Source organism: Streptomyces sp. NBC_00631 (assembly GCF_045206895.1).
Lineage (GTDB): Bacteria > Actinomycetota > Actinomycetes > Streptomycetales > Streptomycetaceae > Streptomyces.
In genome coordinates this window covers 10,050,042-10,104,393 of the sequence record NZ_CP107734.1, presented here as the reverse complement: position 1 = coordinate 10,104,393, position 54,352 = coordinate 10,050,042, and the positions used below count along the sequence as shown (strand labels likewise).

Annotated in this window: 54 protein-coding genes and 2 pseudogenes (2 of these 56 only partly in view); 22 read left to right on the top strand and 34 right to left on the bottom strand. The window is 72.1% G+C overall.

From position 1 onward, the window contains the following. Positions 1-21, top strand: partial view of a phosphotriesterase gene (locus OHB00_RS45465; RefSeq protein ID WP_406444075.1) — the 3' portion only. Its footprint begins 888 nt before the window's first position; only the last 21 of its 909 coding nucleotides appear in the window; the start codon falls outside the window, past its left edge; the stop codon is at positions 19-21. 5 nt (positions 22-26) lie between these two features. On the opposite strand, the gene OHB00_RS45460 is transcribed toward OHB00_RS45465, so the two are convergent. Beyond that, the gene (locus OHB00_RS45460; RefSeq protein ID WP_406444073.1) at positions 27-1,499 is read right to left on the bottom strand and encodes a ketol-acid reductoisomerase; all 1,473 of its coding nucleotides are present in this window, start codon (positions 1,497-1,499) and stop codon (positions 27-29) included. A gap of 88 nt (positions 1,500-1,587) precedes the next feature. Between OHB00_RS45460 and ilvY the strand changes: the two genes are divergently transcribed. Next, positions 1,588-2,442, top strand: coding sequence for an HTH-type transcriptional activator IlvY (gene ilvY, locus OHB00_RS45455; RefSeq protein ID WP_406444071.1), 855 nt, complete (start codon positions 1,588-1,590; stop codon positions 2,440-2,442). 15 nt (positions 2,443-2,457) lie between these two features. On the opposite strand, the gene OHB00_RS45450 is transcribed toward ilvY, so the two are convergent. Both OHB00_RS45450 and OHB00_RS45445 read right to left on the bottom strand, forming a co-directional pair. Further along, complete coding sequence (locus OHB00_RS45450) at positions 2,458-3,693, bottom strand: ROK family protein (RefSeq protein ID WP_406444069.1); 1,236 nt, start codon at positions 3,691-3,693, stop codon at positions 2,458-2,460. A 112-nt stretch (positions 3,694-3,805) separates the two neighbouring features. Further along, positions 3,806-4,471, bottom strand: a complete 666-nt coding sequence (locus OHB00_RS45445) for an alpha-ketoglutarate-dependent dioxygenase AlkB family protein (RefSeq protein ID WP_406444067.1) — start codon at positions 4,469-4,471, stop codon at positions 3,806-3,808. A 67-nt stretch (positions 4,472-4,538) separates the two neighbouring features. On the opposite strand from OHB00_RS45445, the gene OHB00_RS45440 reads away from it, so the two are divergent. After that, complete coding sequence (locus OHB00_RS45440; RefSeq protein WP_406444065.1) at positions 4,539-5,669, top strand: methyltransferase; 1,131 nt, start codon at positions 4,539-4,541, stop codon at positions 5,667-5,669. Here OHB00_RS45440 and OHB00_RS45435 read toward each other — a convergent pair. Together OHB00_RS45435 and OHB00_RS45430 are read right to left on the bottom strand one after the other, a co-directional pair. After that, positions 5,656-6,522, bottom strand: a complete 867-nt coding sequence (locus OHB00_RS45435) for a ketose-bisphosphate aldolase (RefSeq protein WP_406444064.1) — start codon at positions 6,520-6,522, stop codon at positions 5,656-5,658. The genes OHB00_RS45440 and OHB00_RS45435 overlap by 14 nt on opposite strands. A gap of 2 nt (positions 6,523-6,524) precedes the next feature. Continuing rightward, the gene (locus OHB00_RS45430; RefSeq protein WP_406444062.1) at positions 6,525-7,418 is read right to left on the bottom strand and encodes an SIS domain-containing protein; all 894 of its coding nucleotides are present in this window, start codon (positions 7,416-7,418) and stop codon (positions 6,525-6,527) included. Positions 7,419-7,542: 124 nt separating this feature from the next. Between OHB00_RS45430 and OHB00_RS45425 the strand changes: the two genes are divergently transcribed. Next, on the top strand, positions 7,543-8,322 hold the full coding sequence (locus OHB00_RS45425) for a DeoR/GlpR family DNA-binding transcription regulator (protein WP_406444060.1): 780 nt from the start codon (positions 7,543-7,545) through the stop codon (positions 8,320-8,322). 30 nt (positions 8,323-8,352) lie between these two features. Here the strand turns inward: OHB00_RS45425 and OHB00_RS45420 are convergent, their stop codons facing one another. The 3 genes from OHB00_RS45420 to OHB00_RS45410 all read right to left on the bottom strand — a co-directional run bounded on the left by OHB00_RS45420 (position 8,353) and on the right by OHB00_RS45410 (position 10,556). After that, positions 8,353-8,748, bottom strand: a complete 396-nt coding sequence (locus OHB00_RS45420; RefSeq protein WP_406444058.1) for a luciferase family protein — start codon at positions 8,746-8,748, stop codon at positions 8,353-8,355. Positions 8,749-8,952: 204 nt separating this feature from the next. Then, a complete protein-coding gene (locus OHB00_RS45415) occupies positions 8,953-9,882 on the bottom strand; it encodes a carbohydrate kinase family protein (protein WP_406444056.1) in 930 nt (309 codons plus the stop codon). Further along, positions 9,879-10,556, bottom strand: coding sequence for a class II aldolase/adducin family protein (locus OHB00_RS45410; protein ID WP_406444055.1), 678 nt, complete (start codon positions 10,554-10,556; stop codon positions 9,879-9,881). Before OHB00_RS45410 ends, OHB00_RS45415 begins: the two co-directional genes overlap by 4 nt. A gap of 57 nt (positions 10,557-10,613) precedes the next feature. On the opposite strand from OHB00_RS45410, the gene OHB00_RS45405 reads away from it, so the two are divergent. Next, positions 10,614-11,267 carry a TetR/AcrR family transcriptional regulator gene (locus OHB00_RS45405; protein WP_406444053.1) on the top strand — a complete coding sequence of 218 codons (654 nt, stop codon included), beginning with the start codon at positions 10,614-10,616 and terminating at the stop codon, positions 11,265-11,267. 170 nt (positions 11,268-11,437) lie between these two features. Here the strand turns inward: OHB00_RS45405 and OHB00_RS45400 are convergent, their stop codons facing one another. After that, positions 11,438-12,691 (bottom strand): MFS transporter, encoded by a 1,254-nt coding sequence (locus OHB00_RS45400; RefSeq protein ID WP_406446286.1) that lies wholly within the window; start codon positions 12,689-12,691, stop codon positions 11,438-11,440. A gap of 99 nt (positions 12,692-12,790) precedes the next feature. On the opposite strand from OHB00_RS45400, the gene OHB00_RS45395 reads away from it, so the two are divergent. Beyond that, positions 12,791-13,993, top strand: coding sequence for an MFS transporter (locus tag OHB00_RS45395; RefSeq protein ID WP_406444051.1), 1,203 nt, complete (start codon positions 12,791-12,793; stop codon positions 13,991-13,993). Positions 13,994-14,066: 73 nt separating this feature from the next. On the opposite strand, the gene OHB00_RS45390 is transcribed toward OHB00_RS45395, so the two are convergent. Beyond that, entirely contained in the window at positions 14,067-15,812 is a 1,746-nt protein-coding gene (locus tag OHB00_RS45390; RefSeq protein ID WP_406444049.1) for an alpha/beta hydrolase, read from the bottom strand. A 118-nt stretch (positions 15,813-15,930) separates the two neighbouring features. Between OHB00_RS45390 and OHB00_RS45385 the strand changes: the two genes are divergently transcribed. The 3 genes from OHB00_RS45385 to OHB00_RS45375 are packed head-to-tail and all read left to right on the top strand — an operon-like array spanning position 15,931 to position 17,704. Continuing rightward, positions 15,931-16,215 (top strand): hypothetical protein, encoded by a 285-nt coding sequence (locus OHB00_RS45385; RefSeq protein ID WP_406444047.1) that lies wholly within the window; start codon positions 15,931-15,933, stop codon positions 16,213-16,215. A gap of 13 nt (positions 16,216-16,228) precedes the next feature. After that, a complete protein-coding gene (locus tag OHB00_RS45380; RefSeq protein ID WP_406444045.1) occupies positions 16,229-16,933 on the top strand; it encodes a CPBP family intramembrane glutamic endopeptidase in 705 nt (234 codons plus the stop codon). 36 nt (positions 16,934-16,969) lie between these two features. Beyond that, complete coding sequence (locus tag OHB00_RS45375) at positions 16,970-17,704, top strand: maleylpyruvate isomerase family mycothiol-dependent enzyme (RefSeq protein WP_406444043.1); 735 nt, start codon at positions 16,970-16,972, stop codon at positions 17,702-17,704. A gap of 36 nt (positions 17,705-17,740) precedes the next feature. On the opposite strand, the gene OHB00_RS45370 is transcribed toward OHB00_RS45375, so the two are convergent. Beyond that, entirely contained in the window at positions 17,741-18,142 is a 402-nt protein-coding gene (locus OHB00_RS45370; protein WP_406444041.1) for a MarR family winged helix-turn-helix transcriptional regulator, read from the bottom strand. Positions 18,143-18,228: 86 nt separating this feature from the next. Here OHB00_RS45370 and OHB00_RS45365 point away from each other — a divergent pair, with 86 nt between their 5' ends. Both OHB00_RS45365 and OHB00_RS45360 read left to right on the top strand, forming a co-directional pair. Continuing rightward, positions 18,229-19,704 (top strand): MFS transporter, encoded by a 1,476-nt coding sequence (locus OHB00_RS45365; RefSeq protein ID WP_406444039.1) that lies wholly within the window; start codon positions 18,229-18,231, stop codon positions 19,702-19,704. 73 nt (positions 19,705-19,777) lie between these two features. Continuing rightward, on the top strand, positions 19,778-20,062 hold the full coding sequence (locus tag OHB00_RS45360; RefSeq protein ID WP_406444038.1) for a DUF6332 family protein: 285 nt from the start codon (positions 19,778-19,780) through the stop codon (positions 20,060-20,062). Here the strand turns inward: OHB00_RS45360 and OHB00_RS45355 are convergent. The 4 genes from OHB00_RS45355 to OHB00_RS45340 form a co-directional block, all read right to left on the bottom strand. Beyond that, positions 20,023-20,688 (bottom strand): response regulator, encoded by a 666-nt coding sequence (locus tag OHB00_RS45355; RefSeq protein ID WP_406444036.1) that lies wholly within the window; start codon positions 20,686-20,688, stop codon positions 20,023-20,025. The genes OHB00_RS45360 and OHB00_RS45355 overlap by 40 nt on opposite strands. After that, entirely contained in the window at positions 20,685-21,911 is a 1,227-nt protein-coding gene (locus tag OHB00_RS45350; RefSeq protein WP_406444034.1) for a sensor histidine kinase, read from the bottom strand. Before OHB00_RS45350 ends, OHB00_RS45355 begins: the two co-directional genes overlap by 4 nt. 53 nt (positions 21,912-21,964) lie before the next feature. Beyond that, complete coding sequence (locus OHB00_RS45345; RefSeq protein WP_406444033.1) at positions 21,965-23,215, bottom strand: GDSL-type esterase/lipase family protein; 1,251 nt, start codon at positions 23,213-23,215, stop codon at positions 21,965-21,967. Between the two features lie 70 nt (positions 23,216-23,285). Then, positions 23,286-23,858 carry a TetR/AcrR family transcriptional regulator gene (locus tag OHB00_RS45340; protein ID WP_406444031.1) on the bottom strand — a complete coding sequence of 191 codons (573 nt, stop codon included), beginning with the start codon at positions 23,856-23,858 and terminating at the stop codon, positions 23,286-23,288. Between the two features lie 89 nt (positions 23,859-23,947). On the opposite strand from OHB00_RS45340, the gene OHB00_RS45335 reads away from it, so the two are divergent. Next, positions 23,948-24,442, top strand: coding sequence for an FBP domain-containing protein (locus OHB00_RS45335; protein ID WP_406444029.1), 495 nt, complete (start codon positions 23,948-23,950; stop codon positions 24,440-24,442). 10 nt (positions 24,443-24,452) lie between these two features. Here OHB00_RS45335 and OHB00_RS45330 read toward each other — a convergent pair whose 3' ends face one another. Further along, positions 24,453-25,151: a TetR/AcrR family transcriptional regulator gene (locus OHB00_RS45330; RefSeq protein WP_406444027.1), complete on the bottom strand. Its 699-nt coding sequence runs from the start codon at positions 25,149-25,151 to the stop codon at positions 24,453-24,455. 205 nt (positions 25,152-25,356) lie between these two features. Here OHB00_RS45330 and OHB00_RS45325 point away from each other — a divergent pair, with 205 nt between their 5' ends. Further along, positions 25,357-25,836, top strand: a complete 480-nt coding sequence (locus OHB00_RS45325) for a nitroreductase family deazaflavin-dependent oxidoreductase (RefSeq protein ID WP_406444025.1) — start codon at positions 25,357-25,359, stop codon at positions 25,834-25,836. On the opposite strand, the gene OHB00_RS45320 is transcribed toward OHB00_RS45325, so the two are convergent. After that, positions 25,826-27,109, bottom strand: a complete 1,284-nt coding sequence (locus tag OHB00_RS45320; RefSeq protein WP_406444023.1) for a geranylgeranyl reductase family protein — start codon at positions 27,107-27,109, stop codon at positions 25,826-25,828. The genes OHB00_RS45325 and OHB00_RS45320 overlap by 11 nt on opposite strands. 193 nt (positions 27,110-27,302) lie before the next feature. Here OHB00_RS45320 and OHB00_RS45315 point away from each other — a divergent pair, with 193 nt between their 5' ends. The 3 genes from OHB00_RS45315 to OHB00_RS45305 all read left to right on the top strand — a co-directional run bounded on the left by OHB00_RS45315 (position 27,303) and on the right by OHB00_RS45305 (position 30,562). Then, positions 27,303-28,658 (top strand): dipeptidase, encoded by a 1,356-nt coding sequence (locus OHB00_RS45315; RefSeq protein ID WP_406444022.1) that lies wholly within the window; start codon positions 27,303-27,305, stop codon positions 28,656-28,658. A 115-nt stretch (positions 28,659-28,773) separates the two neighbouring features. Continuing rightward, positions 28,774-29,496 carry an MBL fold metallo-hydrolase gene (locus OHB00_RS45310; RefSeq protein WP_406444020.1) on the top strand — a complete coding sequence of 241 codons (723 nt, stop codon included), beginning with the start codon at positions 28,774-28,776 and terminating at the stop codon, positions 29,494-29,496. A gap of 10 nt (positions 29,497-29,506) precedes the next feature. Further along, positions 29,507-30,562, top strand: coding sequence for a protein kinase family protein (locus tag OHB00_RS45305; RefSeq protein ID WP_406444019.1), 1,056 nt, complete (start codon positions 29,507-29,509; stop codon positions 30,560-30,562). Here the strand turns inward: OHB00_RS45305 and OHB00_RS45300 are convergent. The 7 genes from OHB00_RS45300 to OHB00_RS45270 form a co-directional block, all read right to left on the bottom strand. Next, a complete protein-coding gene (locus tag OHB00_RS45300) occupies positions 30,535-31,587 on the bottom strand; it encodes an ABC transporter ATP-binding protein (RefSeq protein WP_406444017.1) in 1,053 nt (350 codons plus the stop codon). The genes OHB00_RS45305 and OHB00_RS45300 overlap by 28 nt on opposite strands. Next, complete coding sequence (locus tag OHB00_RS45295) at positions 31,584-32,681, bottom strand: ABC transporter ATP-binding protein (protein ID WP_406446284.1); 1,098 nt, start codon at positions 32,679-32,681, stop codon at positions 31,584-31,586. Before OHB00_RS45295 ends, OHB00_RS45300 begins: the two co-directional genes overlap by 4 nt. 17 nt (positions 32,682-32,698) lie before the next feature. Continuing rightward, the gene (locus OHB00_RS45290; RefSeq protein WP_406444015.1) at positions 32,699-33,619 is read right to left on the bottom strand and encodes an ABC transporter permease; all 921 of its coding nucleotides are present in this window, start codon (positions 33,617-33,619) and stop codon (positions 32,699-32,701) included. Beyond that, a complete protein-coding gene (locus OHB00_RS45285; RefSeq protein WP_406444013.1) occupies positions 33,612-34,613 on the bottom strand; it encodes an ABC transporter permease in 1,002 nt (333 codons plus the stop codon). The genes OHB00_RS45290 and OHB00_RS45285 overlap by 8 nt, the downstream gene beginning before the upstream one ends. Before the next feature lie 82 nt (positions 34,614-34,695). Next, positions 34,696-36,513 (bottom strand): ABC transporter family substrate-binding protein, encoded by a 1,818-nt coding sequence (locus OHB00_RS45280; protein ID WP_406444011.1) that lies wholly within the window; start codon positions 36,511-36,513, stop codon positions 34,696-34,698. Positions 36,514-36,768: 255 nt separating this feature from the next. Beyond that, positions 36,769-37,809 carry an NUDIX domain-containing protein gene (locus tag OHB00_RS45275; RefSeq protein WP_406444010.1) on the bottom strand — a complete coding sequence of 347 codons (1,041 nt, stop codon included), beginning with the start codon at positions 37,807-37,809 and terminating at the stop codon, positions 36,769-36,771. A gap of 144 nt (positions 37,810-37,953) precedes the next feature. Next, positions 37,954-38,145: a hypothetical protein gene (locus OHB00_RS45270; RefSeq protein ID WP_406444008.1), complete on the bottom strand. Its 192-nt coding sequence runs from the start codon at positions 38,143-38,145 to the stop codon at positions 37,954-37,956. A gap of 238 nt (positions 38,146-38,383) precedes the next feature. On the opposite strand from OHB00_RS45270, the pseudogene OHB00_RS45265 reads away from it, so the two are divergent. Next, positions 38,384-40,341, top strand: a pseudogene (locus OHB00_RS45265) (NPCBM/NEW2 domain-containing protein). Positions 40,342-40,438: 97 nt separating this feature from the next. On the opposite strand, the gene OHB00_RS45260 reads toward OHB00_RS45265, so the two are convergent. Further along, positions 40,439-41,410 (bottom strand): ROK family protein, encoded by a 972-nt coding sequence (locus OHB00_RS45260; RefSeq protein WP_406444006.1) that lies wholly within the window; start codon positions 41,408-41,410, stop codon positions 40,439-40,441. A gap of 213 nt (positions 41,411-41,623) precedes the next feature. On the opposite strand from OHB00_RS45260, the gene OHB00_RS45255 reads away from it, so the two are divergent. Beyond that, positions 41,624-42,709 carry a LacI family DNA-binding transcriptional regulator gene (locus OHB00_RS45255; protein WP_406444004.1) on the top strand — a complete coding sequence of 362 codons (1,086 nt, stop codon included), beginning with the start codon at positions 41,624-41,626 and terminating at the stop codon, positions 42,707-42,709. Positions 42,710-42,967: 258 nt separating this feature from the next. Then, complete coding sequence (locus OHB00_RS45250; RefSeq protein ID WP_406444002.1) at positions 42,968-43,765, top strand: hypothetical protein; 798 nt, start codon at positions 42,968-42,970, stop codon at positions 43,763-43,765. Here OHB00_RS45250 and OHB00_RS45245 read toward each other — a convergent pair. Next, positions 43,711-45,807 carry a protein kinase domain-containing protein gene (locus OHB00_RS45245; protein WP_406444000.1) on the bottom strand — a complete coding sequence of 699 codons (2,097 nt, stop codon included), beginning with the start codon at positions 45,805-45,807 and terminating at the stop codon, positions 43,711-43,713. The genes OHB00_RS45250 and OHB00_RS45245 overlap by 55 nt on opposite strands. Before the next feature lie 89 nt (positions 45,808-45,896). Beyond that, on the bottom strand, positions 45,897-47,201 hold the full coding sequence (locus OHB00_RS45240; RefSeq protein WP_406443998.1) for a DUF6986 family protein: 1,305 nt from the start codon (positions 47,199-47,201) through the stop codon (positions 45,897-45,899). 195 nt (positions 47,202-47,396) lie between these two features. On the opposite strand from OHB00_RS45240, the gene OHB00_RS45235 reads away from it, so the two are divergent. Beyond that, the gene (locus tag OHB00_RS45235; protein ID WP_406443996.1) at positions 47,397-48,341 is read left to right on the top strand and encodes an endonuclease/exonuclease/phosphatase family protein; all 945 of its coding nucleotides are present in this window, start codon (positions 47,397-47,399) and stop codon (positions 48,339-48,341) included. A gap of 92 nt (positions 48,342-48,433) precedes the next feature. Here the strand turns inward: OHB00_RS45235 and OHB00_RS45230 are convergent, their stop codons facing one another. The 4 genes from OHB00_RS45230 to OHB00_RS45215 form a co-directional block, all read right to left on the bottom strand. Continuing rightward, positions 48,434-49,396: an electron transfer flavoprotein subunit alpha/FixB family protein gene (locus OHB00_RS45230; RefSeq protein ID WP_406443994.1), complete on the bottom strand. Its 963-nt coding sequence runs from the start codon at positions 49,394-49,396 to the stop codon at positions 48,434-48,436. 52 nt (positions 49,397-49,448) lie between these two features. Further along, a complete protein-coding gene (locus OHB00_RS45225; protein WP_406443992.1) occupies positions 49,449-50,237 on the bottom strand; it encodes an electron transfer flavoprotein subunit beta/FixA family protein in 789 nt (262 codons plus the stop codon). Between the two features lie 241 nt (positions 50,238-50,478). After that, positions 50,479-50,988, bottom strand: a complete 510-nt coding sequence (locus OHB00_RS45220) for a flavin reductase family protein (RefSeq protein ID WP_406443990.1) — start codon at positions 50,986-50,988, stop codon at positions 50,479-50,481. A 208-nt stretch (positions 50,989-51,196) separates the two neighbouring features. Beyond that, positions 51,197-51,610 (bottom strand): TlpA family protein disulfide reductase, encoded by a 414-nt coding sequence (locus tag OHB00_RS45215; protein ID WP_406446282.1) that lies wholly within the window; start codon positions 51,608-51,610, stop codon positions 51,197-51,199. Positions 51,611-51,715: 105 nt separating this feature from the next. Here OHB00_RS45215 and OHB00_RS45210 point away from each other — a divergent pair, with 105 nt between their 5' ends. Continuing rightward, positions 51,716-52,132: a DUF4395 domain-containing protein gene (locus OHB00_RS45210; protein WP_406443988.1), complete on the top strand. Its 417-nt coding sequence runs from the start codon at positions 51,716-51,718 to the stop codon at positions 52,130-52,132. A 187-nt stretch (positions 52,133-52,319) separates the two neighbouring features. Continuing rightward, on the top strand, positions 52,320-53,048 hold the full coding sequence (locus OHB00_RS45205) for a lysophospholipid acyltransferase family protein (protein WP_406443986.1): 729 nt from the start codon (positions 52,320-52,322) through the stop codon (positions 53,046-53,048). A gap of 3 nt (positions 53,049-53,051) precedes the next feature. Here the strand turns inward: OHB00_RS45205 and OHB00_RS45200 are convergent. From OHB00_RS45200 to OHB00_RS45190, 3 genes and pseudogenes are all read right to left on the bottom strand, one after another. Next, positions 53,052-53,459, bottom strand: a pseudogene (locus tag OHB00_RS45200) (hypothetical protein). A 27-nt stretch (positions 53,460-53,486) separates the two neighbouring features. Then, entirely contained in the window at positions 53,487-54,077 is a 591-nt protein-coding gene (locus OHB00_RS45195) for a transglutaminase domain-containing protein (protein WP_406443984.1), read from the bottom strand. Positions 54,078-54,155: 78 nt separating this feature from the next. Further along, on the bottom strand, positions 54,156-54,352 hold the final stretch of the coding sequence (locus OHB00_RS45190) for a threonine aldolase family protein (protein WP_406443982.1). 874 nt of this gene lie beyond the right edge of the window; 197 of the gene's 1,071 nt are visible here — the last part of the coding sequence; its start codon lies beyond the right edge, outside the window — the gene reads right to left on this strand; it ends in the stop codon at positions 54,156-54,158.

Sequence of the window (54,352 nt, the reverse complement as noted above, 5' to 3'; positions counted from 1 at the left end):
TTCGCCGTGGACTGGCGCTGAGGCGCTCAGACCACGTGGATGTCCACCGACGGACGGAGCTTCGCGGCGGCGGCCAGCGCCTCGTGGGCCGGGTGGGCGTCGAAGGACGCCAACAGGCCCTGGTCGGCGGGGAGCTCGGCTGCCGGGTAGGCGATCTGCTCGAAGGCCGCCTGGAAGCGCGGGCCCCAGCGGCGGGTGCCGAGGCGGGCCGTGCGGGAGCAGTTGTCGACCATGTACGCCACATCGCGGGCGTGCATGTAGGGCAGCAGCGAGTCCACCGCCTCGATGACGGACTCGTTGACGATCTCGGACCAGGGATGGCCGCGCTCGGCGAACTCGTCGACCTGCGCCATCATCGTGGCCACGAACACACCGGCGGTGAACGGCTCGACGGGCAGCTCCCGTTCGGCCCGGCGGGCCCGCACCCGCTCCCCCGCCGCCCACATCGGTGAACCGCCGATCCGGCTCATCTCCCGCTTCCCGAGCCGTCGTTCGGCCAGGATGACGCTGCGCAGCTCGGTGCCGTCGGCGACCTCGTCGTAGATCTCGGCGACGATCTCGCGGGCGGGTGCGTATGTCGCCGTGTACGCCCGGTCGAAGGCGTCCCGGCCGGCCGCGCCGAGGTTCGCCCGGACCGCCCTGATGCCCGCCCGGGAGATGGTCCGGGCGATGGGCCCGGTCACGTTCTCGCAGGACCGCTCGTACGCCGTCACCTCGTCGTCCCCGGCGAGCCGGAAGTGGCTGTACAGGCTCTCCACGATGCCGTGCACCGCGCCGAGCAGGACGGCGCGCTCGCCGACGATGTCGGAGCGGTACTCGCTCTCCAGTGTGGTGCGGAAGGTGTACGGCGCGCCGAGCGCGACCGACCAGCCGAGGGCGAGGTCGGTGGCCCGGCCGTCGGGGTCGGCGTGCACGGCGAAACTGCTGTTGATCCCGGCGCCGTTGATCTCCGCGCCCTGTTCGTACAGGCGGCGTACGGAGTCGCCCATGCCCTTCGGGCAGACGGCGATCACGCCGTGACCGGCCGGGAAGTCATCGCCGCTCTCGCGGAGGTGGCCGAGCAGGAAGCCGTGCGAGAGGCCGATGACCGCGCCGGGCTTGAGGACCGCGAAGATCTCCCGGTGGTGGGCGGCGAGGGCGGCGTCGGCGATGAGCAGGAGGAGCAGGTCGCTGCCGGCGGCGACGGTGAGCCAGTCACCGAGGGTGCCGTTCTCCTCGGTGAAGCCGTGCTCGCGGGCGTCGGCGGCCGAGGCGGAGCCGGGGCGCAGGCCGACGGTGACCGTGATGCCGGTGCCGGCGAGGGAGTCGCGCAGGTTGCGGGCCTGGGCGCGGCCCTGCGGACCCCAGCCGAGGACGCCGATCCTGCTCACGCCCGCGAACGCCCGGGGCAGCAGGGGGAAGAGGTGCCGTCCGCCGCGGACGATGGTCTCCGTGCCGCCGGGCACGTCCATGGTTTCGAGTGCGAAGACACCGGAGGTGTAGGTGGTCGTCGAGGTCATGGCCGAGTTGTAGGCTCCGGGCGGACGTTGCGACAAGCGCAATTTTCGCAGCGGGCTGTTGCGGATCACGAAAGGGCCTGGTCGCACGGTGCGGGACGATCATCGGGGGCTGCGGCTCTTCCTCCATCTCGCGCAGTCGCTGAACTTCGGGCGGACCAGCCTGGACTGCCATGTGAGCCCGGCGACGCTGACCCGGACCGTGCAGCGGCTGGAGAGGGAGCTGGGCCACCGGCTGTTCGACCGGGGCCCGCGCGGGGTGTCCCTGACGGCGGAGGGGCAGCGGTTCCGTGAATACGCGGTGCAGGCGCTGGAGTTGTGGCAGGCCTACCGCGACGAACGCCCCGATCCGGCCGAACTCACGGGCAGTCTCACGGTGTTCGCCACCGTGACCGCCTGCCAGTCCCTGCTGCCCGACCTGTTGGCGCCGTTCCGTACGGCGCACCCCCAGGTACGGCTCGATCTGCGCACCGGGGACGCGGCGGCCGCGCTGGCCCGGCTCGACGAGGGCGAGGCCGACGTGGCCGTCGCCGGGATCCCGGGGCGGCTCCCGGAGCCGCTGGTCGGCCGGGCGGTCACGGTCACCGATCTGGTCCTGGTCACCGCGCGCGACCGCCAGGACCCCGGCCTGGACGGCCCGTTCGTCCTCCCTCAGCGCGGTCTGGTGCGTGAGGCGGCCGACCGCTGGCTCCGGGCGCGGGGGCGGCCGGTGGCCGTCGCCTGTGAACCGGACGGCCATGAAGCCCTGCTGGCCCTGGTCGCCCTGGGCTGCGGCACGGGGGTGGTACCCCGGCTGGTGCTGGAGCACAGCGCGGTGCGGGACCGGATCACGGTACTGCCGGCCGACCCCGCGCCGGAGCCGTTCCCGATCGGTCTGTGCGTACGCCGGTCCGACCTCAGGAGGCCGCTGGTGGCCGCGTTGTGGAGCCTGACGGCGCAGAGGTAGGCGGGCGGCGGGCCGTCACCGAAGGGCCCCCAGCGGGTCGTCCAGCACCGGCTGCCAGGCCAACTCGGCCGCTCCCACCAGGCTGTTGTGGTTCAGCGTGCAGGGCAGGATCGGCACGCTGCCGCTCTGGCCCCACAGGCTGCGGTCGGCGACGACGGCGCGCAGCCGCTCCGGGTCGGCGTCCAGGAGCGTGCGGTGCAGGCCACCGAGGATGATGCGGTCGGGATTGAGGATGTTGACCAGTCCCGCCAGACCGAGGCCGAGCCGGTCGATCAGGGCCGCGGTGGCCCTGCGGACGGTCGGGTCGGCGTACTGGTCGCGGATCAGGTCCTCGGCCTGCCGGAGCAGCGACACCTCGGGGCCGGGATCGCGACCCGCCTCGATCAGCAGCGCCAGCGGATCGGTCTCCACGTCCAGACAGCCCCGGCTGCCGCAGTGGCAGGGCCGGCCCTCGGGGTTCACGGCGAGGTGACCCACCTCCAGGGCCAGGCCCGAACTCCCCGTGTGCAGACGGCCGTCAAGGACCAGCGCACCGCCGACGCCCCGGTGCCCGGTGGCCACGCACAGCAGATCCCGGGCACCCCGGCCCGCGCCGTGCCGGTGCTCGGCGAGCGCGGCCAGGTTCACGTCGTTGCCCGCGAACGCCGGACCGGTGATCCCGGCCGCCCGTACGCACTCCGCGAAGATCCGGCGCACCGGTGCCCCGACCGGCCAGGCCAGGTGGAGGGGGTTGAGGGCCAGGCCCTCCGGTTCCGCGACGGCGGACGGCACCGCGAGTCCGGCGCCGACGCAGCGGCGGCCGGTGGTGCGCAGGAGGTCGGCGCCCGCCTCCACCACCGAGCCGAGCACCTTCGCCGGGTCGGCGTCGACCGTCTCGCAGCCGGGCGCGGTCGCGACGATGCGGCCGCCCAGGCCGACCAGTGCCGCGCGGAAACCGTCGGCGTGGACCTGCGCGGCGAGTACGACGGGGCCGTTCTCGGCGACCTCAAGGCGGTGGGAGGGACGGCCCTGCGAACCGGCGGCGGCGCCGGGGTGGGCGTCGACCCTGATCAGGCCGAGTGCCTCCAGTTCGGCGGCGACGGCGCCGGCCGTGGCCCGGGTGACGCCGAGCTCCGCGGTGAGCACCGCGCGGGTGGGGGCGCGGCCGGTGTGCACGAGTTCCAGGGCGGGGCCGAGTGCGCCGCGTCCTCTGTCCAACCGGGGTTTCGAGGTTCCGTTCCCCGTCGGGTCGGGGGCCACCTTGCCGCTCATGAGAGGGAGTCTGCCATGATCCGTAGTCCTGACCGGTGCGGGTGCGTTGTGGCTGGTCGCGCCCACGCGGCGGAGCCGTATGTCAATACAGCCCCGCGCCCCTGAAGGGCGCTCAAGTGAGGGCACCTCCAAAGCCGCTCACTCTCAGTGTGACGTTGAGTCGGCCGGTCAGGCCCAGCTCTGCCGGTCCCGTTCCCGGGTACACCCGCGGCACCCCGTGATGGGCGAGCCGGGACTCGCCCCCGAACACGAACAGGTCCCCCGACCGCAGTTCCACGTCCGTGTACGGCCTGCCCCTGTTCTCGGTGTTGCCGAAACGGAACACGCACGTGTCCCCCAGGCTCAGCGACACCACCGGCGCATCCGACCTCTCGTCGGCGTCGCGGTGCATGCCCATGCGGGCGTCGGCGCCGTAGAAGTTGATCAGGGCGATGTCGTACGAAAATCCGCCGACCGCGTCCGGACCGAGGGCGTCGGTCACCGCGTGGCGGCCCAGTTCGTCGAGCCAGGACGGGAACGGCTTCACGGGGCTGCCGTCGCCGTCGACGGCCGTGCGGGCGTAGGCGTACGGGTACCAGTGCCAGCCCAGACAGACCTGGCGGGCGGTCATCGTGCCGCCCCCTGGGGTGCGGACCGTGCGCAGGCCCGCCGGGGGCCGGGCCCAGTCGCGGCAGGCGGTGAGCAGCGCGCGCTGCCGGGCCGTGTCCAGCCAGTCGGGGACGTGCACGGCGCCCGGCGCGACGCGGGCGCGCGCCCTGGGGAACAGCTCATCCTCCATGCCCCCATCCTGCCCGACCGGGCCTGAGCTGCGGTTCGGCTAGCCTGGACGCACGATGAGCGACCGTATGACGACTGCCTGGGGCGAGTTCGAGCTGTCCCGCTTCCCGGAGGATCCGCGCGACCGGCTGCGTGCCTGGGACGCCGCCGACGCGTACCTGCTGAGGTGTCTCGACCGGGAGCGGATCGGGCTGTCCGGCACGGTGGTGGTGCTCGGTGACCGCTGGGGGGCGCTGGTCACGGCGCTGGCGGAGCACCGCCCGGTGCAGATCACCGACTCGTACCTGAGCCAGGAGGCGACCCGCGCGAACCTGGCGCGCGCGGGTGTCGAGACGGGCGCGGTGCAGTTGCTGACCACCCAGGATCCGCCGCCGGAGCGGGTGGACGTGCTGCTGGTGCGGGTGCCGAAGAGCCTGGCGCTCCTTGAGGACCAGCTGCTGCGGCTGGCGCCCGCCGTGCACGCGGGCACCGTCGTGGTCGGCACCGGCATGGTCAAGGAGATCCATACGTCGACGCTCCGGTTGTTCGAGCGGATCCTCGGCCCGACCCGTACCTCGCTGGCCGAGCAGAAGGCCCGGCTGATCCACTGCACGCCCGATCCGTCGCTGGACCGCCCGGAGAATCCGTGGCCGTACAGCTACGCGCTTCCCGACGGCGTCGGCGCGGTCTCCGGGCGTACGGTCGTCAACCACGCGGGTGTCTTCTGCGCCGACCGGCTCGACATCGGTACGCGGTTCTTCTTGGAGCATCTGCCGAAGGGTGGCCGGCGGATCGTGGACCTCGGGTGCGGGAACGGGGTGGTGGGCACGGCGGTGGCGCTGGCCGACCCGACGGCCGAGGTGCTGTTCGTGGACGAGTCGTTCCAGGCGGTCGCGTCGGCGGAGGCCACCTACAAGGCCAACGGGGTTCCCGGTCATGCCGAGTTCCGGGTCGGGGACGGACTGGCCGGGGTGGCGGCCGGGAGCGTGGACGTGGTGCTGAACAACCCGCCGTTCCACTCCCACCAGGCGACCACCGACGCGACGGCGTGGCGGATGTTCACCGGGGCGAAGCGGGCGCTGCGGCCGGGCGGCGAGCTGTGGGTGATCGGCAACCGGCACCTGGGCTACCACGTGACGTTGCGCCGCCTGTTCGGCAACAGTCGGCTGGTGGCGAGCGACCCGAAGTTCGTGGTGCTGAAGGCCGTCAAGCGCGGCTAGTCCCGTCGGCCAGGACGCCCATGATCCGCGTCACCTCCCGGGCCATCGCCTCCCTGCCGGCAGCGAGGTAGGTGCGGGCGTCGACGGCCTCGGGGTGGTCCGTGAGGAAGCGGCGGACGGACGCGGTCATCGCCATGTTGAGGGCGGTGCCGACATTGACCTTGACGATGCCGCCGGCGACCGCGGCGACAAGCCCGTGGTCCGGGACTCCGGAGGAGCCGTGCAGGACGAGCGGGACCGGCACGGCGGCGGCGAGGCGCTTGAGCAGGTCGTGGTCGAGGGCGGCGGTGCGGGTGGTCATGGCGTGCGCGCTGCCGATCGCCACGGCCAGCGCGTCGACACCGGTGCCGACGACGAAGTCCCGCGCCTCGGCGGGGTCGGTACGTGCCCCGGGTGCGTGCGCGTCCAGCGCCGGCCGGCCGTCCTTGCCGCCGACCTCACCCAACTCCGCTTCGATCCAGAGGCCTTGGGCATGGGCCCAGTCGACGGCGGTCGCGGTCGCGGCGAGGTTCTCCGCGTACGGCAGCCTGGACGCGTCGTACATCACCGAGCTGAATCCGGCGCCCGGGGCCTGCCGGAGCAGGTCGTCGCTCCGGACGTGGTCCAGGTGCAACGCCACGGGGACGTGGGCGCGTTCGGCGGCGGTGGCGGCGGCGCGCGCCAAGGGGAGGAGGTGTCCCTGACGGAACCTGACCGCGTTCTCGCTGACTTGGAGGACGACCGGTGAACCGGCGGTCTCGGCGCCGGTGATGACGGCCTCCACGTGTTCCAGGGTGATGACGTTGAACGCGGCGACGGCGGACCGGGCATCGGCGGCCCGGGTCAGCAGCGCGCCGGTGGCTGCGAGGGGCATGCTCACTCCCCGCCGGACGGGGTGAGGATCACCGAGCGGGTGAGATGGCGCGGCCGGTCGGGGTCGAGGCCCCGGGCGGCGGCGACGGCGACGGCGAGGCGCTGGGCGCGGACGAGTTCGGCGAGCGGGTCGAGGGTGCCCTGGATCCACAGCCCGCCGGTGGCGCCGACCTGTTCGGCGAGTCCGGTGGGGGCCGGACCGAACATCCAGGTTGCCGTGGCGCGGGTGGTGATGCTGATCGGGCCGTGCCGGTACTCCGTCGCCGGGTAGGCCTCGGTCCAGGACAGCGAGGCCTCGCGCATCTTGAGTCCGGCCTCACTGGCGAGTCCGACGGTCCAGCCGCGCCCGAGGAAGGTGAACTGCGTGCATTCGGCGAGCCCTGGAGGCAGGGGAGTGGAGAGCGCGGTGCGGGCGTCGGCGACCACGCCTTCGCTGTGCAGGCCGAGGTGGGCGCGGAGCAGGGTGAGCGCACTGGTCGCGAACCGGGTCTGGACGACGGAGCGTTCGTCGGCGAAGTCCAGGACGACGAGGTCGTCGGCGGCGTCCGACACGGGGGTGGCGGGGTCGGCGGTGATCGCGGCGGTGCGCACGCGTCCCTTCAACCCGCCCAGCAGGTCGAGTACTTCGGTGGTGGTGCCGGACCGGGTCAGGGCCAGCACCCGGTCGTAGGACCGCCCGTGCGGGAACTCCGAGGCGGCGAAGGCGTCCGTCTCGCCGTGCCCCGCGGACTCGCGCAGTACGGCAGCGGCCTGGGCCATGAAGTACGAGGTGCCGCAGCCGACGATCGCGACCCGCTCGCCCGGGGCCGGGAGCGCGTGTGCTCGGCGGGTCGCCTGGGCGGCGGCTCGTGTCCAGCACTCGGGCTGGCTGTTCAGCTCCTCGACGATATGTGACATACCACTACCCCTCCCATAGATGATTGTTCTTGCAAGATAGAGCGCCCTTTCAAGCACAATCAAGCATCCTGTCCCAAGTCGGGTGCGCTAGGGTCGCCAGGAGATCGAGGAACGGAGGCGGCGGATGTCGCGCGACGCCCGCTGGAAGGCGCTGCTTGAGCTGCTCGTCGAGCGCGGCCGCCTCGACGTCGAGGAGGCGGCGGCCGAACTGACGGTCTCGGCGGCCACCATCCGCCGGGACTTCGACCAGCTCGCCGAGCAGCAGATGCTGGTGCGCACCCGGGGCGGGGCGGTGGTGCACGGGGTGTCCTACGAGCTGCCGTTGCGCTACAAGACGGCCCGGCAGGCCTCCCAGAAGCAGCGGATCGCCGAGGCGGTGGCGGATCTGGTCGCGCCGGGCGAGGCGGTGGGGCTGACCGGCGGTACGACCACCACGGAGGTGGCCCGCGCGCTGGCCGTACGCGGCGACCTCACCACCGGCACCCCCGCGCTGACGGTCGTCACGAACGCGCTCAACATCGCCAACGAGCTCGCGGTGCGGCCCCAGTTCAAGATCGTGGTGACGGGCGGCGTGGCGCGCCCGCAGTCGTACGAGCTCATCGGGCCGCTCGCGGACGGGGTGCTGGGGCAGATCACCCTCGATGCGGCGGTCCTCGGGGTGGTCGGCTTCGACGTCACGCACGGAGCGGCGGCCCATGACGAGGCGGAGGCCGCGGTCAACCGGCTGATGTGCGAGCGGGCGGCCCGCGTGATCGTCGCCGCCGACTCCGGCAAGCTGGGCGCGCGGGCGTTCGCCCGGATCTGCCCGACGGATCTGGTGGACACGTTGGTGACGGACACGGCGGCGGCGCCGGACGCGGTGCGCCGGTTCGAGGAGGCGGGGGTCCGGGTCCTGACCGTGTGACGCGGTGCGCCTCCGCGACTCGGCCCGCAGTCACATCCCGCTGGTGTCAGCGCTGACGAATCCCGCGCCCCGCTGGTCGTTGCAGCCGAACACGGGCCGGTCGGCCGGGTCGGGCCAGCTCTGCCGGGCCTGGAGGGCGACACTCACCAGCGTCAGCAGCAGGTCGACGTCGCTCGCCGCGTCGAGCCGGATGGTCACCCACTGCGAGCCCGGGACGATCCGGATGGCCCCGGTCCTCTTGAGGTTCTTGGCGAAGTGCCGGATGGCGTGGGTGGTCAGGCGCAGGTCGACATCGCGTTCGGAGTGGAAGTGCGCGATCTCGCCCTGCGACGAACTCACGGCCTGGCCCAGCCCGCAGCTCGGTACGGCCTGGGTCAGGTCGGGCCAGGTCGCCAGTTGCGCCAGAGCACGCGCGGCCAACGTCATGGGGCCATCATGACCCGCTCACTCTCCGGTAACCAACTAGCGAGCAGTTATTAACCGAGCTGTTGCCGGACTCCGTCCGAACACAGACGCCCGGGACGAGTGAATATCCGCAGGATTTCAGTGGTTCGAGTGAAGGAGGGTACTTCGCGGGCATCCGGGACAGCCGTGGCCGACGTCACCTTCTGCGTAGGTCTGACACCTGTCCTACGCGCGCCTGGCGCTCTTCGCCGCGAACGCGTCGGCGGCGGCGAGGTCGAAGTCCCCGTGATCGCTGCCGAGGCCCTGGGCGACCAGTGCCGCAACGGCGTTGCCGAGGACGGCGGAGTCGTACGGGGTGCGGCCCAGCCCGACGCCGTAGACGAATCCGGCCGAGAAGGCGTCGCCGCAGCCCGTGGTGTCCACGACGTCGATCTCGAAGGCGGGGACCGGCTCGGCGCCCTCGGCGGTGACCAGCAGCGCGCCGTCGCCGCCCCGGGTGACCGCGACCAGCCCGGCGCCGGCACCGACCAGCTTCTTCGCGCCCGCCACCAGATCGTCCTCGCCGGAGAAGCCCAGCACCTGGTCGTCGTTGGGGAGGAGGTGGTCGACGTACGGCAGGGCCGCCGCGATCTGCTCGAAGCTGCCGAGCACGCCGGGCGCGAGCAGGTCCACGGAGGTCGTCACGCCGTGTTCCTTCGCGAAGTGCAGGATGCGCGCGGCGACGTCGACTCCGATCAACTCCGGTCCGCCGAGGTGGAGATGGGTGGCTTCGGCGAGGGCGTCCCAGGGCACGTCGTCGACGCCGTAGGTGATGTTGGCGCCGAGCAGGTGCAGGGACGGCCGGTCGCCGTTGGGGCGGATGGGCAGCACGCTCGCCGAAGTGGCGGTGTCGGCACGGCGGACGAGGAAGCCGGTGTCGATCCCGGCCCTGCCGAGCAGCTGCACCAGCATGTCGCCGGTCGCGTCGGCGCCGACGGCCCCGGCGCTGCGCACGGCGGCACCGAGTTTGGCGAGGCTGAGCGCGGTCCCGCCGGCGGTCCCGGCAGCGGTCATCCTGATGTCCTCGACCAGGGTGGCGCCCTGCCCCTCGGGTATCGCGTCCACCGGCCGCACCAGCACGTCCAGCACATGCACGCCCATCGTGATGACTCTCATGGCTTGCCCTCCTGCAGGGATTGGGTGGTGCCGTAGTTCCGGGCGATCGCGGCCTCGATCACCGCGAGTTGCTGTCCCTCGTCCAGGACGCGGGGCGCGCCGAGGGCCGCCGCGTGCTGGTAGACACCGCAGGCCCATTCGAGCAACAGGGCGTTCTCGACCGCCTTGTCGAGGGTCGGGCCGACGGTGACCGAGCCGTGGTTCGCCATCAGGGCGGCGCTGCGGCCGTCGAGCGCGGTGAGCACCGACTCGGCGAGTTCCGGGGTGCCGAAGGTGGCGTACGGGGCCACCCGCACGGCACCACCGAGGGCGAGCAACTGGTAGTGGATGCACGGTAGTTCTTCGAGCACGCAGGAGAGGGCGGTGGCCATCGGGGCGTGTGTGTGGACGACCGCGGCGGCGCCGTGACGCCGGTAGACCCCGAGGTGCAGGTCGAGTTCGGAGGTGGGCTGCAGGGTCCCGGCGACGACCTTGCCGTCCAGGTCGACCACCGTCACCTGGTCCGCGGTGAGTTGGGAGAGCACCGCGCCGGTCGCGGTGACCGCGACCCGGTCCCCCACCCGCACGCTGACGTTTCCCGCCGTGCCGATGAGCAGGCCCGCCGCTCCCAGGCGGCGGCAGACGTCCGCCACCGCGGCCCGTTCCTGAACCAACGCGGAGCTTGAGTCCGTCATGGCCGCGACGGTAACCTAAACCTGAAACAAAGTCACGTTCAGATTCAGGAGCCGCGGGTGAGCGAGCCGAGCGCCGAGGAGACCGGGGCCGTGCTGCGCCGGACTCCCCAACAGGCCCGCAGCAGAGCCCGGTTGGCGCGGGTGCTGCAGGCGGCGGAGCGCGTGCTGATCGACGAGGGCGTGCCGGCCCTCACCACGACCCGGGTCGCGGCGCAGGCCGGAGTGTCGGTCGGCTCGCTGTACCAGTACCTGCCCGACCGGGACGCGATCATCGACGCGCTGGCGGCGACGTACTTCTCCCGGCTCGAAGCGGTGATGGAGGAGTTCGTGGGCAGTGCGGCGACGGAGCGCTGGTCCGACCCGGTCGGCGTGCTGATCGACACCTACGCCGGGCTCTACCGCACCGAACAGGGCTTCAGGGCCCTGTGGTTCGGCAGCGGTCTGACCGACCGGACCCGGGCGGCGGACCGCGAGCACAAGCGGCGGATGGCCGACGGGGTGCGCCGGGTGCTGCTCGCGCTCGGCATCGCCGACGACACCCCGGGGCTCGCCCCTGCCTGCCATGCCGCCGTCCTCGCCGCCGACGCGCTCGCCCAGGAGGCCTTCCGCCGAGAACCCGAGGGCGACACGGCCCTCCTGGACGAGGCGAAGGTCATGCTGCGCGGCTACCTCACGGACGTCGCGGGGAGGCGGGGGCCGCGGGGCGGCTGAGCACCGCCGGCCGGTGCCCCCCCCGTGCCGGTCCGCCGCCCGATGCCGCCCTCCTCCCGATGCCGCCCTCCTCCCGGTCCGCCGGGAGGCACGGACCGGCCGCCGCACCGGCTCGGCTCCTCGCCGCTCCCCAAGGCCGCCGCTCTCCAGGGAACGTGCTCGGCGCCCGGTCAGCCGTCGGGCCATGGGGCGCTCCGGAGCTCGCTGTCCAGTCCGGCTGTCACCAGCGGCACGCACAGGACGGCGGCGAGCACGGCCGACGCCACGGCCGGTGAGGCGAACTGGAGCAGCACTCCGGCCAGCACGTTGCCGAGCGGAGTGCCCACCCCGACGGCGGCGACCGTGGTCGCGATCACCCGGCCGCGGACGGCGTCGTCCACTTGGCGGAAGACCAGGATGTCCAGCATCACGGTCAGACCGGGCTGGCCAAGAGCGATCAGCGCGAGGACGAGCATCAGCCAGCCGGTGCCCCACGGCACCGCCACGAGCGGCAGGAGAATCACCACACACCCGCTGACGGCGAGCAGGAGGCGGCCGGGGGCCAGCGCCGCGTGCAGACGCCTGGTCAGCAGCGCGCCCAGCACACCGCCGAGCGCGCCCGCCGCGAGGACCATGCCGACCACCCGCGGCGACGCCCCGTCGTGCTGAAGCCGGACGAGGACCACCAGCGTCAGCGCCGCGTTGACGACGCCGAGACCGGCCACCAGGAACAGGACGCTCCGCAGCGGTCCGACGGCCCACAGGACGCGTACCCCCTTCAGGAGACCGCCGCGTCCGCCCCGCGCGGGCCGGGTGGCCCGGCCGTCGAACCGCACCACCAGGACGCTGATCATCGCGAGGACACAGCCGACGGCCGAGGCGACGAAGGGCAGGCCGCTGCCGAGCGCGTACAGGGCCCCGCCGAGTGGCGTGCCGAGGAGGTTGCCGCCGCTGGTGCGCACCTCCTCCTGCACCAGCGCCTGGCTCAGCTGCGCGGGGGGCACCAGGGACCGCAGGGCCAGCATGCGGACCGGGCCGCCGAAGGCCGTACCGGCGCCGAGCAGGACCGCGGTGGACATCAGCTGGGCGACGGTGAGGCCGTGCAGTGCCATCGCGATCGGCACCCCGGCGAGCGCGGCCGCCTGGAGCGCGAGCGCGCCCGCCAGCACGGTCCTGCGGTTCGCCCGGTCGGCGACGGCCCCGCCCGGAACGGCCAGCACGAGCATGGTGCCGGTCTGCACCGCCCCGAACGCGCCGGCGGTGGCCGGGGAGCCGGTGCGGGCCAGGATGAGCAGCGGATACGCGAGCCCCGCGATCCGCAGGCCCAGCAGGGAGCTGACGGCCCCCGCCCAGAACACCTGGAACCGCCGGTTCCTGCGGAGCGGAACCGCGGCCGACGCCGGTGCCCGCACGCCCACGGACCCGGATGGCCGGTCCTCCCCCATCGTCACGCGGCTCTCCCTCCGTCGACGCCGACGGCGGTCCGGCCCCGGTGGCCGCTCACCGCCCTTGTCCCGTCCGCCGCGCTCACCTAGCCTGACTTTGTGCCGCTGATAAACAAACCCCGGACGCACAACGTCGTGCCCGGCAACGCCCTCACCCGACTCCGCATCGCCCTGACCGTGTTCTTCGCCATGGACGGCTTCGTCTTCGCCGGTTGGGTCGTCCGCATCCCGGCCATCAAGGAACAGACCGGCGCCTCGGCCGGCACCCTGGGACTCGCTTTGCTCGGCGTCTCGGCCGGAGCCGTGATCACCATGATGTTCACCGGCCGGCTCTGCCGCCGCTACGGCTCCCACCCCGTGACCGTCGTCTGCGCCGTCCTGCTCTCCCTCAGCGTCGCCCTGCCCCCGCTCACCCACTCGGTCCTGGCCCTCGGCGGCGTACTGCTGCTCTTCGGCAGCGCCTACGGCGGCATCAACGTGGCCTTCAACAGTGCCGCGGTCGACCTGGTACGCGCCCTCCGACGCCCCGTCATGCCCAGCTTCCACGCCGCTTTCAGCCTGGGCGGCATGACCGGCGCCGGTCTGGGCTCCCTGATCGCCGGAGTGCTCACCCCCACCCAGCACCTGCTCTCCCTCACCGCCGTCGGCCTCGTGGTCACCCTCTTCGCGGGCCGCACGCTCCTGCGCACTCCCCCGCCGGCCACACCAGGGGACGACACGCCACGGGCGACCTCCGCACCGCACCGCCTGGCACCCCGCACCCGGCTGCTCGTCGTCACGTTCGGCCTGATCGCCCTGTGCACGGCCTATGGCGAGGGTGCCATGGCCGACTGGAGCGCCCTGCACCTGGAGCAGGACCTCGGCGCCGCACCCGGCACAGCCGCCGTCGGCTACTCCTGCTTCGCCCTCGCCATGACCGTCGGCCGGCTCAGCGGTACCAGACTGCTTGAGGTCCTGGGCCAGACCCGCACCCTGGTGCTCGGCGGCACGACCGCGGCGATCGGCATGCTGCTGGGCGCGCTCACCCCGGCCCTGTGGGCGGCCCTCCTCGGTTTCGCGATCACCGGGCTCGGCCTCGCCAACCTCTTCCCCGTCGCCGTCGAACGCGCGGGCAGGCTGGCCGGTCCCGAGGGCGTGGCCACCGCGTCCACCTTCGGCTACGGCGGCATGCTCCTGGGACCACCCGCCATCGGCTTCATGGCGGACTGGCTCTCCCTCTCCGCCGCCCTCACCACCGTCGCCGCCCTGGCCGCCACCGCCGCGGCCATCGCCCTGCTGACCCGCCGCACGGCAGGGCACTGACCGCGGACCTCGCCGGCCCACCGGCAGACGTGCCCGGAGCGGCCCCGAACGAGCCGCCCGGCCGGGGGGCGCCTCAGTCCAGCAGCCCCGGTTCGCGTACCGACTCCAGTACCCGGGCCAGCCGCGCGGTGTCTGCGTCCGTCCACCCGGGTGGGGTCGTGATCTCGGCCCACGCGCTCGTCGGGAGGGTTCCGTACCGGTGGCCGAATCCGTCCGGCACGCTGTCGGCGCCGGCCAGGTCGCACGCCACCTGCCAGAACGTCAGCAGCGGATACCACTGCATCGCCGGTGAGACGTCCCGGGCCCGCGGCCGGTCCAGCCAGTCCGGCTTGTGCAGGGCGAGGTCGGGCGACCACCAGACGACGGGATCGGAGCCGTTCTGGAGGTAGACCGCGCGGGGCTCGCCCCAGGGTGCGTCCGGGATGCCGTAGTCCGCCGGCACCTGCGCGAAGCGCACATGCGCCCCGTCGGCGACCACCGGCCGCCACTCTGGGCTGCCCGGCTGCCGCTGTGCGGTGACCGTCCTCCACAGCGGGTTGTCGTAGGTCGGTCCGACGAACAGCGCGCCGCCGGTCTCGGCGACGAGCGTGGGCAGGGAGCCGTGCAGCGCGGACTCCACGGAGAACGAGCCGAGGCTCTCGCCGTAGACGAGGAGCCGGGGGCGGGAGCCGGCCGGGAGCGTCCGCCACTTGGCGTAGACGGCGTCGAAGAGGGCACGCCCGGTGGCGGCGGCCTCGTCCTCGGTGAGCGCGGAGACCCAGCTGGGGAGGTAGGAGTACTGCATGGCGACCTCGGCGGTGTCGCCGTCCCACATGTACTCCAGCGGTTTGCTGCCCTGGTCGTTGATCCAGCCCGTGCCGGTGGTGCCCATGACGGCGAGGATTCGGCGGGAGAAGCCGCCGGTGCGTTCGAGTTCGTGTACGGCGAGGGCGGCCCGTTCGTCGAGGGTGTCGGCGGAGCGCAGGCCGACGTAGACCCGTACCGGATCCTTCGCCGGGCGGCCGGTGAGGGCGGCGATGTCGGCGCGGCGCGTGGCCGTGCCGACGAAGTCGCGGCCCTTGGCGCCCAGCGTGTCCCAGTGGGCGGCGGAGTCGGGACTGCCCGACAGAGTGGGCAGGCCGGGCTGGTGGACGCCCTTGGCGGTGCCCTGGTCGGCGAGCGAGGCGCCGCTCTCGATCGCGTCCAGTGCGGCGCGCAGCAGGAAGCCCTGGACGGCTCCGACGATCACGAAGGCGGCCAGGACGACCCCGGTGGCGTAGGCGATGGGGCGCGGGACGAGGGCGTCGAACGCCTGGGCGGCGAGGCGGGTGCAGAGCCGTACCGTGCGGGCGGCCAGGAGCAGCAGCGTCCCGACCAGCGCGGCCACGAACAAGACGAGCGCCCACTGCCACCAGACGATGTGCGGGGGCAGGGTCACCGTCCGGCGGACCTGCCCCTCCCAGCGGACGCTCCAGGCGGTGACGGTGACCACCGCGGCCGCGCCGAGCACGCCCAGGGCGGCCCAGAGGGTACGGCGGACCCTCGGGCGGATGCGGACGCCGGCCCAGCGGAGCAGCAGCCGGGCGAGGGTCTCCAGCACGGCACCGACGGCGTAGCCGACGGCGGCCGAGACGCCGGCCGCGAGTCCCTGGAGCCACCAGGCCCGGGGAAGGAGGGAGGGGGTGAGGGACAGGCAGTAGCACAGGACGGCCACCCCGGTGCCGCCCCAGCACGGCCGCCGCCGGACCACCCGGTCGGGGCCCATGTGCCGGCGCACCCGCTCCGCCGTCCGCCGGGTCCAGTCCTTCGTACGATTCAGCGCCCTGCCCGCACCACTCACTTGGCCACCTCGGGACCACGATCGGCCACCGCACCCGCCGCCGCATCCCGAAGATCTTGCAGGCTCCCCGGTCCGGGAAAAGGTGCGGGGCATCGCCAGGTATTCCATCGTGGTGGGCATGGCCCAGGCCCGGACGACCGAGAATCCCCGCTCCGCAGCGCCTGCGGCCGACCCGGCGCCGCCCACGCGGGTGGCGGCGGCCTGCTCGCCGGCCGGTGCCGGTGCCCTCCGGACGGGCATGAACGAGCCGGTCGCGCGGCAGGACGTCACCCAGGTCGCCGGCACTCCGCCGCACAGGGCACGCATGGAGGTCGTCACCGTCGTCGGCGCCGGACCATTCGGGGGTCTCGGCGGCGGGCACCGCGTGCCCGGCCGGCTGCCGCACCACCCGGCCGGGTTCTGACCCCCCGCCCGGCATGCCGCTCCCCCGGCTCCCCACCCGCATCGCCCTGGCGGCGGCGGTGGCGGTGCTGGTGGCGGCGAACCTGCTGGACAACCGCTGGGCCGGGTCCTGGATCCTGCTGACCGCGGTCGTCACCTCGGCCGTGCTGGTGGGGCTGCTGTTCTGGGCCGGGGGCAGCTGGTCGGAGCTGGGGCTGGGCCGGGACTCCCTCGCGGACGGGGCGCGTTGGGCGGTCGCCCTGATCGGCATCGTCGCCGCGGTCTATCTGTGCGTGGCCTTGCTGCCGGTCACCCGCGGACTGTTCGCGGACCAGCGCACGGACGCGCTGAACGGCTCGGAGATCGCCTTCAAGGCGCTGGTCGCGGTGCCCGTGGGGACGGTCCTGCTGGAGGAGACGGCCTTCCGCGGGGTGCTGTTCGCACTCCTGCGGCGCCTGCGTACGGCCACTGCGGCGGCCGTCATCTCCTCCGTGCTCTTCGGCCTCTGGCACATCCTGCCCTCGCTGAACCTCAACAAGGACAAGCCGACGCTGGGTTCGCTCTTCGGGCACTCGGTCGCCGGGGCGGTCCTGGTGGACATCGGGGCCGTGCTGTTCACGGCCCTGGCGGGCTGTCTGCTGTGCTGGCTGCGCGATCGCAGCGGCTCCCTGCTGGCGCCGATGGCCCTCCACTGGGCGGTCAACGCACTGGGGTACGCGGTGGGTTTCCTGCTGCGCTAGGCGCGGCCACGGTCTCGTGTCCGGCAGACTCGCGGCATGGAGTCTGCCGAGTTCCTTGAGATCCTCGACCGCGAGGGCCGTCTGCTGGCCACGGCCGCCATGGAGGCGGGGCTCGACGCCCCGGTGCCCGCCTGCCCGGACTGGCGGGTCCGCGACCTGCTGCGGCACACCGGCACCATCCACCGCTGGGCCGCCGATGTCGTCGCCGAGCCCAAGGCCGCACCCCGCCCCGTTCCGGACCCGCCGGCCATCGACGGCACCGAGCTGACCGCCTGGTACCGGGAGGGTCACCGGCGGCTCGTCGACACCCTGGGCGGCGTGCCGCGGGATGTGCCGTGCTGGACCTTCCACCCCGCTCCGGTCTCCTCACCGCTGGCCTTCTGGCTCCGCCGGCAGGCCCATGAGACGACCGTCCACCGGTACGACGCGGAGGCCGCGCGGGGCGGCCCGGCGTCCCCGATCGGCACGGACTTCGCGGTCGACGGGATCGACGAACTGCTGCGCGGCTTCCACGCCCGCACGCGCAGCCGGGTCCGCAGCGAGCAGCCGCGGGTGCTGCGGGTGAGCACGCTGGACACGGACGCGGCATGGACCGTACGGCTGTCGGCGGGGCCGCCGGTCACGGAACTCGGCGCACCCGAGGGCGCGACGGCCGAACTCGCCGGTCCCGCCGACCAGTTGTACCTGGCACTGTGGAACCGGGTGCCGGTGCCGACGGTGCACGGCGACCCGGAGGTGGCCGACCTGTGGCTGACGAACTCCGGTATCTGACCGGCCGGCCAGGGCGAGCGGCCGGACCGGCCGGGCTCAACGCGATTCGGCGGCCAGCATCCGGGTGAGCACCGCGCGCTGCACCGGCAGTACCTCGCCGTGCAGCGCGCGTCCCTTGCCGGTGAGCGCCACCCGCACGCCACGCCGGTCCTCCGAGCACATGGTCCGCTCGACCAGACCGTCCTTCTCCAGGCGGGCGATCAGCCGGGACAGCGCGCTCTGGCTGAGGTGGACCCGCTCGGCGATCTCCTGCACACGGAAGCTGCAGGCGCCGTCCGCCGCCGGACCGTCGGAGAGCAGGTCGAGGACCTCGAAGTCGCTGGCGCACAGGCCGTGGCCGTGCAGCGCCCGGTCCAGCTCGCACTGGGTGCGGGCGTGCAGGGCCAGGATGTCCCGCCATTGGTTTACGAGCGCCTGCTCGGGCTTCTTCGCCGCCATCGGGGCACCGTAGCAGAGAAACGATATTGTTGCATCGTAATTAAATGCGCTTGCATTCGATGCGTGTGCATGTAGTGTCTCGGGTCATGACCTCTCCGCTCACCGCCTCCGCCGCCGAGGGACGCTGGACTCCCCGGCTCTGGGGCACACTGCTGGTGCTCTGCGCCGCCATGTTCCTTGACGCGCTGGACGTGTCGATGGTCGGCGTCGCCCTGCCGTCGATAGGTTCCGACCTGCACCTGTCCACCTCGACGCTGCAATGGATCGTCAGCGGCTACATCCTGGGATACGGCGGCCTGCTCCTGCTCGGCGGCCGCACCGCCGACCTGCTGGGCCGACGCCAGGTGTTCCTGGTGGCCCTCGGCGTCTTCGCGCTCGCCTCACTCCTCGGCGGCCTGGTCGACTCGGGCCCGCTGCTGATCGCCAGCCGCTTCGTCAAGGGCCTCAGCGCGGCCTTCACCGCCCCCGCCGGCCTCTCTATCATCACCACCACGTTCCCGGAGGGCCCGCTGCGCAACCGCGCCCTCTCCATCTACACCACCTGCGCGGCCACCGGCTTCTCCATGGGCCTGGTGCTGTCCGGCCTGCTCACCGAGGCCAGCTGGCGCTTCACCATGCTGCTGCCCGCGCCCATCGCCCTGATCGCGCTCGTCGCCGGCCTCCGGCTGCTGCCGCGCAGCTCCCGCGAACGCGACCACAACGGCTACGACATCCCCGGCGCGATCCTCGGCACCGCCTCCATGCTGCTCCTGGTGTTCACCGTCGTGGAGGCCCCGCAGGTCGGCTGGGCGTCGGCCCGCACCCTGCTCTCCTTCCTCGCGGTCGCCGTCCTGCTGACCGTCTTCGTCCGGGTCGAACGCCGCTCCCCCGGCCCGCTCATCCGCCTCGGGGTGCTGCGCTCGGGCAACCAGGTCCGCGCCCAGCTCGGCGCGGTGGCCTTCTTCGGCTCCTACGTCGGCTTCCAGTTCCTGACCACCCTGTACATGCAGTCCCTGCTCGGCTGGTCCGCGCTGCACACCGCCCTGGCCTTCCTGCCGGCCGGCGCGCTGGTGGCGGTGTCCTCGACCAAGGTCGGCGCGATCGTGGACCGCTTCGGCACCCAGCGGCTGATCGCGGCGGGCTTCGCATTCATGGTCCTCGGCTACGCCCTCTTCCTCCGCGTCGACCTGAGCCCTGCCTACGCGGTGGCGATCCTGCCGTCGATGCTCCTGATCGGCGCGGCCTGCGCCCTGGTCTTCCCCTCCCTCAACATCCAGGCCACCAACGGCGTCGACGACCACGAGCAGGGCATGGTCTCGGGGCTCCTCAACACCTCGGTGCAGGTGGGCGGTGCGATCTTCCTGGCGATCGTCACGGCCGTGGTCACCGCGGGGGCACCCGCCCACGCGACCCCGCAGGCGGTGCTCGACAGCTACCGTCCCGGCTTCCTGGTGGTCGCGGTCGTGGCCCTCGCCGGGCTGCTGATCACGCTCACCGGGCTGCGCACCCGGCGCCCGCAGGAGACCGTCGTGATCGCCAGGTCCACCTCCCTGGAGGCGGAGCGCGTGCCCGCACGCGACTGAACGAGGACCCTTGCCCACATGCGCCCGGCGGAGCCCGTTGCCCCGCCGGGCGCACGGCTGTGACACTGCCGGGATGACGATGCACGGGGGACGGCGCGGTCAGGCCGAGCGGGACGCGATCACCGTCGAGATCGGATACGCGCTGTGCAGTGCGGCGTTCGCGGCCGCCGTCGCCTACGGGGCGGTGGCCGGTCCGGCGTTGCTGTTCGAGCTGCCCGACGGTGTGGAGCGCACGCTGCGCGTCGTGGGCGCGGTGCTCGCGCCCGTGCTGTTCGTCGCCCGGGTCGTCAGCGTGCTGGTCCGTTTCCGGCGCTCGTCTCAGCCCAGCCAGCCCGGCCGCACCAAGCCCGACTCATAGGCCAGGACCACCAGTTGGGCGCGGTCACGGGCGCCCAGTTTGATCATCGTGCGGCTCACGTGGGTCTTGGCGGTGAGGGGGCTGACGACCAGCCGGCGGGCGATCTCCTCGTTGGACAGGCCGATGCCGACCAGGGCCATCACCTCCCTCTCCCGCTCGGTGAGCCGGGCGAGCGCGTCGGCGGCGGCCGGCGCCTTGGAACGGGCCGCGAACTCCGCGATCAGCCGGCGTGTCACCCCCGGCGACAGCAGCGCGTTCCCGGCCACCACCGCCCTGACCGCCCGCACCAGTTCGTCCGGCTCGGTGTCCTTGACCAGGAACCCGGAGGCGCCGGACCGGATCGCCTCGAAGACGTACTCGTCGAGCTCGAACGTCGTCAGCATGACCACCTTGACGTCCGTCAGCTCCGGCTCGCCGGTGACCCGGCGGGTCGCGGCCAGGCCGTCGAGGCGTGGCATGCGGATGTCCATCAGGACGACATCGGGGCGCAGTTCCCGCACCTTGCGCAGCGTCTCCTCGCCGTCCGCCGCCTCACCGGTCACCTCGATGTCGGGCTGCGCGTCGAGCAGCGCCCGGAAACCGGCCCGCACCAGCGACTGGTCGTCGGCGAGCAGCACCCGGATCATCGGTCCTCCCGGTCGTCCAAGGGCAGCACGGCCAGCACCCGGAAGCCGCCGTCGGCGCGCGGTCCCGCCTCGATCGTGCCACCCAGGGCGGCCGCCCGCTCCCGCATCCCGGCCAGCCCGTTCCCGCTGCCGCCCGCGTCCGCCCCGGTCGCCGGACCGTCGTCGTCGATCCGCAACCGCAGCTTGCGTCCGCCGTGTTCGAGCCGCACGCGCGCGTGCCGTGACCCGGAGTGCCGTACGACGTTGGTGAGGGCCTCCTGCACGATGCGGAAGGCGGCCAGGTCGGCACCGGGCGGCAGGTGCGGCGGCTGCCCCGTCACGTCGACGGTGAGCCCGGCGCCCGCCGCCTGTTCCACCAGTTCCGGCAGCCGCCCGAGACCGGGCGCCGGTGCCCGGGGCGCGTTTCCCGGGGCGCGCAGGGTGTCGAGCACCTGACGCACCTCGCCGAGGGCCTCCTTGCTGGCCGCCTTGATGGTGGTGAGCGCGGACCTGGCCTGCTCGGGGTCGGAGTCGAGGAGCGCGAGCCCCATGCCGGCCTGGACGTTGATGACCGAGATGCTGTGCGCCAGGACGTCGTGCAGCTCCCTGGCGATCCGCAGCCGTTCCGCGTCCGCGCGCAGCCGGGCCGCCTGGGCGCGGTCGGCCCGCTCCCGCGCCCACTGCTCGCGCCGCAGCCGGACCAGCTCGGCCACCGAGACGATGATCAGCACCCAGGTGGCGACGATCATCTCCTGCCCCAGGTTCGCCCCCGTGTCGCCCGGCGGCGGCAGCAGGCGGTACAGCCACAGCGAGATCAGCAGATGCCCGGCCCACAGCATGCCGAGCGCCGCCCAGGCCGCCCGCCGGTGCCCGGCGACGACCGTACTGAAGCAGGCCACGGCGACCGCCGCGAAGACCGGTCCGTACGGGTAGCCGGCACCGAGGTAGACCAGGGCGAGGGCGGCCGTGCCGAACGCCACGGGCACCGGGTGCCGGTGCCGCCACAGCAGCAGGGCACAGGTGGCGAGGAGCAGCAGGCGGGCGAACGGGTCGAGGTGCTCGCGGTGGGTCTGCGCATGGGCGGCGAAGTTCGAGCCCACCAGTACGAGGACGGTGAGCAGCACGGTGGTGCGCCACGGCAGGCGGGGGCGACGGGTACCGGTGGTGGCGGGGTCCTCCCATCCCGGGGGCCCGTGGTGCCACCACCGCGCGGGGCCGCGCTCCCGTACCCGCTGCTCGTCCATGAGCGCCACGCTAGACGCCACCGGCCCGCGCGGGCGTCAGCCCGGCGAGGTGATCACGCGTACTCCCCGGGAAGTAGGCCGCCGGACCTGGCCGGAGCGGCTGCCCGTGGTGGTCGGCGGTCGCCGCGGCGTCCCGTGAACGCGCCGCCGTCCTCGAAGGCCAGTCGGGCGAAGCGTTCGCCGATCCGGCGGTGGGCGGCTGCGTCCGGGTGGAGTCCGTCGGGCAGCGGGAGTTCGGCGGCGTCGGCCTCGCCGTAGAGGGCACGGCCGTCGAGGTAGTGGAGGTGGGGGTCCTCGGCCGCGCGCTGGTCGACGATCCGGGACAGCTCGTCCCGGATGACGTTCAGGGTGAGCTTGCCGCTCGCGCGCTCGGCCGGGTCGCCGACGGCCGTGAAGGTGAGCCGGCCCGCGCCGAAGTCGCTCAGGTCCATGGCGGTGGGGCCTGGCGTGTCCTCGTGCATCGGGCACAGGATCGGCGACACGACCAGCAGCGGGGTGGTGGGGTGCCCCTCGCGGACGGTGTCGAGGAAGCCGTGCACGGCGGGGCCGAAGGCGCGCAGCCGCATCAGGTCGGTGTTGACGACGTTGATGCCGAGCTTGAGGCTGATCAGGTCGGTGGGGGCGTCCCGGACGGCGCGGGCGGTGAACGGGTCGAGCAGGGCGCTGCCGCCCAGCCCCAGGTTGACCAGCTCCACGCCGCCGAGCGCGGCCGCGAGCACGGGCCAGATGGCGGTGGGGCCCGCGGCGTCGGAGCCGTGGCTGATGGAACTGCCGTGGTGCAGCCAGACCTTGCGGCCGTGGTCGGGCATGGCGGCGACCGGGGCGTCGGTGCGCAGCGCGACCAGTTCGGTGGTCTCGTTGTGCGGCAGCCAGATCTCGACGGTCTTCTCGCGCTCCGGCAGTCCGCTGAAGCGGAGGGTGCCGACCGGTCCGGGGCGCAGCTCCATGGTTCCGGTGCTCATGTCGACGACCTGGACCATGCCGCCGGACACGCTGCCCTGACCGGACAGGGTGCCGTCGACGAGCAGGTCGTAGACGCCGTCCGGGCGGGGCGGCGCGCCGACGTAGAGCCGCTTGGTGGGCAGGGTGTCCAGTTCCACGGCGGTGGCGCGGGTGCGGAACACCAGCCGTACGCCGGAGGGCTGGGACTCCACCATGGCGAGCTGCGGGTCGTCGCACTGGGCGCGGGCCCGGGCCGGGAGCCGGTGCGGCAGGACCCCGTGCTCCGTGTGCTCCAGGTCCAGGGCGCCACGAAGCAGGTCGGCGGTGATCGGGGTGGTGATCCAGCGGGGGTCGGTGTTCATCGCCTCTGCGCTCCGTCTGTTTTCCGTCTGGTTTCCGTCGGTGTTCCGTCGGTGTTCCGTACGAAGGGGGTCAGGTCGGTGTGGGCCAGTTGCGCAGCAGGGCGTCGAGGGCGTCGAGGACGCGGGTCCAGGACTGCTGGCTGTCGGGGGCGCTGTGACTGAAGCCGCCGCTCAGTTCCAGGTCGACATAGCCATGGAAGACGCTGCCGAGCATCCGGACGGCGTGGGTCTCGTCCGGTTCGGTCAGGTCGTAGCCGCGCAGGATCGCCCGGGTCATCTGGGCGTGCCGGACACCGGCGCTCGCCGCGGCCGTCTCCGGGTCGAGGCGCAGCCGGGCCGCCGTGTAGCGGCCGGGGTGGGCGCGGGCGTAGTCGCGGTAGACGTCGGCGAAGGCCACGAGGGCGTCCTTGCCGGCCCGGCCGGCCAGCGCGTCGGCGGCCCGGTCGGCGCACTCCTCCAGCGCCAGCAGCGCGATCCTCGTCTTGAGGTCCTGGGAGCTCTTGACGTGCGAGTACAGGCTCGCGACCTTCACGTCGAACCGTCTGGCCAGTGCCGAGACGGTCACCTGGTCGAAGCCGACCTCGTCGGCCAGCTCGGCTCCGGCCCGGACCAGCCGCTCCGCATTCAGCCCCGCTCGCGCCACACCCGCTCCTCCACTCCCCTTGTCCTCACCTCTCGCCTGAATCAATTATGCGTTTGCCTAAACCCTTTAGGCAAATTAGCGTGCGGTGCATGAGACCGCTGACCGAGCAAGAGATCCGTGCCGCCTTCATGAACTGCACCAAGGGCGCGGCGAAACGCCTGCACATCCCACACGACCTGGCCGAACGGCCGTGGACCGACCTGGACTACTTCGGCTGGCGCGATCCCCAGGCGCCGGACCGCGCCTACCTGGTGACCGAACTGGAGGACGGCCGTGCACGGGCGGTGACGCTTCGCTGCCCTAGCCCCTCCTCCTGGCAGACCCGGCGCAGCATGTGCTCGATCTGCCTGACCACGCACACCGGGGGCGTCTCCCTGATGGTCGCCGCCAAGGCGGGGAAGGCCGGGCTGCAGGGCAACTCCGTGGGCGCGTACCTCTGCAGCGACCTCGCCTGTTCGCTCTATGTGCGGGGCAAGCGGGACGCGGGTGTGGGAGGGCGCATGCCGGAGTCGCTCACACTGGAGGAGAAGATACGGCGCACGGTGACGAACCTCGCCGCGTTCCTGGACAAGGTGACGGCGTGAGCCCCGCTCGCTAGGGGAGGACCAGTCCCACCCCGTGGGCGAGCTGCGCGGCCGCATGCCGGAAGAACCGCTCCCGTTCCTCGACGACCCCCTTGAACTGGCCGAACAGTTCGAACCCCACCAGCCCGAACAACTGGGCCCACGCCGCGGCCATGGCCACCGCCACCTCCGGCGGCAGGCCGGGCATCAGCTCGTCAGCCATCCGGCGGGCCTCGGGGCCGAGCTCGGCGGGCACGGGGGTACGGGCCAGACCGCGCCGCTCGAACGCCTCGCGCAGGATCCCGATGAGAACGAGGGCCACCCGGGCGGCCGGCGGAATGGTCGTCTCGGGAGCCGAGTAGCCGGGCACCGGCGAGCCGTAGATCAGCGCGTACTCGTGCGGATGGGCCAGCGCCCAGCCGCGCACCGCCTCGCACACCACGACCCAGCGCTGCGCCGGGGCCGCGTCTGCGGCAGCGGCGTGGGCGGTCTCGGCGGCCTCGCCGAGGGAGTCGTAGGCGTCGATGATCAGCGCGGTGAGCAGGTCGTCGCGGCTGGGAAAGTAGCGGTAGAGCGCCGAGGAGACCATGCCGAGTTGGCGCGCGACGGCTCGCAGCGACAGCTTGGCCGCGCCCTCGGCGGCAAGCTGTCTGCGCGCCTCGTCCTTGATGGCCGTGGCGACTTCCATCCTGGCTCGCGCGCGGGCGCCCTGTGGGGTGGGGGTGGTCATGGGCAGCAGTCTGCCATGTTTGCAGAGCAGTGCACACGGTGTGGAGCAGTGCACCTGTTTTGGATCGCCGCTCACTGCTTGGAGCGGCGCTCACCAATAAGTGCGGCGCTCAAAAAAGAGAGCAGTGCTCTTGCGTTGGTGCACCGATCTCCTCCACACTGTTCCTCAAGCGAGAGCACTGCTCTCCCAATCAGTGGGGGTCACCATGTCGTCGTCGCAGCCTCAGCCTCAGCCGTCGCCCGAGCCGTACTACGCCAAGGTCGACCCGATGGCCGTCCGCATGAACAGCCTCGTCGGCTGGCTCGCCCGGCACGGGATCAGTTTCGCGGGCAGCGCGGAACTCTCCGTGCGCGGCCGCAAGACCGGCAAGATGCAGCGCGTCCCGGTCAACCCGCACACGTACGACGGCAGCCAGTACCTGGTCTCGGCGCGCGGCAACTCCCAGTGGGTGCGGAACATACGCGTGGCCGGCGGCGGGGAGCTGCGGGTGGGGCGGAAGGTGCGGGAGTTCACCGTGGCGGAGCTTCCCGATGCCGAGAAGCTCCCGGTGCTGCGGGCCTACCTGGAGAAGTGGGGCTGGGAGGTCAAGCAGTACTTCCCCGGGGTGACGGCCAAGTCCTCCGACGACGAACTCCTCGCGGCCGGTGCCGACCACCCCGTCTTCCGGGTCACCGTCACGAAGTGACGGGTTCCTCGTCGGCGGCGTCCTCGTCGGCGGCGTTCGCCTTCGCCGCCGGCACCGGGTCGAACGCCGTGAGGGCGCGCTGGGCCAGCGGGTGGGAGCGGATGAGCTCACCGAGGGAGGTACGGCCCTGGGTGATCTCCTTGAACGCCCGCCAGGCGGGACGGAACCCGGTGAGCGCCGCGTGGAACAGCCCGGGCCGGCGCTCGAACGCCGCGAGCATCCGCTTGCCGACGCTCATCTCGACGCCGAGGCCCGCCTTGATGGCGAAGGCGTAGTTCAGCGCCTGGCGGCGGGCGTCGACGGCGTCGTGGGCCTCGGCGATCCGCACCGCCCACTCTCCCGCGAGCCGCCCCGAACGCAGCGCGAAGGAGATGCCCTCGCGGGTCCAGGGCTCAAGCAGGCCCGCCGCGTCACCGCAGACCAGCACCCGGCCCCGGGACAGCGGGGAGTCGTCGGACCGGCAGCGGGTCAGGTGGCCGGAGGAGATGCTCGGTTCGAAGCCGGCGAGGCCGAGCCGGGCGATGAAGTCCTCCAAGTACCGCTTGGTGGCCGCGCCTTCGCCGCGCGCCGAGATCACGCCGACGGTCAGGGTGTCACCCTTGGGGAAGACCCAGCCGTAACTGCCGGGCATCGGGCCCCAGTCGATGAGGACCCGGCCCTTCCAGTCCTCGGCGACCGTCTCGGGCACCGGGATCTCCGCCTCCAGGCCGAGGTCGACCTGGTCGACCTTCACCCCGACGTGGGCGCCTATGCGGCTGGCGCTGCCGTCGGCGCCGACCACCGCGCGGGCCAGCAGGGTCTCACCGCCCTGGAGGACGACCGCGACGGTCCGCCGGTCCGGGACCGCCGAGCCGTGCTGCTCGACGCGCTGCACGGCGGCGCCGGTGCGCAGCTCGGCGCCCGCCTTCTGGGCGTGCTCGACCAGCTGCTGGTCGAACTCGGGCCGGTTGATCAGCCCGAACATCATCTGCTTGGAGCGGCGGGTGCGGGTGAACCGTCCGTTGCTGGAGAAGGTGACCGCGTGCACCCGGTCCTTGAGGGGCAGCTCGAAGCCGGGCGGCAGCGCGTCCCGCGAGGGGCCGATGATGCCGCCGCCGCAGGTCTTGTACCGGGGCAGTTCGGCCTTCTCCAGCAACAGCACGCGCCGTCCCGCGACCGCCGCCGCGTAGGCGGCCGAGGCCCCCGCGGGTCCCGCGCCCACCACGACGACGTCCCACACCCGCTGCACGTCGTCCGCCCGCACGTCGTCCGCCGAAGAATTCTCGCCGCTCACGATGGTCCGCTGCTCCGATCAAGCCGTAGAAGCCGTATCACGCCGTATCACGCCAAAGGTAGGGCCCGGTACGTCCGTAGGCCGGCACCTGTCACCTGTCCCCCCGCATCCTACGGCGGAGATCGCCGCAGGCCACTGTGGGAGGATCGGTCCCACTCACCAGTTCAACGTCGCACCCACGAGGAGCGTGCCCATGTCGTCCAATCCGGTCGCCGAGACCGTCGCCGCCCTGCTGCCCAGGGCCAAGGCGGAGCTCGCCGAGCTGGTGGCGTTCAGATCGGTGGCGGACTTCGCCCAGTTCCCGAAGAGCGAGAGCGAGGGTGCCGCGAACTGGGTGGCCGACGCGCTGCGCGCCGAGGACTTCACGGACGTCGCCGTACTGGACACACCGGACGGCACGCAGTCGGTGTACGGCTATCTGCCGGGCCCGGAGGGTGCCAAAACGGTCCTGCTGTACGCGCACTACGATGTGCAGCCCCCGCTGGACGAGACCGCCTGGACCACCCCGCCGTTCGAGCTGACCGAGCGGGACGGCCGCTGGTACGGGCGCGGGGCCGCCGACTGCAAGGGCGGCGTGATCATGCACCTGCTGGCGCTGCGCGCGCTGAAGGCGAACGGCGGCGTCCCGGTCAGCGTCAAGGTGATCGCCGAAGGCTCGGAGGAGATGGGCACCGGCGGCCTGGAGCGGTACGCCGAGGAGCACCCCGAACTGCTGGCCGCGGACGCGATCGTCATCGGTGACGCGGGCAACTTCCGGGTGGGACTGCCGACCGTCACCACGACCCTGCGCGGGATGACCTCCATCCGCATCCAGATCGACACGCTCCGGGGCAATCTGCACTCGGGCCAGTTCGGCGGTGCCGCCCCGGACGCGCTGGCCGCGCTGATCCGGGTCCTGGACTCGCTGCGCGCCGAGGACGGTTCCACGACGGTCGACGGGCTCGCGCCCGAGACCCGCTGGGAGGGTCTGGAGTACGACGAGGAGCAGTTCCGTACGGACGCGAAGGTCCTGGACGGCGTCCAGCTGATCGGCGACGGCTCGGTCGCGGACCGCATCTGGGCCCGTCCGGCGGTCACGGTGCTCGGCATCGACTGTCCGCCGGTGGTCGGCGCCACCCCGTCGGTGCAGGCCAGCGCCCGCGCCCTGGTCAACCTCCGGGTGCCGCCGGGCGTGGACGCGGCCGAGGCGGGAAAGCTGCTCCAGGCCCACCTGGAGGCGCACACGCCGTGGGGTGCGCGGGTGCGGACGGAGGCGGTGGGCCAGGGCCAGCCGTTCCGCGCGGACCCCAGCAGCCCGGCGTACCGGGCGATGGCCGACGCGATGGCGGTCGCCTACCCGGACGAGACGATGCAGTACGCCGGTCAGGGCGGCTCCATCCCGCTGTGCAACACCCTCGCCGGCCTCTACCCGCAGGCCGAGATCCTGCTGATCGGTCTGAGCGAGCCGGAGGCGCAGATCCACGCCGTCAACGAGAGCGTGTCCCCCGGGGAGCTGGAGCGCCTGTCGGTGGCGGAGGCGCTGTTCCTGCGGAACTACGCCGCGGGCTGACAAACCCCGGTCACCCGACGCGCCAGGGGCGGCCGGCGTACGCGGTGGGCGGAATCGCTCTGCCCACAGCGGAGGACCCTCGTCCGTGGACGGGGGTCCTCCCTACGGTCGGGACATGGACGTCATCGAGCTGCTCCCCCGGCTGCACCTGCTGCGCTTCCCGGTGGGCCAGGCCTACCTCTGGCACGACCCGGACGCCGGCGCCTCGACCCTGATCGACTCCGGGCCGCCCGGCTCGGGCCGGCCGATCGCCGACGCGCTCACCGCGCTGGGGCGGTCCCCTTCGGCGGTACGAAGGATCGTCCTCACCCACTTCCACGAGGACCACGTCGGCGGGGCCGCCGAGTTCGCCGCGCTGAGCGGAGCCGAGGTGCTGGCCCACCGCCTGGACGCTCCGGTGATCCGGGGCGAACTCCCGGGTCCGCCGCCGGTGTTCGAGGACTGGGAGCTGCCGATTCACGCCGCGGCCGCCGAACTGCTGCCCGCCGGCGAGCCGGTGCCCCCGGCGGAGGTGTCGGAGCTGTCCGACGGCGACGTCCTGGACTTCGGCGGCGGTGCCCGGATCCTCCACGTCCCCGGGCACACCCACGGCAGCATCGCCCTCCATCTGCCCGCGTACGGTGTGCTGTTCACCGGAGACGCGGTGGCGGCCGCGCCGGTCACCGGAGCGGTGGTCCTCGGGGTGTTCAACCTCGACCGGGACGAAGCCGTCGCGTCCTTCCGTCGGTTGGCCGCCCTGGAGACTGAGGTGGCGTGTTTCGGCCACGGTGCTCCGGTGACCGCGAACGCATCGCGGGTACTGAGCAGATCCGCGGACACCTACGGGCCGCCGCGGTGACCATGGAGGCATGACCGACACCGCGCGCCGTATCGCCGCCCACACGGACGTCGCGACTTCGCTGGCCCTGCTGAGCGACGTCGAGCTGGCCGAGCGGGTCGCGGCGGGCGAGTCGCTGGGCACGGGGGTCGGCGGCAGAGCCGCGCGGATCACGGTGGACGGCAGCGCGGTGTTCGTGAAGCGGATCCCCCTGACCGACCGGGAACGGGACCCGCTGCACGTCCGCTCCACCGCGAACCTCTTCGGCCTGCCGCCGTACTGCCACTACGGCATGGGTGCCGTCTGCGGCCCTGGATTCAACGCCTGGCGGGAGCTGGCCGCGCACACGGCGACGACGAACTGGGTGCTGGCCGGCCGCTTCCCCGGCTTCCCGCTGCTCCACCACTGGCGGGTACTGCCGGACATGGCCCACCCGCTGCCCGACGAACTCGCGGACGTCGAGAAGGTGGTGGCCTACTGGGGCGGTTCGACGGGCCTGCGTGAACGCGTCGAGGGCCTTCGGGACGCCTCCGCGAACCTGACCCTGTTCCTGGAGCACATCCCGTCCACCCTGCACGACTGGCTGGACGCCGAACTGCGCAGGGACCAGGCGGACGCGGCCTGCCGCCAAGTGGCGCGGCAGCTGGAGGAACTGACGTCCTTCCTCCACACACGGCAGCTCCTGCATCTGGACGCCCACTTCCGCAACATCCTCACCGACGGCCGGGCGCTGTACCTCACGGACTTCGGGCTCTCGCTCAGCTCCCGTTTCCGGCTCACCCCCGACGAGCGGGACTTCTTCGACCGGCATCGGCACTACGACCGCACGTACACCTCCTACTACCTGGTGATCTGGCTCGCCACCGCCCTGTACGGACACCGGGGTGAGGAGCGAGCGGAGTTCGTGCGCGCCTGCGCCGGCGGCAAGCAGCCCGAGGGGATCCCCCGGGCCGCCGCCGAGTTGCTGGTCCGGCACGCCCCGCTCGCCGTGGGCATGGAGGATTTCTTCCGGCGGCTGGGCCGGGAGAGCCGGCTGACGCCGTTTCCGTACCCGGGCGGCTACAGCAGCTGCACGCTCTCCGCGTAGTGGCAGGCGACCGGGTTGCCGCCGCCCCGGTCGACCAGGTCCGGCACCCGTTCGACGCAGGCGGTGCGTTCGCTGTCGGTGAGCTGGCCGGCGAACTTGGGGCAGCGGGTGCGGAAGCGGCAGCCGCTGGGCGGGTGGACCGGGCTGGGGACGTCGCCCTGGACCGTGATCCGTTTCCGGGCGCGTTCCTTGCGCGGGTCGGGCAGCGGGATCGCGGAGACCAGGGCCTGGGTGTAGGGGTGGGCGGGGCGGGCGAAGAGCTGCCGGGCTGGGGCGATCTCCACCAGGCGGCCCAGGTACATCACCGCGACCCGGTGGGCGACATGGCGCATCACGGAGAGGTCGTGCGCCACGAAGAGGAAGGACAGGCCCAGTTCGCTCTGCAGGTCCATCAGCAGGTTGAGGACGCCCGCCTGGATCGACACGTCCAGCGCGGAGACCGGCTCGTCCAGCACGACCACTTTGGGCCGCAGCGCCAATGCCCGTGCGATGCCGATGCGTTGGCGCTGGCCGCCGGAGAACTCGTGCGCGAAGCGGTTGCCGTGCTCGGGGTTGAGGCCGACCAGGCGCAGCAGTTCGCGTACCTCGTCGGGGGAGCCCGGGCCGTAGCGGCCGTGAATGCGCAGGGGTTCGGCGACGATCTCGTGGACGGAGATCCGGGGGTCCAGGGAGGCGTACGGATCCTGGAAGACGATCTGCAACTCGCGCCGCAACGGCCGCATCTGACGTCTAGTCAGGTCGGTCAGGAGTCGGCCCTGGTAGTGGACGGAGCCAGAGGTGGCCGTCTCCAGGTTGAGCAGGGTCCGGGAGACGGTCGTCTTGCCGGAGCCGGACTCGCCGACCAGGCCGAGCGTTTCGTTCGGGTACAGGTCGAAGGAGACCCCGCACACGGCATGCACGTCGCCGACCCGGCGGCGGATCACGCCGCGCGACATCACCGGGAAGTGTTTGACCAGGTCACGGACGCGGAGGACCGGGTCGCCGGGGCCGCCGTGATCGGCCGGCGAGGGCAGTGGAGCGGTCATCGGGCATCGTCCTCCAGGTCCGCGAACCGGGCCAGGGCCTCGGTGTCGGCGCCGACGGCGTCGAAGACCTCGCCGGCCGCCGTGTCGACGAGTTCGTCGGCGAAGTGGCAGGCGCTGCGGTGGGCCTCGGACCCGGCCGGGCGCAGGGCGGGTTCGGTGCTGTCGCAGGGCTCCCGGCGCATCGGGCAGCGGGGTGCGAAGGGGCAGCCCGGGGGCAGGTTGAGCAGCGAGGGAGGGGAGCCGGTGATGGGGGTCAGCCGGTCCTCCTCGTGGTCGAGGCGGGGCAGGGAGCCGAGCAGGCCCAGGGTGTAGGGCATGCGCGGGGTGTAGAAGATGTCCTCGACGGAGCCGGTCTCCACGATCCGTCCGGCGTACATGACGGCGACCCGGTCGGTGTGGCCGGCGACCACGCCGAGGTCGTGGGTGATCAGGACCAGCGCGGCGCCGGTTTCGGCGCGGGCGGCCTCCAGGGCCTCCAGGATCTGCGCCTGCACGGTGACGTCGAGGGCGGTGGTGGGCTCGTCGGCGATGATCACGTCCGGGTCGTTGGCGATCGCGATGGCGATGACGACCCGCTGGCGCATGCCGCCGGAGAGTTCGTGCGGGTAGCTGTCGACGCGCCGTTCGGGGCTCGGTATGCCGACCGTGCCGAGGAGTTCCACGGCACGCTCGCGGGCCGGGCGTTTGCCGAGCCGGGGGTTGTGTCTGAGCAGGGTCTCGGCGATCTGGTAGCCGACCGTGTAGACGGGATTGAGGGAGGTCATGGGGTCCTGGAAGACCATGGCGATGCCGCTGCCGCGCACGTCGGAGAGGCGGGCGTCGGACATGCCGAGGAGTTCGGTGCCCTCGAACCGCACCGAGCCGCGCACCCGGGCAGAGCCGGGCAGCAGCCCCATCACGGCGAGCGCGGTGACGGACTTGCCGGAGCCCGACTCGCCGACGATGCCCAGCGCCTCGCCCCGCTCCAGCCGGTAGCCGACGCCGCGCACCGCCCGTACGGTCCCGTCCTCGGTGGGGAACTCCACGCTCAGGTCCTCGACTTCGAGGACGGCGCCGGACTCCTCGCCCTTCCCCACGACCCTGTCGATACCCATGCGGTTGCCCGTGTCGGTCACTGTCGCACCCTTTGCTGCCGGGGGTCGAAGGCGTCGCGCAGCCCGTCGCCGATGAAGTTGATGGTGAGGGCGATGGCGATGATGAAGGCGCCGGGGATGTAGAAGAGCCAGGGCCGGGTGTCGACCGCGGTCTGTGCCTGGGCGACCAGCAGCCCGAGTGAGGTGTCGGGCGGCTGGACGCCGAACCCGAGGAAGGACAGGGCGGTCTCGGTGAGGATGCCGGTGGCGACCAGGATGGTGGCGTTCACGATGATCGGGCCGAGCGCGTTGGGCAGCAGATGCCGGAAGATGATCCGGGTGTCGGAGGCGCCGAGCGCCCGGGCGGCCTCCACGAACTCCTTCTCGCGCAGGGACAGTACGGAGGAGCGCACCACCCGGGACACGTACGCCCAGGTGAGTCCGGCGATCACCACGGCGATCCAGTACCAGGAACCGCCGCTGCGCGAGGAGATCACCAGCGCGATCGCGAACAGCGGGAGGGTCAGCACAAGATCGGCGACGCGCATCATCAGCGCGTCGACGAACCCCCGGTAGAAGCCGGCGACGGCGCCCCACACGGCGCCGACCAGGGTCGAGCCGAGGGCGATCAGGATGGCGATCTTCAGCGAGGTCTGGGTGCCGCGCATCACCTGTGCGTAGGCGTCGTACCCCGACGAGTCGGTGCCGAACGGGTGCTTCCAGGAGGGTGGTCGGGAGTTGTCGGGCGTGTACTTGGCGTACGAGTAGTGCCAGAAGTGCGGGCCGACGAAGGCCCACAGCACGATCAGCACGAAGACGACCAGGCTGATCATCGCGGCCCGGTGGCGCAGGAAGCGGCGCAGCACCAGCTGGGTCTGGCTGCGCTGCACGACGGTGAACTCGCCGTCGTCGCTCGGCGTTCGCGTGCCGGCAGGCCCGAGTGCCCCGATGTCAGTCATAGCGGATCCTCGGGTCGAGTACGGCGTAGAGGAGGTCGGCGAAGAGGTTGAAGACGATGACGACGACGGCGGACAGCAGCAGCCAGGCCATGGTCCGGTAGACGTCGAGGGTGGTGGCGGCCTGGACGAGCATCTCGCCCATGCCGTGCCACTGGAAGATCGTCTCGGTGATGACGGCGCCACCGAGGATGATCGCGATGTCGAGGGCGGTGACGGTGGCGAGCGGGATCAGGGCGGTGCGCAGAGCGTGCCGGGTGAGCACCCGGCCGCGGCGCAGCCCTTTGGCGCGGGCGAGCCGCACGTAGTCGCTGTCCAGGACTTCGAGCATGGCGGCTCGGGTGTAGCGGGTCCAGGAGGCGAAGGAGACCAGGGCCAGGGTGATGGTGGGCAGGATGAGGTGGCCGACGCGGTCGGTGAACTCGTTCCAGGTGGTGTCGACTTCGAGGTACGGCGACTTCTCGCCGATGGTGCCGAGGAACTGGCTGCCGGTCTCCTGGTTGAACCAGATCCCGGCCTGTTTGAGCAGGACCGCGAACCAGAACACAGGCATGGCGAGGAACAGGAAGCCGAGGAAGGTGATGGTGTAGTCGGCGACGCTGTACTGGCGGATCGCGCTGAACACGCCGAAGACGATCGACATCACGAGGGCGAGCAGCATGGCGGCGGCGACCAGGGTGACGGTGACCCGGAAGCGGGTGAACAGGTCGTGGCCGATGTCGAGGTTGGACTGGACGGACGGGCCCCAGTCGCCGTGCAGGACGCCGGTGATCCAGTTCCAGTAGCGTTCCACGACCGGTTGGTCGGCGTGGATGTGGCGGGCGAAGGCGGTCACGGCGGCCTTGCTGGGCGGCGGTTGCCGGGAGGTGGCGAAGTTGGCCACCGGGTCCCCGGAGTTGACGACGACCAGGAAGACGATGAAGGTCGAGACGATCAGGACGGGTATGGAGACGAGGATGCGGCGCACGGTGTAGGCGAGCATGCGGTCTTCTCTCACGGATCGCACGGAGGCGGAGGCGGAGACCCGGCCCCGGGATCGCCGGGGCCGGGCACGGAGGATCCGACGGGCTCCGGTGGGGCTACTTCTTCAGGCCCCACTCGCCGACGTTGTACGGCGGTCCGACGTTGGTGGAGTTGTTGCGCATGTTGACGAACCGGGTCTGCACCGCGAGGAAGGTGGGCTTCTGGTAGAGCGGCAGCACGTAGGCGTCGTTCACCATGATCTGGTCGGCCTGGTTGAGCAGGGCGGCGGCCTTGGTCTGGTCCGTCTCCCCGATGGCCGTGCTGATCAGGGAGTCGACCTGCTTGTTGCTGTAACCGCCGTAGTTGCCGCCGGCCCCGGTCGTCCACAGCTGCTGGGCGCCGCTGATCGCGAACGGTGAGGCGACCCAGGCGAAGACGATGATGTCGTACTGGTGGCCGGCCAGGACCGTGCCGAGGTCGGCGGCGCCGATCGGCTTGATCGTGACCTTGATCCCGAGGTTGGCGAGGTCGCTCTGCAGGATCTGGCACTCGCTCTGCCGGATCTGGTTGCCGGTGGTGTAGCGGCAGTCGAAGGGTCCGACGGCCTTGCCGTCCGGGGTCTTCAGGGCGGTGCCCACTCCGGTGAACTTGGCGTCGGTGAGGTACTTCTTGGCCTTGGTGAGGTCACCCGAGCCCTGGCCGCTGGCGCTGACCACGTCCTTGTACCCGGCCGTCCCCGGGACGAAGTTGTGGTTGTAGAGCTGCTTCACACCGGGATCGAACTGGGCGACCGTCTTGGCCATGATGTCCTTGACGCTGATGGCCGTGAACATCGCCTGCCTGAGGGCCAGGTACTTGCCGATCACCGGGTTGTGCAGGTTGAGGTCGAAGTGCTCCCAGGTCAGTCCGCTGCCGATGCTGTAGGTGACGTTCGGGATGGCCTTGACCTGGTTGACGAGGTCGACCTCGGGCTGGGGATAGATGCCCTGGACCTCGTTGTTGCGCAGCGCGATCGGCTCCTGGGTGGCGTCCGAGATGACCTTGAAGAGCAGCCGTTGCAGGGTGGCCTTCTTGCCGGACCACTTCGGGTCGGGCTCATAGGTGGCGTGGTCGTTGTCGACCCACTCGGTCATCTTGTAGGGGCCCGCGGTCGCGTACTTGGTGGGCGGGTTCTTCTGGAAGTACTGCCAGCCCTGGGTCATCTGGGCGGCCGTCATGTGCGCCGCGTCGCCCGCCTTGGCGCCGGAGACCTTCTCGGCCACGTGCGCCGGGTAGAACGGGTAGCCCGCCCCGAACAGGGACTTCCAGTCGGCGTAGGGCCTGGCCATCACGACGGTGACGGTCTTGCCGTTGTCGGAACCGGTGACCGACTTGATGCGGTCGTAGCCTGCGGTGCTCTCCGGCAGACAGCCCTTGGTCTGGGTGGAGTCGCTGGCGGGCGGCGGCGGGCAGTCCTTGCCGTCGTTGGTGCGCCAGTAGTAGACGAAGTCGTCGGCGGTGATCGGGGTGCCGTCGTTCCAGGACGCCTTGGGGTTGATCTTGTAGACGAGGGTCTGCGGACTGGCGCTCGTCTGGGTCGCCGAGGTCACCAGGTCGGTGTTGAGCTTGACGCTGAAGTCCGGCTGCGGGACGAAGACCTGGGGCAGCACGGGGCTCAGCGCCTCGGCGTTCTCGAAGGTGTTGCCGTTGGTGTCCTGCACGTTCCACTGCTGGATGTTCTTCTCGATGACGTAGGTGAACGTGCCACCGGCCTTGGTGGCGCCGGAGTTGCAGGTGTCGGCCTTGCCCTCGGTGGCGCAGGACGTGAGACCGGCCGAGGTGCCCTTCCCGCCGCTGCCCCCGCCGCCTCCCCCGCTGCTGCAGGCGGCGAGCGCCAGGACGAGCCCGGCGGTCAGTGCCAGGCCCCTTGTGAGGGCCGAAGAGTGTGCGCGCATGTCCCTCCTTCAGCCGGTGGTTGTCCGGCCTGTGCACGGCGGCCAGCGGCCGCGAGGAAGTTGAGCTGCGCACCGACGGTAGAACGTTTGTGTACCTCCTTCATGTTCTTGTTCATACCGGGACGGCGACAATTCACCCTCGTTTTCCCCCAGGAACCTTCCACCCCGGGCAAAGTCGCCTACACACCCCGGAAATGCCGAAGTCCCCGCCAACATCACCGGCGTGGCGAGGACTTGACGGATCATCAGCGAATGTCAACCGACCGGGACACCGGCCTCCAGATAGAGCGCGGCGCCGCGCTCGCGGGCGCGCAGCGCCCAGCGCAGCCGTTCGTAGCGCACCGGCGGCAGCAGCTCGGCCGCCTCCTGCTCGGTGACGAACCGCCAGCCCCGCAGCTCCGGCCCCGGCAGCACCAGCCGCCCGGCCTCGGCGGAGTCCAGCCGGCCGCCGTCGAAGAGCAGCCGCAGACCGCCGTAGCGGGGCGGCGCGGGCTGTTCCCAGTCGACGACGAGCAGCCTGGGCAGCTCCTCCAGCCGTATCCCGGTCTCCTCCTCGACCTCGCGCACTCCCGCCCGGGCGGGGGCCTCACCGGGTTCGACGACACCGCCGGGGAACTCCCAGCCGGCTTTGTAGGTGGGATCCACGAGGAGGAAGCGGTTCTGTTCGTCGAAGAGGAGGACACCCGCGGCGACGGTCTCGGCGGTGGGTTCGGGGGTCTGCACGATGTCACAGGCCGCGGCTTCGCCGCTGCCCACCGCCGCCGCGATCCGCACCGCCGTCTCGTACGGGCTGAGTCCGCTGCTGTCCACAAGATGGGCGTCGGCGCTGATCCAGGAGGTGAGGGCGGTGCGATAGGACTCGATGTGGTCGTACGACCACTGCCGGATCCGTATCTCGCCGTCGGGCAGGTCGGGCGGGATGTCCCGGTCGGCTATACGCTCGCGCAGGATCGTTTCGGCCGGGGTGAGGCACAGGTGCCGGACCGCGATCCGGCGGGCGGCGAGGCCGCCGAAGATCTCGTCGCGGTACTCCTGGCGCAGCAGCGTCATCGGAACGACCAGGGTTCCGCCCAGCTCGGCGAGCATCGCGGCCGCCGTGTCGATCACCAGTCGGCGCCAGATCGGCAGATCCTGGAAGTCGCCGACCTCGGCCAGGTGTTTGGCAGGCAGCAGGTGTGTCAGTGCCCCGCCGATGAGCTCGGGGTCGAAGAGCGTGCTGTTCGGGATCAGTTCGATCAGTTCACGTGCGGTGGTGGTCTTACCCGCACCGAACGCGCCGTTGACCCAGACGATCACGGACTCCCCCTCTTCTGTTGGCCCCCTGTGGCTTGCCCGCTCCACACTGCCACGGAAACCAGTTCCCGTTGAGGGCGCGCAGACGGAGTGCCGGCCTCCCCTGCCTGGAACACCGGCACTCTTGCCCGCTCTCGCTCGGCGGGGCTACTCCTGGCCCAGCCAGTCCTGGTCGGTCTGGAAGCTGTCCCGACCGACGATGTGGTCGACGTGCTCCAGGGTGCCCGAGACGTTCAGGTCACCGGGCGGGGCTTCGGCGGCCGCGTGCGACGGGGTGATGGCGGCCACGACGAAACCAGTGGCCAGACTGGCGATGGCGAGCATGCTGCGCTTCTTCATGCCCGTTCCAACTACGCGGACGGCCCGGGGTCACGGGCGTACCCGCGAGGGGAGCAACGCGCCCGCCGGAGTCGAACCACCATCACCGCTCTCTGTCCAACACACTCCGACGGGTTCTAACGTAACCGCACACAGCGATGGCGCGTTCATGCCGTCATCGCGGCTTCGCGAGGCGGAGGAAACGTCATTGACGCGTCACCCTCACACCCGCACGGCCCGCCGAAGAGCGGCCGGAGCAATGGCCGTGGCCCTGCTGGGTGCGGCGGGCCTCGTCGCTCCCGCCGTCGCCGATGTGCGGACCGCCTACCCCACCCTCGCCGACGGGCTAGCACAGACCCCGCCGATGGGCTTCAGCAACTGGAACTCCACGCACTGCGGCGCGGACTTCAACGAGGCCATGGTCAAGGACATCGCCGACCTGTTCGTGGCGAAGGGCCTCAAGGACGCCGGCTACCAGTACGTCAATCTCGACGACTGCTGGGCCCTGCCCCGACGGGACGCGGACGGCAAGCTGGTCCCGGACCCGGCCCGGTTCCCGGACGGCATCAAGGCCGTCGCCGACTACGTGCACGCCAAGGGCCTCAAGCTCGGCATCTACACCAGCGCCGGCACCAGGACCTGCAGCCAGGCCGGCTTCCCGGGCGCGCTCGGCCACGAGTACAGCGACGCCCGGCAGTTCGCCGGCTGGGGCGTCGACTACCTCAAGTACGACAACTGCAACAACCAGGGCGTGGACGCCCGGCAGCGGTACACCACCATGCGCGACGCGCTGCAGGCGACCGGGCGGCCCATCGTCTTCAGCATCTGCGAATGGGGCGAGAACAAGCCCTGGGAGTGGGCCGGCGACGTCGGCCATCTGTGGCGCACCACCGGGGACATCAGCGACAGCTGGGGCTCGATGGTGTCGATCCTGAAGCAGAACCTGCCGCTCGCGCCGTACGCGGGCCCCGGCCACTGGAACGATCCGGACATGCTGGAGGTCGGCAACGGCGGCATGACCGACACCGAGTACCGCTCGCACTTCTCGATGTGGTCGGTCATGGCCGCTCCGCTGCTCGTCGGGACCGACCTGCGCAAGGCCTCCGCGGCGACCTTCGACATCCTGGACAACAAGGAGGTCATCGCCGTCGACCAGGACCCGCTGGGCAGGCAGGGCACGGTGATCTCCTCGGAGAGCGGGCGGTGGGTCGTCGCCAAGGAGATGGTGGACGGCAGCCGCGCGGTCGCGCTGTTCAACGAGTCCGGCTCCGCGCAGCGCATCGCGACCTCGGCGGCGGCGGTCGGCCTCCCGAAGGCCCCTGCCTACACCCTGCGCGACCTGTGGCGGCACCGCGGCTACAACACCGCGGGCACCGTCTCCGCGATCGTCCCGGCGCACGGCACGGTCCTGGTGCGGGTCGCCGCCGACCGGCGCTGGACGGCCAGCCCACCGGCCGTCGAACTCGCCCTGGACGGCAGCCCGTTCAGCGAGCCGGGCAGGACGTCGGCACTGACGACGTCGGTTGCCGACCTCGGCCGCACCACGGCCGAGAAGGTCTCGGTGTCGCTCACCGGCCCCGCGGGCTGGACCGTCCGGGCGACCTCGCCGGCGCGGACCCCGGCACTGCCGACCGACCGCACCCTGCACACCGGTTGGAGGCTGACCGCTCCCCAGGGGACGCCGAAGGGGGCCTACGACCTGAGGCTCAGGGCGGGTTACCGGTCGCCGACGGGGGTGCGTGCCGAGAGCGCGGCGACGGTCACGATGACCGTCGCGGACCCACCCCCCGCCGGGAGTTCCTACCTCAGCGACCTGCTCCGGCTGTCGGCCGGCAACGGCTGGGGACCGGTGGAGCGCGACTGAGCAACGGGGAGACCGCCGCGGGCGACGGACACCCGATCACCATCGGCGGGGTGGGGTACGCCAAGGGACTCGGCACCCACGCGCAGAGCGAGGTCGCCTACTACACCGGGAAGGCGTGCGCGAAGGTCACCGCGGACGCCGGGGTGGACGACGAGGAAGCCGCCAACGGCTCGGTCTCGTTCGAGGTCTGGGGGGACGGCACGAAGGTCGCCTCGACCGGCGTGCTGACCACCGGCGTGCCTGCCCAGCCACTCACCGCCGACGTGACCGGCGCCGAGGTGATCCGTCTCGTCGTCACCGACGGCATCACATCCGGGCAAGGAGACTGGGCGGACGCGCGGATCACCTGCTGAGTCCCGCGCGTTCGTCCCGAGCCCGGTCGGCCGGTCCTGAACCCCGGCCGACCGGGCCTGAACGTTCCTGCGCGGTCCCCGCGTCCGCCGTCGGCCCCTAGACCCCCGAGACCCCCGAGACCTCCGCCGTCTCCGCGTCCGGCCGGGCGGCCAGCGCGGCCGCCGCGGCGCCCACCAGGCCCGCGTCCGTGCCCATCTGGGCCGGCACCACCGTCAGGCGCTGGACGAAGGAGAGCGTGGCGTAGCCGGTGAGGGCCTTGCGCAGGGGCGTGAAGAGGATGTCCCCCGCCTTGCCGACGCCCCCGCCGATCACCGCGATGTCGATCTCGACCAGGGTCGCCGTGGCCGCGATCCCGGCCGCGAGCGCCTGCGCGGCCCGCTCGAAGGAGGCCACCGCTACCGGGTCGCCGGCCCGGGCCGCGGCCGCCACCGCGGCCGCCGAGCTGTCCCCGTCGGGCCCCGGCCGCCAGCCGCCCTCCAGCGCGCGCCGCGCGATGTTCGGGCCGCTCGCGATGCGCTCGACGCAGCCGCGCGACCCGCAGGGGCAGGGGTCCCCGTCGAGGTCGACGCTGATGTGGCCGATGTGGCCCGCGTTTCCGGTCGGGCCGGGGTGCAGCCTGCCGCCGAGCACCAGGCCGCCGCCGACACCCGTCGACACCACCATGCACAACGCGTTGTCGTGGCCGCGGGCCGCGCCCTGCCAGTGTTCGGCGGCCGTGATGGCGACGCCGTCACCGATCAGCTCGACCGGCAGCCCGCCGGCGGCCGCCCGCACCCGCTCGACGAGCGGATAGTCCCGCCAGCCGGGCACGTTGACCGGGCTCACGGTGCCGGCGGAGGCGTCCACCGGGCCCGCGCTGCCGATCCCGAGCGAGCGGGCGCTCCCCCACAGAGGTGAACCGGCGAGCTCGCCGACCACCTCCTCGACGGCCCCCATGACCGTTTCGCCGTCCTGCTGGGCGGGCGTCGCGCGCTGGGCGCGCGCCTGGATCCGTCCGTGACCGTCCACCAGCGCGCCGGCGATCTTGGTGCCGCCGATGTCGAGGGCCGCCACGAGGTCGGTGTGCATCAGAGTCAGTTCTCCCCGTCAACCATGAGTACCCGAGTGACACAACAGGCCGGTCAAGCGGTGGGGGCGCAGGCCGGAGATTGCGGTGGACAGTCTCCCTCGCATCTGACAACGTTGTCCAGGCTCTATGCTCGACGCCACATCCTCATACAAACCCACGAGCCTGTGTATCCCTGATACAAACCCATGAGCCCAGACACAATCCATGAGCCCATGCACCCCGTGGACGACAGGACAGGACGCCGCATCGTGCCCGATACCTCCCGCCGCGCAGACCGTCTTCCCGGCTCCCGTTACGGGACCCGGCCGACGATGAAGGACGTGGCGGCAAGGGCCGGTGTGGGCCTCAAGACGGTCTCCCGGGTGGTCAACGGCGAGCCCGGGGTGACCCCCGACACCGAGCGGCGGGTCCAGGAGGCGATCGACGCGCTCGGCTTCCGCCGCAACGACAGCGCGCGGGTGCTGCGCAAGGGCCGAACGGCGAGCATCGGCCTCGTCCTTGAGGACCTCGCCGACCCGTTCTACGGTCCGCTGAGCCGGGCGGTGGAGGAAGTGGCGCGGGCGCACGGGGCGTTGCTCATCAACGGCTCCAGCGCCGAGGACCCGGACCGGGAGCAGGAGCTGGCGCTGGCGCTGTGCGCGCGGCGGGTGGACGGCCTGGTGGTGATCCCCGCCGGGGACGACCACCGGTATCTGGAGCCGGAGATGAGAGCCGGTGTGGCCACGGTGTTCGTGGACCGCCCGGCCGGGAGGATCGACGCCGACGTCGTGCTGTCCGACAGCTACGGCGGTGCCCGGGACGGGGTCACCCACCTGATCGCGCACGGCCACCGCCGGATCGGGTTCATCGGCGACATGCCCCGCATCCACACGGCGGCCGAGCGGTTGCGCGGCTACCGGGCGGCGATGGAGGACGCCGGGATAGCCGTCGAGGACGCGTGGACCTCGCTCGGGGTGACGGGCCCGGAGCGGGTGCGCCGGGCCGCCGAGGAGATGCTGACCGGGGCGGACCCGGTCACCGCGATCTTCGCGGGCAACAACCGTGTCACCGTCACCGTGATCCGCGTCCTCGCCGAGCAGACCCGTCCGGTCGCGCTCGTCGGCTTCGACGACATCGAGCTCGCCGATCTGCTGGACCCCGGCATCACGGTCGTCGCCCAGGACGCGGCCCTGCTCGGCCGCACGGCCGCCGAACGGCTCTTCCGCCAGCTGGATGGCACCCTCCTGGCGCCGGAGCGGATCGAGTTGCCGACCAGGCTGATCACCCGCGGCTCGGGCGAGCTGCCTCCGGCGGACTGAGCAACACATGACGGACCGGACACTCACGCAGCCGACCCGCACGGCGACGGTGCACATGCTCACGCAGCCGACCCGCACGACCACCGGCCAGGGGCCCGGGAATCCGACCCGCAAGACCACCGTCCACGGGCCCGGGGAACCAAGCCGCACCACGACTGCCCACCTGCTCGGGGAACCGACCCCCACGACGCCCCTCCACGGACCCGGAAAACCGGCCCCCACGACGGCCTGCCCCGCGGCCACCGAGTCGAGGCGCCCGTGACCGGACCCACGCTCGCCGAGTTGGGGCTCGACAGGGCGCCGCGCGACCATCCGCTGACCTACCCCGGTGGCTGGCCACCCGACTCGGCCCTCCTCGACGGCGACCGGCTGCTGCCGCTCGACCGTCTGGTCCACGGCGACGGCCGGGTACCGGTGCTCGCGGTCGGATCCAACGCCTCCCCCGCCCAACTCCAGCACAAGATGGCCGAGTCCGGCGTCAGCGCGCCGATCCCCATGGTGCGCGCCCGGGTGGCGGGCCTCGACGTGGGTGTCTCCGCGCATGTCAGCCGCCTCGGCTATGTCTCGGCTTCGCCGGTCGCATCCCCTTCGGTGGTCCGGGAGTTGTTCGTCCTGTGGCTGGACGGACGGCAGCTGCAGGTGATCGACGCGAGCGAGGGCGTACCGCTGCCGAACGGCAACTTCGAGCGGGCCTGGCTGCCCGCCCCGGCCGTACGCGCCACGCTCGCTGACGGCACGACGCTTCCCGGTGTCCACGCGTACGTCAACCGGCACGGCGTGCTGCACGACGGTACCGGCACCCCCCGCCGCCATCCGGGCCAGCGCGCCCTCCTCAGCGAACTCCTCGCGAAGTCCGCCGAGTTGAGAGAGCTCTTCGGTGGCACGCCCGAGCAGTTCTGCGCGCGGGCGCGGGCCGACTCCGCGCTGTGCCGACGGGGCACCCGGCTGTTCGCGGAGTGGAGGTGGGCGGTCGCGTCGGGTCTGGAGCGGTACGCCGGTGGTCAGCAGACGGGGAGCCCGGGAACCGGCTCGTCGTCGGCGCCGCCCTCGATGTAGACGTCGCTGATGTACACACCGGTGTTGCCGTTGTCGTCGTCGGTCCTGGCCCACCACACGTTGGTCGACCCGCCGTGGGTCGCCCGGCGGCCCAGGTCGGCCTGGCAGTAGAAGTCGTGGGCGCCCGGGAGGACTTTGCCGGCCTTCGCACCGTCGGCGGTGTAGGACTTGGCGGCGCTCCGCACCACGCAGGTGTACGTGCCGTCGCCCGTGGCCTGGCAGACCGGGGCGGGGGTCGCGGGGTCGGTGGCCGTCGCGGTGGCGGGAGCGGTGGCACCGGCGGTGCCGGAACCGCTGGAGGGGGCCGGGCCGGAGGTCTGTGCCGAGGACGGCATGGCGGAGGCGCGGTCCGCCGGCTCGCCCCCGGCGGCGTGCGTGGCGCCGGTGACCGGCACGGCACCCGTCTCCTCGCCCTGCCCCACCGGATCGGCGCCCGCCGGCTGGCCGACGCCGGTGCCGCGGACGCTCTCCGACGCACCGGTCGCGGTCGGGGCGGGCGGCCCCGCGTCCGTCCGCGCCGTCTGCCCGCCGTCGTGCAGTGACGCGACGGTCAGCCCGGTCGCCGTGAGGACGACGGCGACGGCCACCACGACGAGCAGCCGGACCCGGCGACGGTTCCAGCGGCTCGGTCGGGCGGGGCTCAGCGGGCCGTCCGGGACGCCGGGCGGGTGCACGGGGTCTAATCTTCGGGCGGGTACGAGAGCGGGCCCCGGCGTTCCCGCTGCGTCGACGAGTCCGGCGGCGGGCACCGGGGCGAGCCGGCCGAAGGGCTGCGGAGCGTATCCCTCGACAGCCCCTTCGGCAGCCCCTTCGACGCCCCCTGGAGCGGCCCCTTCGGCAGCCCCTTCGACGGCCCCTGGAGCGACCCCTTGGGCAGGTCTGTGCGCGGGCCCTTGGGCAGACCCGTCAGCGGACCCGTGAACAGGTCCCTCCACAGCCCCTTGCTCGGGGGCCTCCCCGGGGCCCTGGCCAGGGCCCGCCGCAGAGCCCCGCACGCGCCCGCCGTCGGCCTCCTGGCCTGCCACTGGGGCCAACCCGTCGTCGGCCCCCTCGTCGGCCCCCTCGTCGGCCCCTGGGGCCGGTCCGCGTCCCGGCGGCAGTGTCGGCACGCCGGCTCCGGCCTCCGGTCGCGCCGGTTTCCGCAGGGCTGTCGTCGGAGTGCCCGCGACCGGTTCGCGCGCCACGGCCCGCAGGAGCCCGTACGCCTCCTCGGCGCCCGGGCGGGCGTCGGGCCGCTTGTCCATCAGGCGGCGCAGGACGGGGGCGAGCGGGCCCGCCCTGCGGGGCTCCGGGAGAGGCTCGTCGACGATCGCGGTGAGCGTCGAGAAGGTGGACGTACGGAGGAAGGGCGAGGCGCCCTCCACGGCCGCGTAGAGAGCGGCACCGAGGGCCCAGATGTCGGAGGCCGGACCGGGGTCCGCGCCCTTGGCCCGCTCGGGCGCCAAGTAGTCGAGGGAGCCCACGAGTTCGCCACTGCCGGTCAGGTGGGTGGCGGAGCCGTCGCCGGGATCGGCCATGGTGGCGATGCCGAAGTCGGTGAGGACGACCCGGCCCGAGCGGTCGAGGAGGATGTTGCCGGGTTTGACGTCGCGGTGCAGGACGCCGACCCGGTGGGCCGCGGCCAGGGCGTCCATGACCTCGGCGCCGACGCGGGCGGCCTCGTGCGCCGGGATCGTGCCGCGCTCGCGCAGCAGGTCGTCCAGGGAGGGGCCGTCGACCAGCTCCATGACGATCAGCGGCCGGCCGTCGACCTCGGCGATGTCGTGGACGACGACCACGCCGCGGTGGCGCACCCGGGCGGCGGCCCGCGCCTCGCGCTGCATCCGCAGCCGCAGACCGGCCAGTTCGGGCCCGGCGCTGTCGGTGTAGGCACGCAGTTCCTTGACGGCGACCTCGCGGCCGAGGACCTCGTCGACGGCGCGCCACACCACACCCATACCACCGCGCCCGAGCCGGGCCACGACCCGATACCGCCCTGCCAGCAGGCGACCGGTCCCGTCAGCCTGTCCGTACGAACCCGACACCACAGCCCCGTTCCTCATGACACGCCCGTGAATGGCGCACCAGAGTACGGGGCGATGACAGGGTCGGTTCAAGTCGGCGGAAAAAGCTGTGACTTGACCGGTACGCGCTACTTCCCGGAGGCCGTCAGATCGCCGCGCCGGGGCATCGCGAAGCCCTCCAGATCGGCCCGGGTCAGGCCGGTCAGCCGGGCCACCTCGGCGGTGTCGAGAGCCCCGCAGTCCAGGCCGCGCAGCAGGTAGCCGCCGAGGGCCTTGGCGGTGGCGGGTTCGTCCATGATGTCACCGCCGGCGCGGTCGGCGTACCGGGCGAGCCGGGCGGCCGCCTGCTCCAGACCCTCGCGGTAGAAGGCGAACACGGCCGCGTACCGGGTCGGGAGGTGGCCGGGGTGCATGTCCCAGCCCTGGTAGTAGGCCCGGGCCAGGGCGCGCCGGGTGAGACCGTAGTGCAGCCGCCAGGCGTCGTGCACCTTGGCCGTCGGGCCGACCGGCAGGACGTTGGTGGAGCCGTCCGAGACCCGTACGCCCGTACCGGCGGCGGCGACCTGCATGATCGCCTTGGCGTGGTCGGCGGCCGGGTGGTCGCTGGCCTGGTAGGCGGCGGAGACTCCTAGGCAGGCGCTGTAGTCGAAGGTGCCGTAGTGCAGTCCGGTGGCGCGGCTCTCGGCGGCCTGGATCATCCGGGCGACGGTGGCGGTGCCGTCGGTGGCGAGGACGGACTGGCTGGTCTCGATCTGGATCTCGAACCCGATCCGGCCGGGCTGAAGTCCGTGGGTCTTCTCGAAGGCCTCCAGGAGCCGGACCATCGCGGTGACCTGTTCGGGGTAGGTGACCTTGGGCAGGGTCAGCGTGAGCCCGTCGGGCAGTCCCCCGTGTGCCATCAGCCCGGTGAGGAAGATGTCGAGGGTGCGGATGCCCCGGTCGCGCACCGCGGCCTCCATGCACTTCATGCGGATGCCCATGTACGGCGCCGCCGTGCCCTCGGCGTACGCCTCGGCGATCAGCCGGGCGGCGCGGGCGGCCGTCTCGTCCTCCTCGGTGTCGGGGCGGGGGCCGTAGCCGTCCTCGAAGTCCACGCGCAGGTCTTCCACCGGTTCCCGCTCCAGTTTGGCGCGGACCCGGGAGTGGACGGGCTCCGCGAGGTCGTCCGGCAGGCCGAGGACGGCGGCGAAGGCAGCGGCGTCGGGGGCGTGTTCGTCGAGGGCGGCGAGGGCCTGGTCGCCCCAGGAGCGCAGCGTGCCGGCCGTGAAGGCGTCGCCGGGGACGTACACGGTGTGGACGGGCTGACGGGTCCCCGGGTCACCCGGATAGCGGCGCTCAAGTTCGGCGTCGACGGGTGCGAGGGAGGCGCTGATCTCCTCGCTGACGGCGCCCGCGAGGCTCGTCGCCACCTTCTCCTGCCGGCCCTGACCCATCCCAGACCCTCCTGTTTTCCACTGTACGGAATCAACAATCCGTTGAATGAAGGTATCCGGGCGCCGTCGGGGCGGTCAACACCGTGTCCACGAGGCGACACGCCCCCATCTGGGCATGTTCACGCCCATCACACACCTGGGTATCACACTGCTCAACGCCCTCCCGTCCGGCTTGTGCCCCCTGAAGGAGCCGCCGTGCCGAACCAGCGCCGAGTCACCCGCCGGCTGGGACTGCAGGTCCTGCTGGCCGCAGCGGTCACCGTGCCTCTGTCCAGCGCCGCGATCTCCACCTCCTCCGCCTCCTCCGCAACACCGCGGACCCGCCGGCTGAGCACCCTCGCGGCGCCGTCACGGCCGGCGCCCCGCCTCGACGTCATGACCTTCAACCTGCGGTACGCCGGCACCGCCGAGCCCAACAGCTGGGCCGACCGCCGGCCGGTGATGCGCGAACTGCTGCGCCGCGCGCACCCGCACGTCATCGGCACCCAGGAGGGCCTGTACCAGCAACTGCTCGACATCGAAACCGGCCTCGGACCGCACTACGACTGGGTCGGCACCGGCCGCGAGGGCGGCAGCCGGGACGAGTCGACGGCCGTCTACTACGACACCCGGCGCCTGGCCCCCGTGGAGCACTACACCTTCTGGCTCTCCGACACCCCTGAGGTCATCCGCTCCAACACCTGGGGCGCCGCCTTTCCCCGCATCGTCACCTGGGTCCGCTTCCGCGATCTCGCCGACGACGGACGGGAGTTCTATGTCGCCAACACCCACTTCGACCAGAAGAGCCAGTACGCCCGCGAGCGCAGCGCCACGCTCCTCGTGAAGCGGATCGCGGAGTTCGACCCGTCGCTGCCCGTCGTGGTGACCGGTGACTTCAACGCCTACGCCCACAAGAACCCGGCCTACGACACCCTGGTGGCCTCGGGGCTCGTCGACACCTGGGACGCGGCGGAGCAGCGCGGCCCCCAGTACGCGACCTTCCACGGCTATCACCGGCTCAAGCCGGACGGCGACCGTATCGACTGGATCCTGACCTCGCCGGGGGTGACCACGCACCAGGCGACGATGGACACCTTCTCGATGCACGGCCAGTTCCCGAGCGACCACCTGCCCGTGCAGGTCTCCCTCAGCCTGCGATGAGCTGAACCCGCGGGCCACCGGGCCTGCGGCCACACGCCGAGGCCCCGTGACCGGTACCGGTCACGGGGCCTCGGACAGCCTGGCGGCGGAGGTCAGCCCTTGCGGGCGTTGACCTCGTCGGTCAGCTGCGGGACGACGTCGAAGAGGTCGCCGACCACACCGAAGTCGACCAGCTCGAAGATCGGGGCCTCGGCGTCCTTGTTGACGGCCACGATGGTCTTGGAGGTCTGCATGCCCGCGCGGTGCTGGATGGCGCCGGAGATGCCGTTGGCGATGTACAGCTGCGGGGAGACCGACTTGCCGGTCTGGCCGACCTGGTTGGTGTGCGGGTACCAGCCGGCGTCGACGGCGGCACGCGAGGCGCCGACGGCCGCGCCGAGCGAGTCGGCGAGGGCCTCGATGATCGCGAAGTTCTCGGCGCCGTTGACGCCACGGCCGCCGGAGACCACGATCGCGGCCTCGGTCAGCTCCGGACGCCCGGTCGACTCACGCGGGGTGCGGCCGGTCACCTTGGTGCCCGTCGCCTTGTCGGAGAAGGTCACGGAGAGGGCCTCGACGGCACCGGCGGCCGGGGCGGCCTCGACGGCGGCGCTGTTGGGCTTGACCGTGATGACCGGGGTGCCCTTGGAGACACGGGACTTGGTGGTGAAGGACGCGGCGAACACCGACTGGGTGGCCACCGGGCCCTCGTCACCGGCCTCCAGGTCGACGGCGTCGGTGATGATGCCGGAACCGATGCGCAGCGCGAGGCGGGCGGCGATCTCCTTGCCCTCCGCGGAGGAGGGGACCAGGACGGCGGCCGGGGAGACGGCCTCGACGGCCGCCTGCAGAGCGTCCACCTTCGGGACGACCAGGTAGTCGGCGTACTCGGACGCGTCGTGGGTGAGGACCTTCACCGCACCGTGCTCGGCCAGCGCGGCGGCGGTGTCCGCGGCGCCGCCGCCCAGCGCCACGGCGACGGGCTCGCCGATGCGGCGGGCCAGGGTCAGCAGCTCAAGGGTGGGCTTGCGGACGGCACCGTCCACGTGGTCGACGTAGACGAGGACTTCAGCCATGGGAATGCTCTCCTGCTTGGATCAGTTGAGGGGCGGTCAGCGAGTGCTGGGCTCAGATGAACTTCTGGCCCGCGAGGAACTCGGCGAGCTGCTTGCCGCCCTCGCCCTCGTCCTTGACGATCGTGCCTGCCGTGCGCGCGGGGCGCGCTGCGGCGTCCTGGACCGCGGTCCAGGAACCCTCCAGGCCGACCTCCTCCGCCTCGATGTCGAGGTCGGACAGGTCCCAGGACTGAACCGGCTTCTTCTTGGCGGCCATGATGCCCTTGAAGGACGGGTAACGCGCCTCGCCCGACTGGTCGGTCACGGAGACCACCGCCGGCAGGGAGGCCTCCAGCTGCTCGCTGGCGGCGTCGCCGTCGCGCCGGCCCTTGACGGTGCCGTCCTCGACCGAGACCTCGGAGAGCAGGGTGACCTGCGGGACGCCCAGGCGCTCGGCCAGCAGGGCCGGGACCACACCGGCGGTGCCGTCGGTGGAGGCCATGCCGGAGACGACCAGGTCGAAGCCGGCCTTCTCGATCGCCTTGGCCAGCACCAGCGAGGTGCCGATGACGTCGGTGCCGTGCAGGTCGTCGTCCTCGACGTGGATCGCCTTGTCCGCGCCCATCGACAGCGCCTTGCGCAGCGCGTCCTTGGCGTCCTCCGGACCCACCGTCAGAACGGTGACCTCGACGTCGTCGTCGGAGTTCTCCGCGATCTGCAGCGCCTGCTCGACCGCGTACTCGTCCAGCTCGGAGAGCAGACCGTCCACGTCGTCACGGTCGACGGTCAGGTCATCGGCGAAGTGCCGGTCGCCAGTGGCGTCGGGCACGTACTTCACAGTGACAACGATCCTCAGGCTCACGCCGGCTCTCCTACTGCATCGTCTCTTCTTGGCTGCCTCTTGAAGGCAGCATAGGCGCCTCAAGCGGCTCATCCCGGCCGGGGCGGCCACGCGCTCCGAACGAAATATTACTCACCAGTACATCCACTTCATGCCCGCTAAGCAAGCGCTTTGAACTGTGACCTTCGCAACGCAGCGTAACCGGAACTCGACGCGTTCGCAGAACGAGGAACGTGTGATCCGTGGAACGAAGGGCGTGTGATCAGTCCCGCAGGCCGTTGAAGCCGCCCTGGTGGTACAGGAGCGGCCGGCCGGCGCCGGAGGGGTCACCGACGATCACCTCGGCCAGCACGATGCGGTGGTCACCGGCGGGCACGCGCGCGACGACCCGGCACACCAGCCACACCAGTACGTCGTCGAGGACCGGGACACCCGCGTGGCCGTCGCGCCAGTCGGTGGACGCCCCGAACCGGTCGGCGCCGCTGCGCGCGAAGGTGGCCGCGAGCTCCGCCTGGTGCTCGCCGAGGATGTGGACACCGATGTGCTCCGCGGTGGATATCGCGGGCCAGCTGGAGGCGCCCGTGCCGACGCCGAAGGAGAGCATCGGCGGCTCGGCGGAGACGGAGGTGAGGGAGGTCGCGGTGAAACCGACCGGGCCGTCGGCGCCGCGCGCGGTGATCACCGCCACACCGGCCGCGTGCCGCCGGAAGGCGGAGCGGAGCAGGTCGGGGGAGGCGAGCTGAGGGGTGCCGAGATCGGGCGTGGCCGTCATGGAGTTGTCCTTCTGCGGGAGGCGGTCTTCGGGTCCGGAGCTGCTCAACAACCCGGACAGCGCGCGCTCGCGGTGCGGGCCAGGTCCACGTGGACCCGCCCGAAGAGAAGGAGTTCCTGAGGCATACGGTCAGGCTGACGATAGGTGGTGCGCCCAGTCAAGTACGGTCCGGCATATGGGAGGTGCCTCACCGTCATCGGCATGTCCGTCAGACCGCCTCTCCCAGCGCCGCGATGACGTCCGCCTTGCGGGGCTGCCCGGTGGCCCGGCGCACCACCCGGCCGTCCGCGTCGAGCACCAGCACGGTGGGCGTCTTGAGGATCTCCAGGTCGCGTACGAGTTCCAGGCGGGCCTCGGCGTCGATCTCGACATGGGTGACGCCGGGGACCATCCCGGCGACCTCGCCCAGCACCCGCCGGGTGGCCCGGCAGGGGGCGCAGAAGGCGCTGGAGAACTGCACCAGCGTGGCCCGTTCGCCCAGTTCGCCGCCGAGTTCGGCCGCCCCGAGCCGCTTGCCGTCGTCCCGCCCGCGCACCCGCACCCTCCCGCTCCGCCGCCTGTGCAGCACTCCGTAGACGCTCGCCGCCGCGAGCACCGCCACGCACACCACCAGCCCGGTCATCACGGGACAAGGATCCACGAGACGGCCCACCTCAGCGAAAAGCGTTCACGAGACTGCAAAGATTCCCGGCTCCCCTACCGGCCCGCGGGGCGGAATCCTTGGTTCATGGACATCGACGCACGTGGGCCGCGGTTCGCGGCGACCGTGACAACGGTCGTACTGGCCGCCGCACTCATCACCCGGAGCCCCTGGATCCTCGCCTGGCAGACGCTGGCGTTCGCGCTCGGCGCGGCGGGGGGCGTGACCCGCTCGCCGTACGGCTGGGCGTTCCGGACGGCTGTACGACCGCGCCTCGGCCCCCCGGCGGAGTTCGAGCCGCCGGAGCCGCCGCGGTTCGCCCAGGCGGTCGGGCTGGTCTTCGTGGGGCTCGGTCTGGTCGGATTCGCCCTGGGCCCCGCGTGGTTGGGCCTTGCGGCGACCGGGCTCGCGCTCGCCGCGGCCTTCCTCAATGCGGCATTCGGGTACTGCCTGGGCTGCGAGATGTTCCTGCTCATGCGGAGGCTGGCGGTGCGCCCCGAGTAAAGGCGGGTTAAAAGCGCGAGGTGGATCAAGGGGCCAACGTGACGAGAATCTCGCCACTCCCGGGCACCAGGGCTGGCTCCTTGTCCGTTCTTCGGGCACGATCTGCGAGACACCGTAAACCTACGGCTGCGTAACTTTCCCGCCCGGAGCCCCTTCCCAGGCAGAGCAGAAAGGGTCCGTCCCGCCCATGGCAGAGCTGGTCTACCGTCCCGTCATCGGTTTCGCCAAGACGCTGTTCAAGGTCTGGGACCTCAAGATCGACTGCCAGGGTTCGGAGAACATCCCGCGCTCGGGCGGCGCCGTGCTGGTGAGCAATCACATCAGCTACCTGGACTTCGTCTTCGACGGCCTGGCGGCGCTTCCGCAGAAGCGCCTGGTGCGGTTCATGGCGAAGGAGGCGGTGTTCCGGCACCGGATCTCCGGCCCCCTGATGCGCGGCATGAAGCACATCCCGGTCGACCGCAAGCAGGGCGAGGCCGCCTACCAGCACGCGCTGGACTCGCTGAAGTCCGGTGAGATCGTGGGGGTCTTCCCGGAGGCCACGATCTCCCAGGCCTTCACCCTGAAGAGCTTCAAGTCGGGCGCCGCGCGCCTGGCCCAGGAGGCCGGCGTCCCGCTCGTCCCGATGGCCCTGTGGGGCACCCAGCGCATCTGGACCAAGGGTCAGCCGCGCAACTTCAAGCGCAACCACCTGCCCATCACCATCCGGGTCGGCGAGCCGGTCGAGGCCCCCCGCGACCAGTACGCGGGCGCCATCACCCGCCGGCTGCGCGAGCGCGTCCAGGAGCTGCTGGAGGCCGCCCAGCGCGCCTACCCCGCCCGGCCGAAGGACACCACCGACGCCTGGTGGCTCCCGGCGCACCTGGGCGGCACGGCCCCCACGCTGGACCAGCTGAAGGCCGCCGAGGCGATCTGAGCCTCAGCCCGCCGGCTCGGGCGCGCGCACCTCGACACGGGCGCCCGGGCTGAACTTCGCCAGCGGTTCCGCGAGTTCGGCACCCACCGACGCCGCCTCGGCCACCGGCATCGGGGCGAGGGTCTCCGGCAGGAAGGCGGCCGAGGTCGTCCGTTCGGTGAGGCGGGTGCGGGGGCCCTGGCGCCAGTTCCAGCGGCGGCGGGCGACTCCGCGTCGTCGTGTGGGCCGGGCGCCAGGCGGCCATGTGCGGGTCCTCGTGCGGCGCGTGCCCGTCGAGGCGTACGGCCAGACGGCGGGCCGCGTCGGCGAGGAGTGCCGACCCGCCTCCGTACTGGGCCCGACGACCAGGCCGTGGGCCTCGATCACGACGTGCGTGAAGCCGGGGGCCAGGGTGCGCACCTCGTCGGACACGGTGCGCGTGAGAGTCGTCTGCCGGCCTCAGAGCGCGGTGGGGAGCGTCTTCCAGAGGTGCGGGCGGTCGGGCGCCGCTCTGAGCGCACCGAGCACGACCGGATGGGGTTCAGCATACAGGACTGGATAGTCCATCTCATTGGACTCCGGGTCGGGGATCCAGGCCAGCCGTTCGCCGTCGAGGGAGAACCGGGCGTCCACGCCCGCCTTGTTGCCACGCGGGTCCTGCCGGTGCCAGGCGCCGCGGAAGCGGACGGCGATCAGGCCGTGCACCACGTGACCGCCGACGTCGTCCGCGAGCCGCTGGTAGCACAGGGCCGTGGGGATGTCCTCGGCCCGTAGCAGGGCGGCCAGGGCGTGCGCCTTGGCGTAGCAGATGCCGGTGCGCTGCTCCAGCACGTCCGAGGCGCGCCAGGTGACGCGCGGATCGCCCGCGTCCGCGGAGTGCGGGATGGCGTCCCGTACGTATTCGTATGCGGCGCGTGCATAGGCATACGAGTCCTCGACTTCCGCGGTCAGCCGGGCGGCCGTCTCCCGGACCAGCGGATGAAGGTGGTCGATGACCTCGTCAGCGGCCAGGTATGCGGACAGGTCGGCGGTGTTCTGGATCAGCTCCATGCCCGCAGAGCATAGGAACGCGATCACCCGAGCGCCAATGATTTTTCAGGTGATCGCATATCTATGCAGCGAAGGGAGCTAGCGCGCCATCTCCTCCTTGAGCGCCGCCACGAACGCGTCCACGTCCTCCTCGGTCGTGTCGAAGGCGCACATCCAGCGCACGTCCCCGGCCGCCTCGTCCCAGAAGTAGAACCGGAAGCGCTTCTGGAGGCGCAGGCTCACGTCGTGCGGGAGCCGTGCGAAGACGCCGTTGGCCTGCACGGGGTGGAGGATCT

Excerpts from the sequence above, each read along its gene's own strand:
- OHB00_RS45255 (WP_406444004.1), top strand. The coding sequence starts at position 41,624 with ATGCACCCCGTGGACGACAGGACAGGACGCCGCATCGTGCCCGATACC.
- OHB00_RS45295 (WP_406446284.1), bottom strand. The coding sequence starts at position 32,681 with ATGGGTATCGACAGGGTCGTGGGGAAGGGCGAGGAGTCCGGCGCCGTC.
- OHB00_RS45365 (WP_406444039.1), top strand. The coding sequence starts at position 18,229 with ATGACCTCTCCGCTCACCGCCTCCGCCGCCGAGGGACGCTGGACTCCC.
- OHB00_RS45425 (WP_406444060.1), top strand. The coding sequence starts at position 7,543 with ATGTCGCGCGACGCCCGCTGGAAGGCGCTGCTTGAGCTGCTCGTCGAG.
- OHB00_RS45335 (WP_406444029.1), top strand. The coding sequence starts at position 23,948 with ATGAGACCGCTGACCGAGCAAGAGATCCGTGCCGCCTTCATGAACTGC.
- OHB00_RS45215 (WP_406446282.1), bottom strand. The coding sequence starts at position 51,610 with ATGACCGGGCTGGTGGTGTGCGTGGCGGTGCTCGCGGCGGCGAGCGTC.
- OHB00_RS45305 (WP_406444019.1), top strand. The coding sequence starts at position 29,507 with ATGACCGACACCGCGCGCCGTATCGCCGCCCACACGGACGTCGCGACT.
- OHB00_RS45220 (WP_406443990.1), bottom strand. The coding sequence starts at position 50,988 with ATGACGGCCACGCCCGATCTCGGCACCCCTCAGCTCGCCTCCCCCGAC.
- OHB00_RS45450 (WP_406444069.1), bottom strand. The coding sequence starts at position 3,693 with ATGAGCGGCAAGGTGGCCCCCGACCCGACGGGGAACGGAACCTCGAAA.
- OHB00_RS45330 (WP_406444027.1), bottom strand. The coding sequence starts at position 25,151 with ATGACCACCCCCACCCCACAGGGCGCCCGCGCGCGAGCCAGGATGGAA.
- OHB00_RS45290 (WP_406444015.1), bottom strand. The coding sequence starts at position 33,619 with ATGACTGACATCGGGGCACTCGGGCCTGCCGGCACGCGAACGCCGAGC.
- OHB00_RS45445 (WP_406444067.1), bottom strand. The coding sequence starts at position 4,471 with ATGGAGGATGAGCTGTTCCCCAGGGCGCGCGCCCGCGTCGCGCCGGGC.
- OHB00_RS45260 (WP_406444006.1), bottom strand. The coding sequence starts at position 41,410 with ATGCACACCGACCTCGTGGCGGCCCTCGACATCGGCGGCACCAAGATC.
- OHB00_RS45400 (WP_406446286.1), bottom strand. The coding sequence starts at position 12,691 with ATGGGGGAGGACCGGCCATCCGGGTCCGTGGGCGTGCGGGCACCGGCG.
- OHB00_RS45310 (WP_406444020.1), top strand. The coding sequence starts at position 28,774 with ATGGACGTCATCGAGCTGCTCCCCCGGCTGCACCTGCTGCGCTTCCCG.
- OHB00_RS45210 (WP_406443988.1), top strand. The coding sequence starts at position 51,716 with ATGGACATCGACGCACGTGGGCCGCGGTTCGCGGCGACCGTGACAACG.
- OHB00_RS45460 (WP_406444073.1), bottom strand. The coding sequence starts at position 1,499 with ATGACCTCGACGACCACCTACACCTCCGGTGTCTTCGCACTCGAAACC.
- OHB00_RS45350 (WP_406444034.1), bottom strand. The coding sequence starts at position 21,911 with ATGGACGAGCAGCGGGTACGGGAGCGCGGCCCCGCGCGGTGGTGGCAC.
- OHB00_RS45325 (WP_406444025.1), top strand. The coding sequence starts at position 25,357 with ATGTCGTCGTCGCAGCCTCAGCCTCAGCCGTCGCCCGAGCCGTACTAC.
- OHB00_RS45315 (WP_406444022.1), top strand. The coding sequence starts at position 27,303 with ATGTCGTCCAATCCGGTCGCCGAGACCGTCGCCGCCCTGCTGCCCAGG.
- OHB00_RS45355 (WP_406444036.1), bottom strand. The coding sequence starts at position 20,688 with ATGATCCGGGTGCTGCTCGCCGACGACCAGTCGCTGGTGCGGGCCGGT.
- OHB00_RS45360 (WP_406444038.1), top strand. The coding sequence starts at position 19,778 with ATGACGATGCACGGGGGACGGCGCGGTCAGGCCGAGCGGGACGCGATC.
- OHB00_RS45245 (WP_406444000.1), bottom strand. The coding sequence starts at position 45,807 with ATGAGGAACGGGGCTGTGGTGTCGGGTTCGTACGGACAGGCTGACGGG.
- OHB00_RS45300 (WP_406444017.1), bottom strand. The coding sequence starts at position 31,587 with ATGACCGCTCCACTGCCCTCGCCGGCCGATCACGGCGGCCCCGGCGAC.
- OHB00_RS45280 (WP_406444011.1), bottom strand. The coding sequence starts at position 36,513 with ATGCGCGCACACTCTTCGGCCCTCACAAGGGGCCTGGCACTGACCGCC.
- OHB00_RS45240 (WP_406443998.1), bottom strand. The coding sequence starts at position 47,201 with ATGGGTCAGGGCCGGCAGGAGAAGGTGGCGACGAGCCTCGCGGGCGCC.
- OHB00_RS45385 (WP_406444047.1), top strand. The coding sequence starts at position 15,931 with ATGGCCCAGGCCCGGACGACCGAGAATCCCCGCTCCGCAGCGCCTGCG.
- OHB00_RS45430 (WP_406444062.1), bottom strand. The coding sequence starts at position 7,418 with ATGTCACATATCGTCGAGGAGCTGAACAGCCAGCCCGAGTGCTGGACA.
- OHB00_RS45440 (WP_406444065.1), top strand. The coding sequence starts at position 4,539 with ATGACGACTGCCTGGGGCGAGTTCGAGCTGTCCCGCTTCCCGGAGGAT.
- OHB00_RS45195 (WP_406443984.1), bottom strand. The coding sequence starts at position 54,077 with ATGGAGCTGATCCAGAACACCGCCGACCTGTCCGCATACCTGGCCGCT.
- OHB00_RS45415 (WP_406444056.1), bottom strand. The coding sequence starts at position 9,882 with ATGAGAGTCATCACGATGGGCGTGCATGTGCTGGACGTGCTGGTGCGG.
- OHB00_RS45205 (WP_406443986.1), top strand. The coding sequence starts at position 52,320 with ATGGCAGAGCTGGTCTACCGTCCCGTCATCGGTTTCGCCAAGACGCTG.
- OHB00_RS45270 (WP_406444008.1), bottom strand. The coding sequence starts at position 38,145 with ATGAAGAAGCGCAGCATGCTCGCCATCGCCAGTCTGGCCACTGGTTTC.
- OHB00_RS45435 (WP_406444064.1), bottom strand. The coding sequence starts at position 6,522 with ATGCCCCTCGCAGCCACCGGCGCGCTGCTGACCCGGGCCGCCGATGCC.
- OHB00_RS45370 (WP_406444041.1), bottom strand. The coding sequence starts at position 18,142 with ATGGCGGCGAAGAAGCCCGAGCAGGCGCTCGTAAACCAATGGCGGGAC.
- OHB00_RS45230 (WP_406443994.1), bottom strand. The coding sequence starts at position 49,396 with ATGGCTGAAGTCCTCGTCTACGTCGACCACGTGGACGGTGCCGTCCGC.
- OHB00_RS45375 (WP_406444043.1), top strand. The coding sequence starts at position 16,970 with ATGGAGTCTGCCGAGTTCCTTGAGATCCTCGACCGCGAGGGCCGTCTG.
- OHB00_RS45420 (WP_406444058.1), bottom strand. The coding sequence starts at position 8,748 with ATGACGTTGGCCGCGCGTGCTCTGGCGCAACTGGCGACCTGGCCCGAC.
- OHB00_RS45380 (WP_406444045.1), top strand. The coding sequence starts at position 16,229 with ATGCCGCTCCCCCGGCTCCCCACCCGCATCGCCCTGGCGGCGGCGGTG.
- OHB00_RS45345 (WP_406444033.1), bottom strand. The coding sequence starts at position 23,215 with ATGAACACCGACCCCCGCTGGATCACCACCCCGATCACCGCCGACCTG.
- OHB00_RS45410 (WP_406444055.1), bottom strand. The coding sequence starts at position 10,556 with ATGACGGACTCAAGCTCCGCGTTGGTTCAGGAACGGGCCGCGGTGGCG.